Annotated in this window: 29 protein-coding genes (1 of these 29 cut by a window edge); 10 read left to right on the top strand and 19 right to left on the bottom strand. The window is 47.7% G+C overall.

The features are described 5' to 3' along the window. Positions 1–638: 638 nt before the first annotated feature. A complete protein-coding gene (gene gap, locus F8C67_RS03845) occupies positions 639–1,622 on the top strand; it encodes a type I glyceraldehyde-3-phosphate dehydrogenase (RefSeq protein WP_151666470.1) in 984 nt (327 codons plus the stop codon). A gap of 5 nt (positions 1,623–1,627) precedes the next feature. Here the strand turns inward: gap and F8C67_RS03840 are convergent, their stop codons facing one another. The 5 genes from F8C67_RS03840 to F8C67_RS03820 all read right to left on the bottom strand — a co-directional run bounded on the left by F8C67_RS03840 (position 1,628) and on the right by F8C67_RS03820 (position 8,556). After that, on the bottom strand, positions 1,628–2,839 hold the full coding sequence (locus F8C67_RS03840) for a peroxiredoxin family protein (protein WP_151666469.1): 1,212 nt from the start codon (positions 2,837–2,839) through the stop codon (positions 1,628–1,630). Beyond that, on the bottom strand, positions 2,839–4,293 hold the full coding sequence (gene gatB, locus F8C67_RS03835; protein WP_151666468.1) for an Asp-tRNA(Asn)/Glu-tRNA(Gln) amidotransferase subunit GatB: 1,455 nt from the start codon (positions 4,291–4,293) through the stop codon (positions 2,839–2,841). Before gatB ends, F8C67_RS03840 begins: the two co-directional genes overlap by 1 nt. 56 nt (positions 4,294–4,349) lie before the next feature. Continuing rightward, positions 4,350–5,384 (bottom strand): tetraacyldisaccharide 4'-kinase, encoded by a 1,035-nt coding sequence (gene lpxK / locus F8C67_RS03830; RefSeq protein WP_151666467.1) that lies wholly within the window; start codon positions 5,382–5,384, stop codon positions 4,350–4,352. Between the two features lie 9 nt (positions 5,385–5,393). Next, entirely contained in the window at positions 5,394–6,299 is a 906-nt protein-coding gene (gene miaA / locus F8C67_RS03825) for a tRNA (adenosine(37)-N6)-dimethylallyltransferase MiaA (protein ID WP_151666466.1), read from the bottom strand. Between the two features lie 85 nt (positions 6,300–6,384). Further along, entirely contained in the window at positions 6,385–8,556 is a 2,172-nt protein-coding gene (locus F8C67_RS03820) for a YfbK domain-containing protein (RefSeq protein ID WP_151666465.1), read from the bottom strand. Between the two features lie 1,164 nt (positions 8,557–9,720). Here F8C67_RS03820 and F8C67_RS03815 point away from each other — a divergent pair. Next, entirely contained in the window at positions 9,721–10,053 is a 333-nt protein-coding gene (locus tag F8C67_RS03815; protein ID WP_151666464.1) for a hypothetical protein, read from the top strand. Here the strand turns inward: F8C67_RS03815 and F8C67_RS03810 are convergent. The 6 genes from F8C67_RS03810 to ruvX form a co-directional block, all read right to left on the bottom strand. After that, positions 10,050–10,583 carry an IS1096 element passenger TnpR family protein gene (locus F8C67_RS03810; protein ID WP_151666463.1) on the bottom strand — a complete coding sequence of 178 codons (534 nt, stop codon included), beginning with the start codon at positions 10,581–10,583 and terminating at the stop codon, positions 10,050–10,052. The genes F8C67_RS03815 and F8C67_RS03810 overlap by 4 nt on opposite strands. 2 nt (positions 10,584–10,585) lie before the next feature. Continuing rightward, complete coding sequence (locus F8C67_RS03805) at positions 10,586–12,016, bottom strand: CCA tRNA nucleotidyltransferase (protein WP_151666462.1); 1,431 nt, start codon at positions 12,014–12,016, stop codon at positions 10,586–10,588. Beyond that, entirely contained in the window at positions 12,013–12,378 is a 366-nt protein-coding gene (locus F8C67_RS03800) for a hypothetical protein (protein WP_151666461.1), read from the bottom strand. Before F8C67_RS03800 ends, F8C67_RS03805 begins: the two co-directional genes overlap by 4 nt. A gap of 407 nt (positions 12,379–12,785) precedes the next feature. Then, positions 12,786–13,580: a glycosyltransferase family 2 protein gene (locus F8C67_RS03795; RefSeq protein WP_151666460.1), complete on the bottom strand. Its 795-nt coding sequence runs from the start codon at positions 13,578–13,580 to the stop codon at positions 12,786–12,788. An 18-nt stretch (positions 13,581–13,598) separates the two neighbouring features. Further along, positions 13,599–14,417 (bottom strand): 2,3,4,5-tetrahydropyridine-2,6-dicarboxylate N-succinyltransferase, encoded by an 819-nt coding sequence (locus F8C67_RS03790; protein ID WP_151666459.1) that lies wholly within the window; start codon positions 14,415–14,417, stop codon positions 13,599–13,601. A gap of 37 nt (positions 14,418–14,454) precedes the next feature. Further along, complete coding sequence (ruvX, locus tag F8C67_RS03785; RefSeq protein WP_151666458.1) at positions 14,455–14,883, bottom strand: Holliday junction resolvase RuvX; 429 nt, start codon at positions 14,881–14,883, stop codon at positions 14,455–14,457. Positions 14,884–15,462: 579 nt separating this feature from the next. Between ruvX and def the strand changes: the two genes are divergently transcribed. The 4 genes from def to mazG are packed head-to-tail and all read left to right on the top strand — an operon-like array spanning position 15,463 to position 17,815. Continuing rightward, positions 15,463–16,032, top strand: coding sequence for a peptide deformylase (def, locus tag F8C67_RS03780; RefSeq protein ID WP_151666457.1), 570 nt, complete (start codon positions 15,463–15,465; stop codon positions 16,030–16,032). Continuing rightward, entirely contained in the window at positions 16,029–16,559 is a 531-nt protein-coding gene (locus F8C67_RS03775) for a tetratricopeptide repeat protein (protein ID WP_151666456.1), read from the top strand. The genes def and F8C67_RS03775 overlap by 4 nt, the downstream gene beginning before the upstream one ends. Before the next feature lie 11 nt (positions 16,560–16,570). Continuing rightward, positions 16,571–16,993: a DUF5606 family protein gene (locus F8C67_RS03770; protein ID WP_151666455.1), complete on the top strand. Its 423-nt coding sequence runs from the start codon at positions 16,571–16,573 to the stop codon at positions 16,991–16,993. A gap of 36 nt (positions 16,994–17,029) precedes the next feature. Continuing rightward, the gene (gene mazG, locus F8C67_RS03765; protein ID WP_151666454.1) at positions 17,030–17,815 is read left to right on the top strand and encodes a nucleoside triphosphate pyrophosphohydrolase; all 786 of its coding nucleotides are present in this window, start codon (positions 17,030–17,032) and stop codon (positions 17,813–17,815) included. Between the two features lie 42 nt (positions 17,816–17,857). Here the strand turns inward: mazG and F8C67_RS03760 are convergent, their stop codons facing one another. From F8C67_RS03760 to F8C67_RS03725, 8 genes are all read right to left on the bottom strand, one after another. Beyond that, positions 17,858–19,150, bottom strand: a complete 1,293-nt coding sequence (locus F8C67_RS03760) for a T9SS type A sorting domain-containing protein (protein ID WP_151666453.1) — start codon at positions 19,148–19,150, stop codon at positions 17,858–17,860. A gap of 55 nt (positions 19,151–19,205) precedes the next feature. Then, positions 19,206–21,497: a transglycosylase domain-containing protein gene (locus F8C67_RS03755; protein WP_151666452.1), complete on the bottom strand. Its 2,292-nt coding sequence runs from the start codon at positions 21,495–21,497 to the stop codon at positions 19,206–19,208. Between the two features lie 47 nt (positions 21,498–21,544). Then, entirely contained in the window at positions 21,545–22,804 is a 1,260-nt protein-coding gene (locus tag F8C67_RS03750) for an ABC transporter permease (RefSeq protein WP_151666451.1), read from the bottom strand. A 613-nt stretch (positions 22,805–23,417) separates the two neighbouring features. Next, entirely contained in the window at positions 23,418–32,132 is an 8,715-nt protein-coding gene (locus tag F8C67_RS03745; protein ID WP_170266350.1) for an FG-GAP-like repeat-containing protein, read from the bottom strand. Positions 32,133–32,416: 284 nt separating this feature from the next. Continuing rightward, entirely contained in the window at positions 32,417–33,112 is a 696-nt protein-coding gene (locus F8C67_RS03740; protein ID WP_151666449.1) for a LytR/AlgR family response regulator transcription factor, read from the bottom strand. Then, complete coding sequence (locus F8C67_RS03735; protein ID WP_170266349.1) at positions 33,105–34,970, bottom strand: sensor histidine kinase; 1,866 nt, start codon at positions 34,968–34,970, stop codon at positions 33,105–33,107. The genes F8C67_RS03740 and F8C67_RS03735 overlap by 8 nt, the downstream gene beginning before the upstream one ends. 61 nt (positions 34,971–35,031) lie before the next feature. Beyond that, a complete protein-coding gene (locus F8C67_RS03730) occupies positions 35,032–35,559 on the bottom strand; it encodes a M23 family metallopeptidase (RefSeq protein WP_223277501.1) in 528 nt (175 codons plus the stop codon). A gap of 9 nt (positions 35,560–35,568) precedes the next feature. Beyond that, positions 35,569–35,952 carry an SRPBCC domain-containing protein gene (locus tag F8C67_RS03725; RefSeq protein ID WP_151666447.1) on the bottom strand — a complete coding sequence of 128 codons (384 nt, stop codon included), beginning with the start codon at positions 35,950–35,952 and terminating at the stop codon, positions 35,569–35,571. A gap of 163 nt (positions 35,953–36,115) precedes the next feature. On the opposite strand from F8C67_RS03725, the gene F8C67_RS14275 reads away from it, so the two are divergent. The 4 genes from F8C67_RS14275 to F8C67_RS03710 form a co-directional block, all read left to right on the top strand. After that, on the top strand, positions 36,116–36,253 hold the full coding sequence (locus F8C67_RS14275; protein WP_170266348.1) for a hypothetical protein: 138 nt from the start codon (positions 36,116–36,118) through the stop codon (positions 36,251–36,253). Further along, a complete protein-coding gene (locus F8C67_RS03720; protein WP_151666446.1) occupies positions 36,240–38,726 on the top strand; it encodes an alkaline phosphatase family protein in 2,487 nt (828 codons plus the stop codon). The genes F8C67_RS14275 and F8C67_RS03720 overlap by 14 nt, the downstream gene beginning before the upstream one ends. A 42-nt stretch (positions 38,727–38,768) precedes the next feature. Next, positions 38,769–39,605 (top strand): hypothetical protein, encoded by an 837-nt coding sequence (locus tag F8C67_RS03715; protein WP_151666445.1) that lies wholly within the window; start codon positions 38,769–38,771, stop codon positions 39,603–39,605. A 156-nt stretch (positions 39,606–39,761) separates the two neighbouring features. After that, positions 39,762–40,454 carry the 5' end (the start) of an aconitate hydratase gene (locus F8C67_RS03710; RefSeq protein ID WP_151666444.1) on the top strand. Its footprint extends 1,572 nt past the window's final position, so 693 of the gene's 2,265 nt are visible here — the first part of the coding sequence; its start codon is at positions 39,762–39,764; its stop codon lies beyond the right edge, outside the window.

Genomic DNA, 40,454 nt, shown 5'->3' with positions numbered 1-40,454 from the left:
AGCACCGGTCTGTCAGTTCATCAGTCCAAAAGTCCAGTAGTCCATCGGTCCATTAGTCCGTTTAGGGGCCCCAACCCCACCCCTCGTGGCGAAGTTCAATTTTTCTTTGCTGTTTACTCCAATTCTCAGGTGGACAATCGGTGTACAAATGATCATTTCTCGGAGACAAATGGTGGACAGATTCAACCTTTGAAAAACAATCCGTTTGTAAACGTTTGCTCTCCGACTCAATGATTCTCATTTCGTAGCTTGAGAACGGGGAGGGGCTACCAGCCCCTTTGTCAATTTGTAAAGCACCCAACCATTCGACTCATCTTTGCCTTCCCATTTCACATATGAGCCCTCAAACGTCCCTAAGTAGGCTATCACAATCCATAAAGAAGTCCAGTTGTTCCATAATCCCAGGATTCTATTGTGCCCGTCGTGATGCCATCCTTCCAGTCAGCTCATCAGTCCCCCGTCTTCACTTCGCTCATCGAGTCTCCTCACGCCAGTCGGCGCACCATCCTGTCAGTTCATTAATCCAATAGTCCATAAGTCTATTTATCTATAGGTCCATAGGTCCATATGTCCATAGGTCTACTAGTCCCAATTTCAATCCGTCTACCTACCTTTGATCCTTCGCAATTGCACACATTATGATTAGAGTAGGAATCAACGGCTTCGGACGAATCGGCAGAATGTTTACCCGCGTCGCCTTAAATCGTCCTGATATTCAAATTGTACAAGTCAATGACCTAGCCTCCCCTGAGGTTCTGGCACACCTTCTCAAGTACGATAGTGTACATGGCCATTTTCCTGCAGAGGTCCAGCATGCGGAAGGAATAGTCCACATTAATGGCAATCCTGTGAGATTCACCCAATTCACTTCTCCCGCTGAAATCGAGTGGATCGGGGTTGATGTCGTCCTAGAATCGACAGGGAAATTCAAGACTTATTCGGATTTGGAAAACCATCTCAATCAGGAGGTGAAGAGAGTCGTGCTGAGCGCACCTTCGCCCGACGATAAGATTCCTATGGTCGTGCTTGGAGTGAATGAAAGCGTACTCGATTCAAATCCATCCATAATCAGCAACGCGTCTTGCACCACAAACTGTGCTGCCCCCATGATGGATGTGATGCGCAAGTATTTTGGTGTAAAGCACGCCTATATCACCACCGTGCACAGCTTTACAAGCGATCAACGTTTGCATGATGCACCCCATACAGATTTGAGAAGAGCGAGGGCCGCAACGCTCTCAATGGTGCCTACAACTACTGGAGCTGCAAAAGCACTCAGCTCGATATTCCCAGACCTTGAGGGGAAGATGGGTGGATGCGGCATTCGTGTGCCGGTTCCAGATGGATCGCTGACTGATATCACCCTTACAGTTGAAAAAGACACTTCAATCGAAGAGGTGAACGCTGCATTTGAACGCGAAGCCAATGGTGCGCTCGCTGGTGTCTTGGGCTACACTAAAGATCCATTGGTGTCTGCGGACATCATTGGACTAAAAGAAAGCTGTTTGTTTGACGAGCAGTTGACAAGTGTACTGGGCAAGCAAGTTAAGATTGTCGGGTGGTACGACAACGAAGTGGGCTACAGTAACCGATTAGCTGATTTGATAGAGCGAATCAGCTAGCCGAATTAACTTCCCAATGCCTGCAAAGCCTCTTGTACTTTTCTCTCTAAGGCGACTCCGCGTTGGTTTAAAGCGACAATCATCCCACGGTCGTCGATGAGTACCGTAAAAGGAATTTGCTCTATGCCGTAGAATGCTGTGACTTCAGATTCGTAGCCTTTCAAATCGGATACATGGTACGGCCATACAAGTCCGTCTTGCTCAATCGCGGCTCTCCATTCCTGACGAGGTACTGACTGCTGTGAAAGTCCATCCAGACTTACACTGAAGATTTCGAACCCATTCTTGTTGTACTTCTCGTACAAACTTACTAGGTGGGGATTGTTTTGTCGACAAGGAACGCACCATGATGCCCAGAAGTCAATCAATACCACCTTTCCTCTCAAATCCTTCAAGTGAATCATTTCACCATCCGGATTCGGTAATGAAATGCTTGGGGCCAAGTTACCAACCTTCACATTCATACTAGCTTCGCGGCGTGCCTGAGCCATGCGAACCTGACTTCGAATTTCATTCACATATCCGTGGAATGTCTTTGCCAAAGTGTGTGCAGAGTCTGCAGAGGCTTGAATTCCATTATCTACCATATAGAAGTACGGCAGGTCGTACTGTGGTTGGAGAATTTGAGCTTGACCTACCACATGATAGAAAGCAAAGATATTTGCAAGGTCGGTCGAGTCTTCAGAAATAATCGCGGTGAGCTTTTCGTGGTGATCCGTCAATATTGAGTAGAAAGCTGCATCAGCCACTTTGCGGATGGCTTCCTGACTCTCAGGGAGACTGTCACGGTAAGTCGCCATCACATTGTCTAGTGAATCAACCTTCGGCAGTGTTCTGGTCATTACGCGGTGTATGCGGGATATCTTAACGGATGTTTCGTTACCTGCGACCGAGTAGGTGAGGGGACGTGTGCTCACATCAATATTTAGGTCAATTGTATCGCCAGCAAATGCGCGAAAACGCAGCACATTTTGACCGGGAAACTCGATCTGGTAGAACTCTCCTTCACCCTTGGTTTGGATGCTCTTTCCGAATGCGTTATTCTCGAAATTGAGGGTATCGATGACATTGATACTGTCGGCAGTAAAGTGCTGAACAAACGCGATATCAGAGAAAGAAGCCTCTCCCTTCAAGTAAAAGGTTCCGTTTGAACGGTTCGAATTACCACACGAAGCCGCGAGTGCAGCCACAGCGAGTATCAGAATACTATTTCTCATTATTTATCTAAGGTCTCTCTTAACATTTGGCTCGCCACTTTAGGGTCGGCCTTACCTTGTGAGCGCTTCATTACCTCGCCCATGAACAATCCCAGAACGCCTTTTTTGCCGTTTCGGTATTCCTCGACTTTACCGGGATACATGTCCAAAGCTGCCTGCACGTGCTCCTGAAGAGCATTGGTGTCGCTTTCTTGAATCCAGTCGTTTTCTTTGGCAATTGCCTCCGGGTCCGATTCTGGATTGTCAAGAAGGATTGGGAAGATCTTTTGGTTTGCTACGGTATTGCTCACCTTGCCCTCTTCAATAAGTTCAATAAGTTGGGCAACGGTTTTTGCGCCAATCGGGAAGTTCTCGATTACATCCGCGCGGTCGTTTAACCACGCTTTGATCGGACCTTGAATCCAGTTGGCGGCAGCCTTTGGTGTTGCGTTGGCCGCTAAACACTCTTCAAAGTACATGGCGATGCTCTTGTCTTCCGTGAGGACACGCGCGTCGTAGTCTGAAAGTCCAAGTTCGTTTGTGTACTTGTCAAGCAGCTCTTGTGGAAGAGGAGGAAGCGTCTCTCTTACTTTTGAAACGTATTCTTGGGTTACCACTACAGGCTGTAAGTCAGGCTCAGTGAAGTAGCGATAGTCGTGTGCATCTTCCTTTGTACGGAGCACAGACGTCGCACCAGAGCTCGCATCGAAGGTTCGAGTTTCCTGGTAAATGGTCTCTCCGGCCTCAATAGCATCAATCTGACGAGTGATTTCGAAGTCGATGGCCTTTTGTACGTTTCTGAAGGAGTTAAGGTTTTTCACTTCCACCTTAGTGCCAAATTTCTCAGCACCGCGCTTACGAACAGAAACGTTCACGTCACAACGAAGTGAGCCTTCCTCCATGTTACCATCGCTGATATCGAGGTAGCGGACGAGCTTTCGAACTTCGCTTAGGTATGCATAGGCTTCTTCGCCATTTCTAAAATCTGGTTCAGAAACAATTTCTAGAAGCGGTACACCCGCTCGGTTGAGGTCGATAAGTGTGTGGAAAGGATCCAAGTCGTGGATACTCTTTCCTGAATCTTCCTCCATGTGAATACGCGTAAGACGAATGTTCTTAACCCCTTGAGAGGTTTCAATTCGTACTTGTCCGCCTGTGCAAATAGGAGTTTTATCTTGAGTGATTTGGTATCCCTTTGGAAGGTCGGCGTAGAAATAGTTCTTACGCGCATATTCATTCCATTCGCGGATATCGCAACCACAAGCAATTCCTAGGCGGACGGCATATTCAATAACGGCGGTATTGGCTACGGGCAATGTGCCGGGATGTCCAAGTGAAATTGGACTAACCTGCGTATTTGGCATTGCACCATATTCGGTGGCGTCAGATGAATAAGCTTTGCTCTTAGAACTGAGCTGTGTATGGACTTCGAGACCAATGATGGCCTCCCAAGTATTTAATCTTGAATCACTCATTTAGCGCATGTTTTGCGGCAGTGCAAAGTAAGCAAATCCCCAGCAATTTAGCGCGCTTACGAAGCAGTATCCGAATTGAAGTCGGTCACAAAACGCTCAATGGTTCTGGCGACGATTCCCGCGTCTCCATCCAAAGCAATAGCTATATCCTGAACAAGGGTTGGAATAGCTTGTAGTTCTTCATTCTCAGGCCATCTGACGAAGTCTTTGCGTGTGGTGATGATTACGGGTTCTGTGAGCTTTTCGCATGCGCTCGTGATCCTTTGTACATCGGCAAAGGTGAATTCTCTGTGATCTTTGAACTGAATGTGTATACACTCCGTGCCCAGGTCTCTTAAGTGTTGAAGTAATGGAGCCGGTTCTGCAATACCTGTTACTACAACCGCATGAGCAGGGCGTTCTGCAGGTTTATTGTGGACATCAACGAGCTCTTCGTATTTCATTCTACTGAAGCTCAAGGTTTGAATCTCTGTAGGGTTGAGTTCGTTCCGTATACGTTCTCGTTCTTCAGGCGTCGGTTCACCTGGACATTTCGTCACGGTGATAATATCGGCACGGTCAGCCCCTCGAATATCCTCACGAAGGTTGCCTAGCGGAAGTATGAAATCGTCTGTGTACAGATCAAAGTAAGGCGTGAGGAGCCAAGTAAGGCCTGAGGCAACATACCGATGTTGATAGGCATCATCAAGGACGATAAGGCTAGGTTTTTTACCGGAACTCAAGATGGTTTCAATCCCGAAAACTCTATCCTCACAAACCACCACCTTTACTTTTGGGAATCGTTGTGCGATTTGAAGAGGTTCATCGCCCACTTCTTGAGCCTTGCTATTGGGCTTTACTTCTAAAAAACCCTTTGTCTTTCTGCCGTAGCCACGCGAGAGTACCACTATTTTAAATTTATCTTGAAACTGATTCAAGACCCATTCTGTGTGTGGCGTTTTTCCCGTTCCACCAGCACTCAAGTTCCCGATGCAAAGAATGGGAACGTCGAAAGTATGCTGCTTGAGTACGCCAATGTCGAAGAGTGAGTTCCGTATCGAAACGCCAATCCAATAGAGCGGTGCAAATGGAAGGAGCCAAGGTCTGCGCATGCGGTGAAATTAATCCAATTTCTGTTGAATTGAATCTAGCATAACGTCATATTCTTCTGGCTTATACAACAGCAATCCACTTTCTTTTCTGTTCCAAGTAAGCTGACGTTTCGCGTAGTTTCGGCTGTTTTGCTTGATTTTATCAATGGCTTCATCTCTTGAAATGGCTCCATCGAAATGATCAAACCACTCTCGATATCCTACGGTTTGAAGTGCCGTAGTTTCTCGGTATGCATAAACAGATTGGGCCTCCGCTTCAAGTCCGGCTTCCACCATGATATCTACGCGCGAGTTAATTCTCTGGTACAGCAATTCTCGCTCCCAGTCTGGCGCAACCTTGATGATTTTGAATGGGCGCTCTGCCTTCAATCCTGTGCGGAATTCTGAATAGGGCTTCCCCGTTTGAATGCAAATTTCCAGTGCTCGAATAACCCGTTGAGGGTTTTGTAAGTCTACTTTGACCGCATGAATGGGGTCAAGTTCCTGTAAGCGCTGGGCCAAAGGTTCAACACCTTCATTTGCTGCGATGGCATTGAGTTCTTCTCGAATGGCGGGATCTACTTCTGGCATGTCATCAAATCCTTCGAAGAGCGCTTTGGCAAACAGACCAGAACCTCCTACGACAATCTGTACCGGGTTATCGGCGTGAAGAGAAGCGAGCAACTCTAGCGCTTCACGCTCGTATTCGCCGGCAGACAATGGGGTTTGTATGGAGCGATCGGCTATGAAATGATGCGGTGCTCTCGACAACTCATTTGGCGTTGGTCGAGCCACCCCTATGTTCAGCTCACGGTAGAACTGGCGGGAGTCACAGCTCAAAATATGACAACCGAAATGTTCGGCTAGTCGGATTGACCATTCGGTTTTTCCGGATGCGGTTGGACCGAGAACGGCTATGACGGTGGGTGTTGACATCCGTGCAAAGGTCGGAATCAAAATAAAAACTCCCCATCCCGAGAGTAGAAGGATGGGGAGAAAACACTACACGACTCACCCTTAACTATCTATTGGCGTGCAGTTCTCTGTATAGTTGTACGAGTTGAATGAAATCGGATCGGTCGCCATTTAGGTCTTCACCGCGACCCTCGCGAGCGAGCTGGACGATGGCTTCTGGCTCCATTTCGATATTGTCGTCGCCCTGCAGGTACCCCGCGAATGCGGCAACAGCGGATGCAAACTTTTGATCGGGGCTGGTTTCAACTTCTGCGTTGGAAACTGTGAAGATGGCAAGCGAACTGGTTTCTGCTTCGGGCTCCTTGTATCGGAGAGAGATGGTTGCGATTTCATCGTGAATTTCCAACGGGATTTGCTCCTGATATTTCAGATTGTATTCACTCTCTTCGGCTTGTCCCGGTACCACTTCATAGAGCATGGTAACTTGGTGGCCCATGCCTACTTCTCCGCCATCCTTAGTGTCGTCGTGGAAATCTTCATCTGGCATGACGCGGTTTTGATAACCCAAGAGTCTGTATTCTGCTACATTGAGAGGATTGAACTCCACCTGGACTTTGGCATCCTTGGCAACGGTGAAAAGAGTGGAGGAGAATTCTTCGATGAACACTTTTTTCGCACTGTAGAGGTCGTGGAAATAGTTGAAGTTTCCGTTGCCCTTATTGGCGAGTTGCTCCATCGTTCCTTCCCGGTAGTTTCCTTGTCCAACTCCAACTACACTCAAGAAAATGTTTGACTCTCGCTTTTCAGAGATCATATCTATCAATTCATCTTGACTTGAGATTCCCACGTTGAAGTCGCCATCTGTACATAAAATCACGCGGTTGGAGCCTTCCTCGATGAATCCTTTCGATGCTTCGGCATAGGCACGTTCAATACCACCCGCACCGTTTGTGCTGCCGCCAGCTTGCAATGAGCGAATAGCAGTTTCTATGGTTTCAGTTTGATCGCCGGCGGTTGAAGTCAAAAGAGTATTAACTCCTGATGCATAGGTTACTATCGAGATTCGATCTTCGGCGCGCAGATTCTCTGTGAGCATGTAAAGTGATTCTTGGATTAGTCCAAGTCGATTACCACCTCGCATAGAGCCTGAAACATCGATGAGAAAAACTAAGTTGGAAGGAGGGAGGTCTTCTTTTTCGACCCTCTCGGTATTGAGAGTAATTCTCAGAATGCGGCGATCTGCGTTCCACGGGCAAACTGAAAGCTCAGTAGTGACATCGAAGACCTGTCCCTCTTCCGGTTCTTGATATGCGTATTTAAAACTGTTGATGAACTCTTCTGGACGAACGGCATCTACAGGCACTTGTCCAGATTGTTCAATGATGCGGCGTACGTTGAAGTACGAGGCTTTGTCAACGTCCATCCCGAACGTAGAAAGTGGTGCTTGAAGAGGCGACATGAATTCGCTGATGTGTATGGAATTGTACTCTTCTCTATCCTGCACATCGTGCGGATTTGAAGTTGGGAGGATTGTTGGTGGAGTTGGATTATCCCTCCTGACAGTCACTCTGCGGTATCTGTTGAGGTATTGATTCACTTCTTGCATACCGTTGAGGTCATCGCCATATTGAGCTGGAGTTCCAGTAGTCATGACTTCCACCGATTCTACAGCTTCACGTGGTACATTTGATCCGCCTCGAACCTTCACACCGTCGATAAACACTTGATTGGCATCGCTGCGTGTTCCGCGAGCGATTATGGCGGCGTCTTCATCAGACTGCATTACACCGGGAGATACGGTGAGAACAGCCCCCAAATCGCGAGATCTTAATGACTCATAACCTTCACTTGTGATGACCTGTGAAGATGAGGTACGACCTTCTTCAACGAGCGGTCTTTCCCACATGATTACCACCTCGCCGATAGTTGAATTATCCGCTTCTCTTTCAGCATTTAGAACAGTATGCTGGCCTCCTAGAATAACTACGGAATCATATCTCAATTCTGTATAGATGATATCTCTGCGGAAGACAACATTGTACGTTCCTGGAACAATGGGAGCCATAGAGTATTTTCCATCGAAATCAGATAGTGCAGTCTGTAAGACACTGGAGTCATTGATAGATTGAAGTTCCACTAGCGATTGGGGAATCGTTTCGCCGGTTGCTTTATCTGTAATTACACCTTTAAGTGCCCCTGGTTGGGTTTGTGCCTGAGCAAAAGGGGCATAGAATAGCAGCACCAAGATGGTGGTAGCGGTTGCTAGTTTGAGTTTCATAATACAAGGCTTTTGAAATTGATAATCGTCGTTGTTCAGTCGACGTTAATCGCAGCCTTGCTCAAAGTCCCGGGTAAGAGCGTGCTTCTGGTATAATGACGTGGGGGTGGGGGGAAAGGTTGGGGGGGATCCGCCTGTCGGCGGAAAGGTTACCTCGTGCCTCGGTAAAGGTTCGACGCCTGTGGCGGTCGAAAGGATGCCTCCCTGCGGTCGGCAAAGGAATCGCTCCGGCCTTCGGCGGAGGATAAGGCCTCGTGCCTCGGCAAGGATTGCGCTCCGCTGGCGCGGAGGCAAAAGGTTCGACGCCTGCGGCGGTCGAAAGGAGCCTCCCTTCGGTCGGCAAAAGGATCCGCTTACCGGCGGATAAGGGTCCGCTTAGCGGCGGACAAGGGTCGCTCCGGCCTTCGGCGGAGGATAAGGCGCCTGCCTTCGGCATTCGCAATGCGTCCTTCGGCCGCAAGGATTGACGCCTCTGGCGATCAATAAGGCCTCGTTCCTCGGCAAGATAGGCGTAACCATTCGAGATAAGATATAGCCTCGGGTTCAACGCGAATCCAAGTACCACAGGGCTTTAGCCCGTGGTACCAAAAAGGTTTCCTCCGAATGCCACGTGGCTTCAGCCCGTGGCCCATTAGTCTTAACTGTGCTGTCCAACTCCCGCATCGGCTTCGCCTCTCGGGATTTCTCCTTGCCGTCGGAACCTCCTGCTGTCTAACCCTCTAACCCTCTAACTCTCTAACCCTCTAACCCTCCAACTCCCGAATCGGCTTCGCCTCTCGGGATTCCTCCTTGCAGTCGGAACCTCCAACTCCCGAATCGGCTTCGCCTCTCGGGATTCCTCCTTGCAGTCGGAACCTCCAACTCCCGAATTGGCTTCGCCTCCTGGGATTTCTCCTTGCCGTCGGAACCTCCAACTCCTGCATCGGCTTCGCCTCTCGGGATTTCTCCTTGCCGTCGGAACCTCCTGCTGTCTAACCCTCTAACCCTCTAACCCTCCAGCCCTCTAAATCTCCAACTCCCGAATCGGCTTCGCCTCTCGGGATTCCTCCTTGCAGTCGGAACCTCTAACCCTCCAAGCTCCCTAAACAATTCCCCCTCCCACTTGTATTGTAATTGACCCTGGAAATTCTTATCTTTTCAAATCACCCCTAATTCCTGAGCATCATGAGTGAGATTTCCAAAGTTGTTAAGACCCAGAGTGTGCACGACAGCGTGTACGATCGTGCAGAGTTGGTGGAAAAAGAGCTAATTCCAGCAATGAAATTCCCAGTAGAAGAAGTTCTGCTGACCGAGGAGGAGCGCAAGCAAAGAGCCCGCAAAATCCATCGTGCGACGAGTCTTGGTAACTTGGAAAAGCACAAGGTGCACATCGTTTTTGAAGACAACAATGGTCTTAAGAAAACGAGCACAACAATCTGGGCACAGACCGAGAAGAAGATTGTGTTAAAAGGAGGGAACTCTATTCCGGTTCACCGAATTTGGGAAGTGGTGATTTAATCCCACATTCCCTCACCTTCGTGAAGGTCGCCATCGTACTCATCTTCCCCTTCCTCTTCGTCAAAGGCTCCGCCGAAGAGACCGCTATTTTTTGACCCGGTAGTCTCGCCAAAGTCTTTAGACGGTGCCTCTTTGGGAGCATCGCCATACGAGAGAGATACGGTTGGATACGTAGTGCCTTCTGTTGGATCGAGCGTTTGAACGAACTCGATGAAGAACGTCCACATGTTCAGGTAATCGTATACATAAAGTAGACGGTCGCCAGAACGAACGAGAAGGTCTTCTACGTGGATTTGATGCATGGCCGCAGCATCCGGATTATTGCCCATGTCAACCATTGGAATCTCCTCACCTTGAGCCCATTCCTCATCGGTATGATAGTAACTCGCCATTTCTCCATCTGCAATTCCAAAAGCACCCAAAATAGCCTCGTGGAGCTGCAAGAGGGTTTGGTCTGCTAGGATGTCGATATCTCTGAAAATGTCCTCCTCAGTATCGAGAATTACTCTGAGTTTGTGGATTGCGGTCATACTTATACTGCTTTTGGCGTCAAGCCAAGTTCTGTTCCCTTTTCTATCATGTAGCCTTTAGCGGCTTCGTATTCATTTGGAATGATTCCATCGAGAATCGCTTCGCGAATGGCTTTTTTGATCATTCCAATTTCTTTTCCTGGCGGCAGATCGAACGTCGACATAATCTCTGCTCCATCAATCGGTGGTTGCCAGTTTCGGATCCTATCTTTCTCTTCTACCTCCACCAATTTGGAGCGTACAAGCTGATAATTCTTGAGGTATCGGTTCTTTTTGCGATTGTTCTTGGTCGTAATATCTGCTTCGCACAAGATCATCAGAAGCTCGATGTCATCCCCTGCATCAAATAACAGTCTTCGAATGGCTGAATCCGTCGCATCGTCAGAGACTACAGCGGTCGGACGTGAGCTCATGCGTACCAATTTTTGAACGAGCTTCATTTTGTCGTTCATCGGCAGCTTCAATCGCTTGAAGAGTTTTGGAACCATCTTGCTTCCCAAGAATTCATGTCCGTGGAAGGTCCAACCCGTCCCTTTGATGAATTTCTTAGTGTTCGGTTTACCGATGTCGTGCAACAGTGCTGCCCACCTCGCCCACAGGTTTTCCGTATTCTTTGAGATATTATCTACAACTTCCAGTGTATGCCAAAAGTTGTCTTTGTGGGTCTGACCTTCAACCTCCTCAACACCTTTGAGCGAAATGAGTTCTGGCAAGAATTGATGGAGGAGCTTTGTGTTATGCAAAAGAGCGAGGCCAATGCTAGGCTTTGGCGCAAGCATAATCTTATTGAACTCATCCATTATGCGCTCTTGACTAATTATCTTGAGTCTTTTGGCGCTCTTCTCAATGGCTGCAAGGCTTTCAGCTTCAATTTCAAAATTGAGTTGAGTGGCGAAACGAACGGCACGCATCATGCGGAGCGGATCATCCGAATAGGTGATTTCCGGTTCAAGAGGCGTGCGAATGATACCGTTCTTTAGATCTTCAATTCCGTTGAACGGATCGAGTAGTTCACCGAATTCACCTTTGGATAGACCTATGGCCAGCGCATTAATGGTGAAATCTCTTCGGTTCTGATCATCCTCCAGTGTGCCGTCTTCTACAAGCGGCTTTCTGGAATCTGAACGATAACTCTCCTTACGTGCACCTACAAATTCGATTTCCAGGTCGCCGTGCTTGACTTGTGCCGTTCCGAAATTTTTAAAGACGCTTAGTGGATTCTTCCCAGGAAGCGCTTTTGCTACTTTCTTAGCTACTTCGATGCCGGAACCTACAACTACAATGTCGAGATCCTTACCTTTTCCTCGGTTGAGGAGTCTATCGCGCACATATCCACCGATTACATAGCACGACACACCGAGTTCGTCGGCACATTCACCTATCGTTTTAAAGATGGGTGAGCTTACGTATGTCTGAATTTTCTCCGTGTTCAAAACAATCCCTCTGGAAAGGCTTTAGCCGTGTAGGTTACCAATAAGAGCATCCCGATTAAGAGCAGGTATAGGCCGATGTTGGCGCGTTTAATCTTTCGCTTGAGCGCTAGAATTTCGGGTTTTTCATCCTCTTCAATTACGATTGGAAAGAGTAGAGGATAGCGCAATAATGCTTCCCATCTCATTTTTCTTTCGGCTTGGTTCGAGGTGTCGAAAAGGAAAAGGTCAATAATTCGACCTTCTGGCTTCTTGTTCTCCCTACGTATGAGTTGTAGTTGAATACCCACCTTCACAACGTAAATCGCAAGCAAACCGATGATGCCTAAGATGAACAGAAAAAGCACCACGAATTTCGTGAGCATAATGGCGAAAAATTTTGGATCTCTTGAGAAAGTGCAAAGGTAGTGAAAGGAATGGGATCCGCCTATCGGCGGAAAGGATTGCGCTCCGCTGGCGCGGAGGCAAAAGGGTCGACGCCTTCGGCGGTCGAAAGGAATCCGCCTACTGGCGGATAAGGATGCCTCCCTGCGGTCGGCAAAAGAATCCGCCTGGCGGCGGATAAGGATTGCGCTCCGCTGGTGCGGAGGCAAAAGGGTCGACGCCTGCGGCGGTCGAAAGGAATCCGCCTGGCGGCGGAAAGGTGCCTCCCTGCGGTCGGCAAAGGGATCGCTCCGCCCTTCGGCATGCGTATGGCGTCCTTCGGCCGCAAGGATCGATGCCTAGCCTCATGCCTATTGCCCGAAGCCTGTCGCCTCCTATTATCGACCTATCACTCCCTCCGAATGCCAAACTTCTCATCCACCTTCTCGTGCACGTTTTTCTCTTCCTGGCGCATGAGCCAAATTTTGTAGTAGCGTGCTTTTACCCCGTAGGCTTGAAGACTGGCAATGATGAATCCAGGGACGCCATCGAGGAAGCCACCCTTGGCGATGTAATGTTTCCAGAACCGGAACGCCGGTTTTACCCATAAATGCCAAGCGGTGATCTTTCCAGTGCGGTTGATGTAATCTCTCGCCTGCCAATCGGCGTAGCGGTTCAGCTTACGGACAAATGCGTCGTAGGAAACGTAGGTGTTGTGAATGATTTTATGCTCGCACCAACCAACACTACCTTCGGTAATCACCTCGGCATGAACGTGCTTTTCTTGGTACTTGCTGCGGTCGCGATGAAAGAGACGAATCACTTTGTCGCCTTTCCAACTGTGCTTTATGAGGTGCCCAAGGAAGTAGTTCTCACGGTACATCCAGTATCCGTCGTGTTTTGGACCTTCCTTGAGGATTTGCTGAACTTCTTCCGCGAGCTCTGGTGTGATTCGTTCATCGGCATCGAGAAGGAGAATCCATTCGTGCGTCGCCTGTGGTATCGCCCAGTTTTTTTGACTAGCCGAGTTGCCATACTCGCGTTGAATGACGCGCACATCGTGTTGCTTCGCTCTTTCGAGCGTGCGGTCGGTTGAGAAGCTATCTACGATGAGAATTTCATCCGCAAATTTCACGGATTCAATTGCTGCATCAATGTTCTGCTCTTCGTTTCCTGTAGGAATGATGGCTGTAAGCTTCAACATACTCGAAGTTTAGTCGATTTATACGGCAACATTGTATTCTCTCAAGGCATCATTTAGCGATGTTTTGAGATCTGTACTTGGTTTTCTCTTGCCGATAATTAACGCACAAGGTACTTGATATTCGCCGGCTGGGAACTTCTTGGTTGTTGTTCCAGGTATCACGACTGATCTCGCAGGCACTCTACCTCGAATTTCAACGGGTTCATCGCCCGTTACATCGATAATTCGGGTGGAGGCCGTGAGAACCACATTCGCCCCTAGTACAGCTTCTTTCTCTACATGAACACCTTCAACAACGATGCATCGCGACCCGATGAAGCAGTCGTCTTCTATGATGACAGGTGATGCCTGAACAGGTTCTAACACACCACCAATTCCAACTCCTCCGCTGAGGTGAACATTTTTACCAATCTGTGCACATGAACCCACTGTCGCCCAAGTGTCAACCATTGTTCCAGCGTCCACATAAGCGCCGATATTCACATAACTAGGCATCATAATCACACCTGAAGAAACGTAAGACCCATAGCGGGCTATCGCATGAGGAACAACACGTACACCTTTTGCGGCGTAATCGGATTTCAAAGCGATTTTGTCATGGAATTCAAATGGGCCAACTTCAATCGTTTCCATCTTTTGGATAGGGAAGTAGAGGATTACCGCCTTCTTCACCCACTCATTGACTGTCCAGCCATTTTCGCCAGGCTCCGCACAGCGCAATTCACCACTGTCGAGCATAGAAACTACCTCACGAATGGCCTTTTGAGTGTCTGTATTCTGAAGAAGTGAGCGATCATTCCACGCACTTTCGATAACCGATTGAAGTGTGTTACTCATAACTATTAGTTCAATTTTGCCGCAAAGATAATCAGCCTCAAAGGAACGAAGGACCTGTTTGCTTGTCCATATACGCCTGCAGGATTATCACCGCTGAAATTTGATCGACCATTCCCTTTTCTCGACGCTTCATCTTTTTCATCCCGCCATCTATCATGGCTTTTTGAGCTAGAGAGCTTGTGAAGCGTTCATCCTGACGCTCAATCTTGAGGTTTGGATGTCTCTTGAGAATTTTTTGAATCATCTCTTGAATGAAGCCTTCCACTTGGGAATGCTCGCCATGCATGCGCTTGGGTTCACCAATGACGAGAGCTTCGATGTTCTCCTTATTCAAGTATTCATCCAGCCATTTTAGGAGCATTGGCGTTTCAACGTATCCCACACCCTCCGCAATAATCTGCATGGGGTCGGTTTCAGCTATTCCGGTCCTTTTGGTGCCAATGTCAAAGGCGAGTAATTTGGGCATGGGGCGAAGATAGGGAATCCGCCTGGCGGCGGAAAGGTTGCCTCCCTGCGGTCGGCAAAGGAATCCGCCGGTGGCGGAAAGGATGCCTCCCTGCGGTCGGCAAAAGAATCCGCCTGGCGGCGGATAAGGATTGCGCTCCGCTGGTGCGGAGGCAAAAGGGTCGACGCCTGCGGCGGTCGAAAGGAATCCGCCTACCGGCGGAAAGGATGCCTCCCTGCGGTCGGCAAAGGATCGCTCCGCCCTTCGGCGGAGGATAAGGCACCTGCCTTCGGCATGCGCAATGCGTACTTTGGCCGCAAGGATCGACGCCTGCGGCGGTCGAAAGGAATCCGCCTACCGGCGGATAAGGATGCCTCCCTGCGGTCGGCAAAGGGGCGCCCCGTCCATCGACGGAGTACAAGGCCTCGTTTATCGAAAAGAAGAGCTCAACAAGCGTCCGATTTCCTGGTTTTAGCTAGTGGTTTTTAGCTCCCATTTTCATTACCACCCGTTAGAGGAATCACTTCACTCGAAGGTAGGCGGGGGTTCCTATTTTTCGAACACACAGATTCCCTACCTTTGCCCAAATTTCATCAGATTATGATTTTACCCATCGTTGCATACGGTGATCCAGTGTTGAAGAAGCGCGGGGAAAACCTTGAGAAAGGCGACCCGAATTTGCCAAAGTTAGTTGAGGACATGTTCGAAACGATGTACGCCGCACATGGCGTAGGTCTTGCCGCACCTCAAGTGGGTAAATCGCTTCGAATGTTTGTGGTAGATGCTAGTCCATTTGCCGAAGAAGGCGACGAGGATTACGAAGCATTGAAGGATTTCAAGAAAGTATTCGTAAACCCTGAAATTATAGAAGAGGACGGGGATGAATGGGCCTTTTCTGAAGGTTGCTTGAGCATTCCAGAGATTCATGAAGACGTTTATCGTCACGAGTCACTTCGCATCAAGTATTACGATGAAAATTGGGAAGAGCATGAAGAGGAACTCAACGGTTTGGCGGCGCGCGTCGTTCAACATGAGTACGACCACATTGAAGGTGTCCTTTTTGTTGAACATCTATCTCCACTTCGCAGAAGAATGTTGAAAGGGAAGTTGCAAAACATTACAAAGGGTAAAATCAAGGTGGATTACCGAATGAAATTCCCGAAGAAATGAAAATGACTTTCATAGCAATCATCGGAGCCCTTGCGCTTATCGCGTGTGACTCCGAGCCAAAGCGAGTTGACCACCACGCTGAAATGTCGGCTAGAATTGATTCGCTCGAATCAGTATTGAAGGCGGCAGACGGTGACTTGGATGAGCAATTGGCGGATCAAATGCTTCATGCCTACACCGATTTCCAAGCTGCATTTCCAGAAGATTCAATGAACGTGTTCTTCGCTTACAGGGCAGGAGAAATTTCGAGAAATATTCCAGGTAAGGAGTTGTTCGCTGTAGCGCATTACGCCGATGTGCATGAGAAGCATCCAGATCATGAATTGGCTCCTATGGCTGTATTTATGACAGGCGTGTCGTTTGACCAAATGGGAGATAAGACAAGAGCAGCCAAAAGCTTCAATCATTTCATAGAGACTTATCCAGAACACCCGTGGGTAGATCAAGCGAAAGAAATGCTTGTATTGACTTCAGATACGGTAGATTTGGAGTCTGAAGTGAGCGATTGGCTGAATAAAGCAAAATAACAGAACAGCAGATGAATTTAGAAGGCATACTAGCCATTGGAGGTAAACCAGGATTGTACAACTTGGTTGCGCAAAGCAGAGGAGGAGTGATCGTCGAGCATCTTACGACGAACAAGAGGTTGAGCATTGGAGCGCAAGCTCAAGTGAGCGCACTTCAAGACATCGCCATTTTCACTTGGGATGAAGAAAAGCCCTTGGCAGAGATTTTTCAAGCGATGATGGACAAGCACGGCGAAGAGAAATCAATTTCTCCGAAGTCTTCAAGTCGTGAATTGGAAGATTATTTCGCTGAGATTCTTCCCGACTACGACACAGACAGAGTATACCCGAGCGACATCAAGAAAGTGGTTTCTTGGTACAATATGCTCCACGAAACAGGTCACTTGACCATGGAGGCTCCTGAAGAGGAGAGCAAGGAAGAAGAGACTAAATAAAACGAAGGCGAGGTTATCCTCGCCTTTTTTGTCACTATGCATACACGAGAAGAAAAATTAGAGGCTTTCGGTCGATTGCTCACCATCATGGATGAGCTGCGCGAACAGTGCCCATGGGATCGCAAGCAGACCATGGAGAGCCTTCGCCACCTTACAATCGAAGAGACCTATGAGCTCGGTGACGCCATTCTTGACAATGATCTCGAGGAGGTCAAAAAAGAGATTGGCGACCTCATGCTACACATGGTATTCTATTCTAAAATTGGCTCGGAGAAAGGCGCCTTTGATGTAGCCGATGTTCTCCACGGCATCTGTGATAAGCTCGTACATCGCCATCCTCACATTTATGGGGATGTTGAAGTTCAAGATGAAGAGGAAGTGAAAGCCAATTGGGAAAAGATCAAACTCAAGGAAGGCGGAGGGAAGAAGAGTGTTTTAGAAGGAGTGCCACGCTCGCTTCCAGCCTTAGTGAAGGCCACGCGCATTCAAGATAAGGCCAGAGGTGTTGGTTTCGATTGGGACAATAAAGACCAAGTTTGGGATAAAGTTCACGAAGAACTCGGCGAATTTAAAGAGGCGGTGGACGCAAATGACAGGGAAGAAATGGAGGCCGAGTTTGGTGATGTGCTCTTCTCTATGATCAATTACTCTCGCTTCCTGGATTTAGATCCGGAAATGGCGCTAGAGCGAACCAATAAGAAGTTCATTTCTCGTTTTAAATTCATGGAAGCCGCCATCCGGGAAGATGGAAAGTCCATGGACGACATGGATCTTCAACAGTTGGATGTCTACTGGGACAAAGCCAAGCAGGAGACGAAGTAAAACACAACCCCGACGATTATCGCCGGGGTTTTTTGGAAACATCTATTCGATGATAAGTTTTGCTCGGGTAAATTTCCCGCCTTCAGATTCAGTGCTGATGATGTACACTCCTGATGGCAGGTCTTCAACAGAAATCCGAACTTGTTCAGTTGTGTCAAATTCATGCTGATAGACCAACTGTCCGAATTTGTTCACGATTCTTATCGTGTGTTTCTGAGAAGCATCGTCCAATGGAACAGTGACGAAATCTGATGCCGGGTTGGGCGCAATTTTTAGGTCAGCGAAAGTCTGTTCAGAAATTGACGTTGCCGAATCTGGAATATGTGCGCTTACATTAATTCTGATTTGAAAGGCGTTTACCATAGCAGTGCCAGCAAATCCAAAATACCATCTGTTTGCGCCACTGGCTGTAGAATAAAAAAGTGAGGCCATCGAGGGTTGATAGACTGTAGTGTCATTGATAAACTGGATCGGAGTGGCTCCGGAATTTGTTTCGGCCCTTACATACACGTAATAGCCACGAGATACAGACGAATCCATCACAGGAGCCGTGCCGTTTGAGAGCATGCTAAATTTGGCAAAGCCACGCTGGACGTCTGTTGGCGAGATAACATGTTGAACGGTTGTTACAGGAGGATTACTAAACCCGTTAATAAAGCTAAACCCGCCAACCGTATCGTAGATGCTCACCGCTAGCACACCACCGGAGGCGGTGTTAGGACCAAGCCCAACTTCGACACTACCAACATCTAATGAATGATCTAAATGGAAGAAGGATGCCACGCCGAAACCGTCCACCCCAATTAGGCCTGAGCCGACTTCATTATTGAATCCACCAAAATCGGTTGCGTATGTGGAGTCTGAAACAACCATGCGAATGGTATCCTTTTTTGCGGCCCATCGTCCCAGTCCTACAGAATCTGAAAGAACCGAGATTTCGAAATCATAGATACCGTTTTGGCCGAGGAAGAAGGGAGATGTAGTACCGAGATGTGCCAATCCAGGTCCGGGAGGTAGGTTACCCTGTATACTGCTGGTGGGTAGCTGATTGAGCAAATTGCCATTTACGCTATACTTCTTTACCACACCATTTACGTTGGTTTCATTCACGCTGCCATCATTGCGCGCGCTAGTGGTAAATCGAACATCCCAACTGAAAAAGCTCGGAACAAATCCATAAGCAGGGAAGTCGGTATTGATAGAAGGGTAGTGCAAGAAGCTTCCAATAAGCTTCGGTGCAACAGGGGTTAGCTCGCGCGTCTGCGATAGAGCAAGTGTCGAGCTAAACACAATGAGTAAAACCGTGCCCAGTCTTTGAACGAGAGAGGTGAACATGAGTTAGCAGTGTTAAGGTTGTAATATACACGTTATAAAGAACATGTAAGTTGGGTTACCTTCTTCCGAAGACTTTATCCCAAAAAGAGCGTTCTTCTGTTCCCGTGGTGTCTACCTCCTCTTCACCATTGTCAAACCAGTTGTCAATTCTTTCAAGCAAGTCTGGTTCACGCACCTCGGGACAATCAATCGTCAAGGTACTGTCAGATGCCAGGTTGAACGAGCCGGTATATGAATTTCTAAGGCTTGTTCTCTCTATGCTACGGAAGAATTTGGCCCAGATAGGTAAGGCCATGTGTGCGCCTGAGCCGTAAGCGCCACTCCTAAAATGCACGCTAGGATTGCTTGCTCCAACCCATGCTCCCGCTACAAGTTTTGGCGAAAATCCAATGAACCATCCATCAGAGTAGTTCTGTGCTGTTCCGGTCTTGCCTGCGTACTGCGACTGTAGTCCGTATGCAGACCGTGCCGAAGCTGCCGTTCCCGCATCTACAACCCCTTGCATCATGGCTATGAGCGTTTCTACATCAGTACGCTTCATGACTTCTTTAGAAGTCGGGGTAGGAGCCGTGTAGATTACTTCACCAAAAGCATTTTTGATGCGAGTAATGTAATGTGGGCGAATGGCCTTACCGCGATTTGCAAATGTGGAGTAAGCGGTTACCATCTCTAGTAAGGTCGCTTCATTCGTTCCCAGGGCCATGCTTGGCACTTTTCTGATTGGGCTTTGAACTCCGGCTCGTCGCGCATAATCTTGAACATTGTCCATGCCTGCCTCGAGCAAAACTTGTACGGAAACTACGTTTAATGATCGCTTTAAAGCGCCGCTCAGGTTGTAGTAGAGGGAGTCGTCTCCACCTGCATTCGTAGGCGTGTAGTTATCGTAATTGGTGTATGTTTTCGCCACGTTTCGGAAATAGTCACAATCGTCAATTCCCTGCTCCAATGCAGCGCCATACACAAATGGCTTGAAGGTAGAAGCAACTTGTCTGCGCGTGGTGACGTGATCGTATGGGAGTATCTGGAAATCGATTCCTCCCACCCAGGCTTTTACATTTCCGGTTGAGGGCTCTATGGCCACAAAACCACAATGCAGCATGGCTTGATAGTAGGCAATGCTGTCGATTGCGCTCATTTCAACCGTTTTCTTTCCACCCTCAGCATTTAGGTCTACAACCGACATGGTGTGCGGCACGGCCAGTACCTTCAGGATGGAATCGTTTGAGATACCTAGACCATTGAGTCTGCGGTAGGTGCCCGTCTTCAGAATCTCATTTTTGATGATGCTGTTGTTGTTTCCCCAAGGTGCTGAGTTACTCCAATGCGAATTGAATTCAGATTGAAGGCGTTTCATGTGTGTTTCCACAGCATCAACCGCATAGCGTTGTAGGCGGCTATCTAGGGTAGTTTCAATCACCAGACCATCCGTTCGCAAATCGTATTTCGAACCGTCTGGCTTCTCGATACCTTCCAGAATCGATGTGATTTCATCTTCAATGTGATCGATGAAATAAGGCGCAGGGTTATCGTTCTCGAGGTTGTAATAGTTTATCTCCAGTGGAATCTGGATGAGTGAATCCTTCTGCCTTTCTGTGATGTATTCATACTTGGCCATCTGAGCGAGGACAGTATTTCTGCGCTCCTCAGCAAGCTCTGGATTTCTTCTAGGGTTGTACAATGTATTCCCCTTGAGTAGGCCGACTAACACTGCGCATTCCTCAACGTTGAGGTTTTGTGGCTTTTCATTGAAGTAGCGTTGACAAGCCGTTTCGATTCCATATACCCCTTCACCAAAACTCACGGTGTTGAGATAGAGCTCTAGAATCTGCTCTTTGGAGAAAACCTCTTCGAATCTTTGGGCGAGAATCCACTCTTTCATTTTGGCAACTGGCATGGAAAGGAAACTGAAATTCTCTCTGCCATAGGTGTTCTTCACCAATTGCTGCGTAATGGTAGAACCGCCTCCGGAAGAAGCGTCTCCCATCAAAATCGTCTTGAAAACCACTCGGGCTAAAGACCTTCCATCAACTCCGTCATGCTCATAGAAACGCGCGTCTTCCGTTGCAATGAGTGCGTTGATGAGGTATTCAGGAATCTCCTCGTAATCTGCTCCTGTGCGGTTTTGCACGAAGTATTTTCCCACAAGTTGATTGTCGGAACTGTATACTTCGGATGCCAAATAATTTCTGATTGAAGCAATTTCTTCCTTGTTGGCGAGGTGTCCGAATGCACCTGCCCAAACGAGGAGAAATAGGATGATTAATGCTGAAAACCCGATACCTCCGGCCTTGAGTAGCCAGATGAATATTCGCATTTTTCTGCTTCGCTGCTTTTTCTGTTTCGCCATGAATGAGGGTTGTGCCTTTGAACGCGATAGATGTCAGAAAATTCCGCTTATTCGTAGCGCAATGCTTCGATTGGATCGAGACGCGACGCTTTAACCGCAGGGTATAGACCTGAAGCTATGCCCGTTAGGAATGTTAAGAACAAGGCAAAGATAATCCAGCCCCAGGGAATGGAGAATGGGGTACTGAGCGCAAAAGCGGCTAAGTTGCCAGCGCTAATGCCGAGGATTACGCCAAGTAGGCCACCAAGCTGACTAACAATCAGGGCCTCGGTGAGAAACTGTACTACGATGTTGAATCGTTTGGCGCCAAATGCCATGCGTGTTCCAATTTCTCGTTTGCGTTGAGTTACTGAAACAAGCATGATGTTCATCAGATTGATAGCGGCAACGAGTAGCGTGATAAGGCTGAGAACTACCGCGGCAATGTAGACTACTTCTTTGTTTTCGAGAAGAATGGTAGACAGGGCATCGCTTCTAGTTATGGCGAAGTTACTCTCTTCAACTGGCTGAAGTTTACGGATGGCTCTCATGGTGGATGTGGCCTCTCCAATTGTAGCATCGAGTAGCTCTGAAGTGGGTGCCATTACATTGATGCTGTACCCTCTCGAAGGTGAGCCAATGCTCGCTCTGGCTTTGGTGATGGGGACAAAAACTGTTCTGTCGCCTGAAAAGATGGAACTAGAGCCCTTTTCGTCCAGGACACCAATCACACGATAGCGCTCACCACTGATGGTGATAAGAGTATCTACCGCATCATCAAATCCTTCCTCGTCTGTATCGAAGAGTTTCTTGTAAACGTCTTGTCCTATTATCGCTACAGGGCGGCTATTGATAACGTCTTGTTTGTTGAAACCTCGTCCCGCCGCGATGGCATACCCACCTGTTTCTAAATAGTACTCGTCACCTGCCCAAACTTGGACGTTTGGATCTGTTTTTTTGTTTCCGAATTTAATTTCGGCGGTTCCACTTGCGATGTAAGAGAGTGAAGAAATGGCGTCTTTGTATCCGAATCGCTCCACGAAGTCGTTGGCTTGATCCCAAGTAATTGCAGGGTGTTGCTTGGGGCGGTTGCCGGACCGACCGATTTGAATACGCATACCTCGACTTTGAATCGTGAAGGTATTTGCACCGAGCTGGGTGAAGTTTCCGGCAAGCAGACTTTCAAATGAGCTGGTCACGGTAAGCAATGTTACCATGGCCATGATACCAATCCCGATGATGAGTGCCGTTAGGGCAGCTCTTGAGCGTTGGGTTTTCATTGCATCAATGGCGATGCGAAAATTGTCGATGATGGGGAGGTTGGCCATTTGAAGGTTTGTTATATCAAAGCTACGATTCTGGGGGGAAAGGTGAAAGGGGGGGATCCGCCTTGCGGCGGAAAGGAATCCGCCTGGCGGCGGATAAGGGTCGCGCTCCGCTTGTCGCGGAGGCGAAAGGGTCGACGCCTGCGGCGGTCGAAAGGAATCCGCCTGGCGGCGGATAAGGATCCGCCTACCGGCGGAAAGGTGCCTCCCTGCGGTCGGCAAGGATCGCTCCGCCCTTCGGCGGAGGATAAGGCACCTGCCTTCGGCATGCGCAAGGCGTCCTTCGGCCGCAAGGATTGTCGCCTATGGCGATCAATAAGGCCTCGTTCCTCGGCAAGGTCAGCTCTTCAATTACCGCACAGCTTTAGCCTGTGGTATCAAATAAGCTTCCTTCGAATGCCACTGGGCTTCAGCCCATGGCTCTTTAGCCTTAGCTATACTGTCCAGCCCTCCAACTCCCGAATCGGCTTCGCCTCTCGGGATTCCTCCTTTCAGTCGGAACCTCTAGCTGTCTAACGCTCTAACGGTCTAACCCTCTAACCCTCCAATTATCCAAAAAAAAGCCCCCTCACTTTCTGCGCGAAATGAGGGGGCTCGTAGTTAAAGAACTAGAAACCTATTGGACAATCACCCATCTGAGTGCTTCCATGCCGTCAGCTGTTTGAATAACTACGTTATAAACACCTGGAGCAAGTCCGCTGGAAGAAATTTCAAACTCATGCTCGTATTCACCAGTAAGTACACCTTGGTGAATGTTCTCAATCAATGCTCCTCGTGCGTCGAAGAGGTTGATAGCAACTTCTTCAGTATCCTCAATCTCTAGAGAAAGAGTTGAAGTAGCATTGGTTGGGTTCGGGAAGAGGTGGGCGTGGAGTGCATGTGCCTCATGCTCATCTTCGATTTCAATCTTAGTGCTATTGTTATCACATGGTCCGAGGTAGTCTCCATGACCTAAGTGAGCTGGTACAGCGTTAACACTTACACTGATTGTGTGCCATGTCAATCTTGTCTTCTTACGACGAAGGTGACAAAGAACCACTTTGTTCGGGTTGTTAGGATCGCGAGCGTCAATCACATTCACTGTGATGCTCTTAGAAACTGAACAACCGTTCGCATCAGTAATAACACATGTGTACGTCGTTGTCTGCATTGGTGATGCAACTACGCTTGAAGCGTTCGTGCTATTCAATCCTGTAGCAGGTGACCATGCGTAAGTGTATCCTCCTACACCGCCTCCAGCGTTCACTGAAAGGGTAGTAGACTGTGGACCATATCCTAGGAAGATGGTGCTATCAAGTTGACCACTAACCATTTGGTAAGGGAACATAGACTTAGAAGCAACTACCGGAGTTGGTTCGGTGATTGTGTAGCTGTAGCTGTACGTTTCACCGTTTCCGTCTGTAACAATAACAGTGTATGTACCTACGCTCAATCCACTAACGTCCTCTGTCGCTGAGCCATTGCTCCAGCTGAAGCTGTATGGCTGACAAGCTCCAGAAACTGTCAAGTCAATTGCACCGTCGCTTGAACCTGTGCAGCTAACACCAAATCCGTTGTAATCAGATTGAACCGCTGTAACAACGATTGGAGACTTAACTACAGTTACGGTAGAAGTGCAAGTGCTCACATTTCCGTTCACATCTGTCACGGTAAGTGTTACGGTGTTATCACCTTCAGTTGCACAGTCGAAACTCGATGGAGAAACGCTGATAGAAGCGATACCACAGTTGTCGAAGCTACCATTGTCGATCATGCTAGCCGTGATAGTTGCGTTACCAACTTCAGGAAGATCGATAACGATATCCTGACACATTGCAGTAGGCGCGATGTTGTCAACCACTTGAACTTGAGCCGTAGCCGTTGAAGTGTTTCCGTTTACATCTGTTACTGTCAACGTAACCGGCACTGTACCCACATCGGCACAAGAGAAGCTTGTAACATCGATGCTAGTAGAAGCTACCGCACAGTTGTCGAATGATCCCGCATCAACATCTCCTACTGTTAAGCTACCTGCACCATTTGCATCAAGAGATACAACGATGTTGCTTGCCAATACAGCAGTAGGGTTGATGTTGTCAACCACCTGAACTTGAGCAGTAGCGCTAGACATATTTCCATTGTTGTCAATAACGGTAAGCGTTACTGGCACTGTTCCTACATCGGCACAAGAGAAGCTTGTTACGTCGATTGACGTAGAAGCGATTCCACAGTTGTCAAATGATCCTGCATCAACATCTCCTGCAGTAAGGCTGCCTGCGCCGTTAGCGTCAAGAGCCACTACAATATTGTTCGCTAGAACTACGGTAGGAGCAGTGTTGTCGATAACCGTTACTTGAGCCGTTGCAGAAGAGCTGTTTCCGTTAACATCCACAACAGTGAGCGTTACAGCGTTAGCGCCTACGTCAGCACAAGAGAAGTTCGATACATCAATGCTCGTGCTTGCAATAGCACAGTTGTCACTTGATCCGCCGTCGACATCAGCAGCAGTAATGCTACCAGCGCCATTGGCATCAAGAACTACAGTTAGGTTGCTAGCAAGAACTACAGTTGGATTGATGTTGTCTACAACTTGAACCTGGGCAACCGCAGTTGAAGTGTTTCCACTTGGATCAACCACAGTCAATGTAACCGGTACAGTACCCACATCGGCACAAGAGAAGCTTGTTACATCGATACTGCTGGAAGCGATAGAGCAGTTGTCGTTAGAACCACCGTCTACGTCTGCTACAGTAAGATTTCCAGCTCCATTAGCGTCGAGTGCCACAACGATGTTGCTCGCTACGATTGCATTTGGTGCGCTGTTGTCAATTACGTTCACTTGAGCAGTGGCAGATGCACTGTTTCCACTTGCGTCAGTAACCGTCATGGTAACCGGAACCGAAGTTCCTGCATCTGCACATGTGAAGCTGCTTACGTCAAGGCTATAGCTTGTGATACCGCAGTTGTCAGATGATCCATTGTCGATGTCTGAAGCAGTGATGCTCGCGTTTCCGTTAGCGTCAAGTACAACGTTGATGTTGTTCACGCTCGCAGTAGGAGCCATGTTGTCTACAACATTAACCGTCACACTCTGCTGTGCTTGGTTGCCATACGCGTCTGTAGCAGTTACAGTTACGTTAGCTCCGGTAGCAGTGGGGTAGATTGGAGCAGTGAAGTACTTCGTTTCACCTCCAGCTGTTCCGTAAGACCCGTGCCAGATGAACTGAGCTGGAGACATGCTGAACAAGCCGAAGCCCCAAGGACCAAATCCGATATTACCTAGGTAAAGTGGATTTGTGTAGTTGTTCCATCCCGTTGGACTTACCTGCCAATCTGCAGCGTTGGTCACCAAGTTTTGAGTACCGTTTGCGAATTGGAATCCACCAGTGAGGTTGAAGTTGCCAAGGAACATTTCTGGTCCGCCAACGTCAGTAGCCTTCACGTGGATGTAGTAGGTCTGTCCAGCCGCCAAGTTCGTAGAGTACGTGTATGGGATAGCCCAGTTGCTACCTGATCCAATGAATGTACCCTGTACGTTGTCGTCTGTTGAGATGTAGAATTCAAAGAGGTTATCTACTGTAAGTGTACCTGTAAGTGTACCAGGACCACCTGTACCGTTCACAGCTGGAACTGAGTTACAGTCGAACTGAGTTTGGTCAAGTGACAGGGTCACTGCGCTACAGTTGTCGAAATAGCTAGTAACCACATCGCTAGGAGTGATTGAAGCTTGTCCGTTCGCGTCAAGAGCAATGGTGATGTCTTGAGTTGCAATAACTGGAGCAGATTGGTCTGTTACCGTGATAGTGGTCGTGCAAGAACTGCTTTCACCTTTGTCGTCGGTTACAGTGTACAATACAGTGTGAGTGCCTAATCCGAATGGACCCGCTGGTGTGATGGTTTGAGTAATTGGATCTCCATCTGGGTCATAAGAACCACCGTTGAAAGCTTGTGCAAATACGCCTGCTTCACAGTTCTGATCTGCAGCTACACTTTGTGCGTTGCAAATAGCCACTGGTGGTTGGTTACAAACCTTGTTGTCATCTGTAATGGTGATGGTTCCAGATGCAGTTGTCACGTTCCCCGAAGCATCAGTAGCTTCGATTGTAAGTGCAAACGTTTGTCCGAGGTCATCACAATTGTAAGAAGTACGACCGATGATGGCAACCGTAGGAGTTCCGCAGTTGTCACTCAAGCTGCCTGTCAAATCAGCTGGTGAAAGGTTCACTGCTTGATTCGCATCAAGGTTGAAGTTTCCTCCAGCGAAAGTGATGCTAGGAGAAATGGTATCCGCAATTGTAACCGTTACGCTAGCGGTAGAGGTATTAGGGTCTGACTTATCCTGTAGATACATGTAAGCCGAACCACAACATCCGAAGTTGAATGGATTGAGTGCAAGGTCGTTGAATCCGTCACCGTCAAAGTCGGCAACTGTACCTGCTTGCCATCCATAGCTAGTGTTCATTCCAGGAAGGATTTGCTCATCCACAGAGAATGTTCCGTCGCCATTGCTGTAGGCAATATTCAATTTCTCAAATCGACCGATTACGAGGTCCAAGATACCGTCACTGTTCATGTCAGCGCTGAGGTTTGTACCCATGCCGATCGATGTACCGTTGTTGTCATCAAGGTTAGTGTAAGTAGTCGTTTGAGTGAAGTTGCCATTTCCATCACCTTCCCATAGGTAGGCGTCACCACTTGTAGTGATGAAGTCAAGGTGTCCATCCTGATTGTAATCTTCAAACGCCTTAGCAATGCTGCTGCTGCCATTACCGGCAGGCATAGGGTATGAAGTAATGGTGAACTGACCTGTACCATCACCCAAGTAAAGTGTGATGTTGTAACCTGTAGTCAAGAAGTCAAGGTGGTTGTCGTTGTTTACGTCAGCCACAATAACATTCTGACTGTAGTACGCAGGGTATACGACGCGCTTAGTAGGGTCACTACCGTCAAACTTGCCAGTTCCGTCGTTGAACAACACGCGGTTACCGTTCGTGTAGTACAGTGCTTGAACGATGTCAAGATCGCCATCTTCATCGAAGTCACCCACGCCGGTTTGACCACCTTCAGGGTAAGCCGACTGAATGTCATCGTGGAAGCTGAATACTCCACTACCGTTGTTTAGGAAGATCTTGCCAAGCGTCACAACGTCAAGGTCACCGTCGCCGTCAAAGTCAGCGAAAGCACCACCTTGCTGTCCAAAGCCTCCTAGGTTTTGAGCAGTAAAGGCGAGTCCCGTTCCGTTGTTGCGAAGGATTTGCCATCCGTTGCACATGTCAATGTCACCGTCACCGTCTACGTCAGCCGAGAAGTAGCGTGTACCCTGACCAGTAGGAGCAGATGTAACGATGTTGTTTGAGAATGTTCCGGCAGGACCACCTCCATTGTCAAATGCTGTGAAAGTGATTGTGTTCGCACCAAGATCATTGCAGTCGAATGTTTCTTGACTGATTTCGATGCCATCGAGCTGGCAGTTGTCAGCCGTTCCGTTATCCACATCAGAAGCTGCGATAGTAACGGAACCGTTTGCATCAAGGTATGCAGTAATGTTCTGCGTTGCGATTACTGGAGCAAGTGTGTCAACCACATTTACAACAAGAATTCCTGTTGAGCTTCCAGCAGAAACTGTAACTGTGTTTTGGCCCACCTCGTTGCAACCGAAGGTTGACTGAGAAAGGGTAACAACGCCGTTGCCGCCGCATACAGATGTATAGCTTGCATTGATGTCTGCTGGCGTTACAGATGCAGAACCACTTCCGTCTAGATAAACCGTTGTGCTAGCATCAAACGCCAACACTGGAAGTGGAGCAGTAACTGTTACTTGAGCAGTTCCACTTGCAGAAACTCCGTTGTTATCAACTGCGGTAAGTGTTACGGTATTCGCGCCTACGTTGCTGCAGTTGAAGCTTGAGATGTCAAGTGACAAGCTTGCGATGCCGCTCGCGTCGTTTGTGCCGTTATCAACATCTGCCGGAACGATAGAAGCATTTCCATTTGCATCCAACGAGATGGTGATATTCTGAGTGAGAACCGTTGGCGGAGTGGCATCAATCACATTGATGGTGATTGCACCGTTAGATGAAGAAGCTGTGTTGCAGTCTCCAGGCATGCCTCCGTATTCTACAATGTATCCTGAGATTAGACCTCCCACACTGTTTGGATAGTCGTTCCAGAATCCATTCGTAAGGAAGTGCGCATAATCCTCACCGCCTAGGTTGTTTGGCTCTGAACCACCCCAGTTGTTATATAGTCCGTTAAGTGGAGTATAGGTGTAGAATGCACTGAAACCAGAGAACACCAATGAACGCTGGAAGAATGCAGTGCCAGCTTCTGGACCAGTTACCCATTTCCATAGGTCTTCTGTTTCAGCATCGGTTGCTCCCATCCAGCCTTGACCTTGAAGCTTCTGAGTTACGAAAGCATTTTCGTTTGCGGAGGTTACCGTTACAAGGTAGCCTTGCATGCCGTTGTAAGTGAGTTGCTCTGCTGCAATCTTCGCATTTGTCCAAGTAATTCCTGGAGCAGAAACGAACTCGTAGAAGTGGCCGTTGTCTGCGAAAACGATGGTGCCGTCATCGCGCTTTACAGTATAAGATGCAGTCACAGTTTGATTACTTGTACCATTCGGTGTGAAGGTCCAAGTTCCGTTCAAGTTATCCACGATGGTGCCTGAGCTCGGATTCGAAACGGCATCAACTTGAAGCACTTGACCGTATGGGTCTACATCATTCGCGATCAAGTCGGCTTCTGAAATAACAAGTGATTGACCTGTGTTAACATTGAATACATCGGCATTCGCAGTAACAGGTTGTACATCCTGTACGGTCACGTTGGCAATGGCTGAACCTATGTTTCCAGAAGCGTCTAGCACTGTAAGGGTTACCGGAACAACGTTACCTCCGTCATTACAATTAAATGTAGTACGGCTCAATGAGCTAGAAACAATCGCGCAGTTATCTGATGAACCAGCGTCAATGTCGCTCACGCTAATTGTAGCAGTACCCGTTACATCGAGCTGAACCGTAAAGTTGTTTACTGCTGCAGTTGGAGCAATAAGATCAGTTACTGAAACGATTGCCGTCCCTGTTGCCGATTGACCATTGTTATCAGTTACAGTAAGTGTAACTGTGTTAGTGCCAAGGTTGCTGCAATCAAAGCTAGAAACATCTAGTGAAAGACTAGCAATTCCGCTTGGATCAGAAGAACCGTTGTCTACGTCAGAAGGAAGAATAGAAACTTGTCCATTTGCATCAAGATTTACTGTGATGTTCTGCGTAACAACAGTTGGAGGAGTAGCATCAATTACATTGAATGTGATACCAGCTTGTGCGGTTGAATTTGGTGTGCAATCGCCAGGCATGCCACCGTATTCAACGATGTACCCTGCAATTGAACCTGCCGAATTCGGGAAGTCATTCCAAACTCCATTTGAGTAGTAGTGGCCCCAATCTTCACCAGGGTGGAATGGGTTTCCGTACTTAAAGTCGTTCGGCTCACCTTGTGACCAGTTCGCGTACTGACCATTAACTGGGGTTTGAGTAGCCTGATTCCAGAAAACCGTTCCAGCTTCAGGACCAGTAACCCATTTCCAGGTAAGTTCTGTTTCTTCGTCGGAAGCACCAATCCAGCCTTCGCCTTGAAGCTTTTGCTGAACGAAGGCATCCTCAGAGGCAGAGGTAACCGTTACTAGGTATCCTTGCATACCATTATAGTATCTTCCTTCAGCTTGTGATTTCGCTGAACTCCACGTGATACCAGGAGCGCTCACAAACTCATAGAAGTGTCCGTTGTCAGTGAATAGGATAGTACCGTCATCACGCTTTACAATGTAATCCGCAGTAACGGTTTGGGCACCTCCGCTTGGAGCGTTAAAGGTGTACGTTCCGTCGAAGTTATCTACGATTGTACCCGCGCTTGGATTGATGACCGCATCTACTTGAAGGTTTTGTCCAAGAGGATCAGAGTCGTTTGCCAAGAGGCTAGACGCGTTGAAAGTAAATGGCTGGCCAGAATTGACATTGTTGAAGATGTCTGGCACAGCTACAATAGTAGGGAGTGAAGAAACCGTAACTGTTGCAGATGCAGTAGACGTATTACCACTGATATCGGAAACGGTAAGCGTTACTGGGAAAGATTGACCAGCATCAGCACATGAGAACGAAGTTCTGTCGATTGACATGCTGTGAATTCCACAGTTGTCTGTGCTTCCACCATCGATGTCTGCCGCTGTGATTGTTGCGTTACCGGTGTTGTCTAGGCTAAGAGTTAGGCTGTTGGCAACGGCAATTGGGTCAATGTTGTCTTCTAGAATAACGTTTGCTGTGAATACCGTTTGGTTCCCAACATTATCTGTAGAAGTGATAGTTACGTTTGTGCCAGGAATAACTGGATAAATTGGCGCAGAGAAGTAGCGAGTTTCGCCACCTACAGTATTCCAGTTTCCTTCCCAAATGAGTTGTGCAGGCGAAAGTGAGCTGATGGTGAAGCCCCATGGTTGGAAACCAACGTTCCCCACAAAGTATGGAGTCGTGTAGTTGTTCCATCCGGTGGTACTAACTTTCCACTCGGCTGCATTGGTATTCAAAGATTGTGTGCCGTTCGCAAATACAAATCCTCCTGTAAGGTTGAATTTACCACAGAAGAACTCCGGACCACCAACGTCGGTTGCCTTTACGTGTATGTAATAGGTCTGACCAGCAGGAAGGTTTTCCATGTAGTTGTACACTACAGTCCAGTTGCTTCCAGTGCCAACCAGCGTTCCTTGAACGTTGTCATCTGTAGAGATGTACCATTCAAAGAGGTTATCTGCGGTTAGCGTACCAGAAATTGAACCTGGCTGTGCATTTCCAATGTTGTTCGCGAGATCCGTGCAATCGAAAGTCGTTTTCGAGAGGGTTGTTGTCGGATTCGGATCGCAATTGTCAATGATACTCGATGTAACATCCGAAGCTGTAATACTAGCCTGACCATTCGCATCAAGTGCAATGGTCGGATTTACAGGTGTGATAGCCGGACCCGTTTGGTCGGTCACCGTAATGGTAGTAGTACAGGATGCCGTCATGTCAGGACGATCATCACGCGCAACGGTCAATGTTACGGTGTGTGTTCCGATAGGGAACGGTCCCGAAGGCGACATGCTCAACGAAACTGTAGTGCCACTGGCATACGAATTATCATTGATGGCTTGTGGCGATACGAATGCTTGACAGTTCGCGTCCGCCGGGACGGTTACTGCAATACATTGTGCTATCGGTGCGGGTACTCCAAACGCGAAAGCCCCAGCATCTGGGGTTCCTCCCGTGCGTTGGGCGTATCCGTCGAGCGAGAAAACCGACAATAGGGTCACAGTGACCATTGTCAATATCCTCTTCAGAGAAGGATAGAAATGACACATAAACAAGAAGGTTAGGTTTCTAAAAAGAAATAAGTCTCATACCTCCAGTCAATTGTCAAAAAACCACCAGACGCAAAAGCGCCTGGCGGAATGGGATAGGTTAGGTTAGTTTGACCTCAATCCGAATTGACTCGTGACTTTTGGTATAGTAAAACTACCTTCTCGATAATGTGATTTGGAAAATGTGTTGCGAACGGTCTGAAAAATGTTGCGAACGGTAGGAATTAACTTACAACGTTAAATTCCTAACTAAACTTCGATTCCAGCGTTATTTTGATGTCGTCCCACAATCTGCGCGATACAGGAATTTCCTTTTCGTTAATATGTATAGTATGTGAGGACCAGCCCGTTACCTTCTCAATGTTCACCGCAAAGGAGCGATGGGTTTGTACGAACCTCATTTCCTCCATTTCATCAATGAGGTCTTTCAGGGAGCTACGCTTAAGCCATACTTTCTCGCGGGTATGAATCTCAGTGTAGATATTCTCTGCCTTTAAAAACTCTATGTCGTCAGTGTTAATACGGACGTGCGTGTTTCCTTTTCGAACGACAACAGAGGACTGTTCGTCATCGATATTTTCCGCGGTCATTTCGATGGCCACGTATAAGTCCTTTTCAGTGAAAGGCTTTACGACGTATGATCCGGGACGGACAGCCTTAGCCAAGCTCAGGGTTCGTTTGTCGGAATAGGAGGTCAGGAAGAAGAAGGGGATTTGTTTCTCGTAGAGAATCTTCCCCAGTTTGATTCCTTCATCCCCATGTTTGAGGTTGATATCTAGTATGGCCAAGTCGAACCCACCTCTATAGATGCATTCTTCTGCTTTCGCAATGCTACTCGCAGAGGCGACCACATGGTGACCCAGGTCTTCCACCATACCAATAATCGTTTCAGCCAAAATTCTCTCGTCTTCTACAACGAGGATGCGCAGGTTTTCAGCCATTGTTCTCAGTACTATATTTCAGAGTAAATGTGGAAAGAGATTCATTGTTATTGTATTCAAGTTGAATGCCCAGGTCTTCACTCAACACATGAATTAGTTTCATACCCAACGTGGTATTGTTCTTTAGGTCTACCTCTTCCGGCAGACCAGGGCCGTCGTCACTGACGGTTATTTCCCAAGTATTTTCATTTATCACCTTTCCTTTTACTTCAATAATACCCTCTCTATCCTCGTCGAAGGCATATTTAAGTGAATTGGTCAGCATTTCGTTTATGATCATGGCCAGCGGAACGGCCTTATCTATTTCAACAATGATTCCTTCGCACTGAATGGTCCACGTCACATTATCAGTATGTTCCGTGTACATGGTCATCAAGCTTGGGGTAAGCTCTTCTAAGTACGACTGTAAATCAATTTGAATGATGTCATCCGTTTGATAGAGGCCCTTGTGGATGGCCGACATGGCTTGAATTCGGTTGCGTGTGTCGTGCAACGCCCTTTTTGCTTCGGCAGACGATAGCGAGCGCTCCTGTAAATAGATCAGTCCGCTGAGGTTGGCCAGATTGTTCTTTACTCGGTGATGAAGCTCTCTATAGATGATGTCTTTCTGGTCAAGCGCATGTTCCAGATTTTTGTTGGCTTCTGCGGTGAGATCTTTCTGTTGGGCCAATGTTCGGTTCAGACTTTTTGTGCGCCAATAGAACCATGTGATGAAGGACAAACCAATTATACTCACAATGAAGAGCACTACATAAAGCTTGTTCTTAGACTTTTCTGCCTCGTAGTTCTTCTCAACCGCTGTTTTGGCATTGGCCGTGGCCATTAGTTCGTTCCTGGCAGATTGAGTCCCTAGTCGAGCCATGGTCTCCGCATGCTTATCGTCAAAAATCTGTCGAACGAAGGCCAAGCGATATTCGTGGTATTCTCTGTAGGCAGCATACGCCTCCTTGTATTTGCCCTGTAGCTCGTACATCTGGGCCAGACTGGAATAGGCGTCCGCAAGAATTATATTCCAACCTCGTTCCTTTGCTGTCTCAATTACATGGTTGAGTCGCTCAGAGCACGCATCAAAATCTTTCTGAATAATCAGCGCCCTGGCAATGTTAATTTCCGCGTTGATGTAATCTCTCGTATAGCCTAAAGAATCTAGCAGTGATGCAGATTGTTGGAAGTAATCCATCGACCCATCTTCGAGAGCGAGGTGTAGGATGTAGCCGTAATCTAAAAGTGCCCAAGCTTTCTGCCACGGTGTGTTCGCTCTTTCGGCGTATTCGAAGCTCTTCATCAAATCCGCCTTCACTGTTTCGGTCGAATCATCATCCCATAGTTCGGTCCAAATCGCAGCCTTTCTATGATAGAATCTTGAAACATATTCGTCTGGAACCTGATGGTTGACCTGATAAACCTGAAGCTGCTTGATGTACTCAGTAGCTTCCATCCAAGATTCATTTCCTCTATAGTGCTCGGCCAAATCAATGAGTGTCATGTATACTCCAGACTCATTCTCGATTTTGGAAAAGACACTTAAGGCGGAATCAAGAGATAGTACGGCTCTTGCATCCTCAGCTCTTGCACGAAGTACACGCGCATTCAACAAGAGTAAGTAGCCGATTTCGTCCTCCGGAGGATTCTTATCGAAAGTCAGCTTTACGTATCGGAATGACTCAGAATAGTCACCTACCAAGTAGTTCGCAAGTGCACAAGAATATAAGTCAAGCCAGGCATCACTGCTATCGCAAGAAGTAAAGTCCCGGGCATTCTTATGCACCAACAGCCTACGCTCTTCAATCTCAGGTTGACCGAAGCTAGCGAAGGATAACAATAAGGAGAGAATTGTCAGTAGGGTAGGTTTTCTCACACTAGAAAGATAACTCATGAAACCAATTCAATTCAACTTTTTTGAACGAATCGTGAAAATTTTACTCCTCAAGTTTTTTAATTGGATCGAGGTAGAACATCTTCTTCCAGCCTTGAGGGGCGGCATCGATTCTCCATGGATATGGAATAGGCGTAAAGATGGAGTAGTGCAGATGAGGTGCTTCGCCCGCAGCATTGCCCGACGTGCCTACGGTTCCTATTGGAGTTTCATCGCTTACGAGGTCAAATCGTTCGCATGTGATTTGGTCGAGGTGAGCGTAGTAATGCAATCGCCACTTTGGACCGAGAATAAGGACAGCTTTTCCGCCTCTTGACACCTCGCCTTGATACACCACAACTCCGGATGTGGAAGAGTGAATAGGTGTTCCAGTACTGGCGAATATATCTACCCCTTTATGCGTTCCGCTCCTTCCCCACGGGTAATACCAAAACGATTCCGAGTTGTAATCTGCTCTAGTGGCGCCTTGCACGGGCATCGTCACTTTTTCGGGAAGGAGATATCCCATCACTAGAACAGTGAGGATGGTCCAAAGAAGTCTTTTTCGAAATTTCTTAAAGCTGAATTTCATGAAGAAAGATTACCTGCCAAAGTACAACGCCATGGGCTCAAAGTAATTTTCTTCCCAACCTTGAATGTAACGCTCGCCTTCTTTTGAGAGATTTGAATGCTTGAGTATAAGTGTTGTTCCACCGGCTTGCTCCTCAAATTCGAGCTCCAATAATGAATCTTCGTCGCTCTGATCGAAGTCGGATGTTCTCCACGATTGAACAATCTTGTTGAAAGGCTTAAGCTCTAGATTCGTGCCCGTAATATAACCGTCCCAAGCTGTGAATTTGTCACCAACCTTCTGTCCTATAACTGCCTCTCCGCCAGTCATTTTAGTGTGTTCGGAACTCGATAACCAAGCATTGTATAAGGATGAGGGAGATGCCTGAAATTTGGCTTTCAGTGTGAAGTGCATGGAGAGGGGGTTTTTAGTTGGTATCTCAAAAGTAACAACTTCTGGATTTAACCCGATGATGTTAGTAGGATTTTAATCATTGATTTCATGAAGAATTATCATGCGCTTAACCAAATAGAAATAAAGCTGGAAGACCATGAGTCAGTGTCTATCTTTGTGTGATATGAAAGAGGAGAGTCTCCATTACGAAGTACCCGCCGAAGGTTCATTGGCCATATTAGCGCTTGGAGCTGTTGGCGTTCGAGCGTGGCGAAAGGCCAAGCAAAATCAATCTGATAATCAGAAGGATGAAAAAGCCTAAACTCCTCGTCATTGGCTGGGATGCCGCAGATTGGTCGGTTTTAAATCCACTTTTGGCAAATGGCAAAATGCCATCGACAGCCGCGTTAATTTCCCGCGGTTTTCGAGGAAAGCTTGCCTCCATTCAACCTATGCTTTCGCCTTTGCTCTGGACGTCCATAGCTACTGGATATCGTCCGCATGACCACGGAATTTTGAACTTCGTTGAACCGGATGGAGTAGGCGGTGTACGCGCAGTAAGAGGTTCTTCAAGAACGAAGTTGGCATTTTGGGAAATCTTAAAGGAGAATGACATCAAATCGAATGTGATTGGTTGGTGGCCATCGCACCCCGCAGAGGATACTGGGGCCGTGATGGTTTCAAACTTTTTCAACCATTCTCCAGATGACACCCTTTCACCTCTCGATTCAGAAGCAGTATTTCCAAAAAGCCAGACGGAAAACTACGCCGAACTTAGAGTACATGTTCAGGAAATGACAGCACGCATATTGGCGCCCTTTTTTCCTGATGCAAAGGAGATTGACGGTTCGGACCCAATCTTATCCGGAGTGGCAAAGATTGTCGCTCAAACCGCATCCACCCACGCGGCAGCCACAGAGGCCATGGAAAGGGAAGAGTGGGATGTTACTGCGGTGTATTATGATGCTATCGACCACTTCAAGCATCTGGCCATGGAATACCATCCACCGAAGGCTGATGGTGTGTCAGATGGCGATTACCAAAAGTATCATGCAATCGTCGAGGCGGGGTATAGGTTTCACGACATGATGTTAGATCGATTGCTCTCGCTGGCAGGGGATAATTGCCACGTGCTGCTCGTATCAGATCACGGCTTTGCACATGAAGAAGAACGGCAGCGAAAGATTCCAGATCTACCTGGAGGTCCAGCTCAAGAACATCACCCCTATGGTGTGCTTATTGGCGCTGGCCCGAACTGGAAATCACAAACGGTTTACGGCCATAGCCTTCTGGATATTTGTCCAGCAATTCTTCATCTTTTTGGTTTACCTGCATCGGAAGGTATGGCTGGCCGAACGCCACTTAACTGGTGGAAGGAGACCCGAATTATCGAGCGTATTTTGAGATCGAATCGAAATGCGGTTCATACAAGTGGATCAGACGATAGTCTCCTCGAGGATTTAGATCAACTTGGATATGTGAAGCTTCCAGAAGATAGAGCGGAGGCTTTGAGGATGGTGAAGGCCGACTCGCGCTATCACGAAATCACCTCGCTGTTGGATGCTGGACATATTCAAACCGCCCTGCAACGGGCAGAAACACTTTGCCATGATTTTCCCAATGACCCAAGATTTGCTTACCAACGCTTAGGTATCATTTGGATGTTACAGTCGAGCGATATCGATTCAGAATTGGCGGAGATAAAAGGAAAATTCCCTTCTCCGGCTATGGACTATTTTCAAGGTCTTCATGCCCTACAAAATGGATTTCATTCCAGCGCTTTGGAGCACTTTGAGAAATTGGTGCACAGTGTGGATTTGTCTCCAGGAGTTCTTCAATCTGTCGGCAAGGCACTTATACAAGCTGGGAGAATTGATGAAGCGGTAGAGTGGTTGTTGCCAATTCATGACACATATTCGCGTTGGCCAGAATCTTCGCTGCTTCTCGCCCAAATCGAATACGACCGAAATCAGCTAGAACGTTCACTGGACTTCGCATTAGAGGCAATTCGAAGGAGATACTTTACTCCGGAGGCGCACCTGTTGGTCGCAAGAATAGCACGTCAAATGGGAGAGCTAAAAGCCTCGGAAGCTGGATACCAAGTCTATCACCAACTTGTTCCCGACGACTTGCCTACGATTGTGGAATGGGTCAGCTTACTCAGAGCCCTAGACAAGAATAGGGAAGCGAACAACTTGGAAGCTCGATTACAGAGGGTTCCTGTCACCGTCATCGTTTCAGGAATGCCGCGATCCGGGACTAGCATGATGATGCAGATGCTAGAGGCGGGGGGATTAGAGGTTTATTCAGACGAGGCTAGGCAGCCGGACACGCATAATCCCAAAGGTTATTTGGAAGCTGAAAAGGCGGCACATCTACACATCGATAACCGTTGGCTGAGTGAAACGAACGGGAAGGCTGTCAAGGTAGTTACCCCTCAACTCGAGCAACTTCCCGGTAATCGTCAATACAGAATAATTTGGATGAAAAGGCCTACTTCAGAAGTTGTCATTTCTCAAGAGTTGATGCTGGGCAAGACTAGAAAGGATATTCAGAAGTACTTTCCCTTTGCAAAAGCGCTCGCGTTAGAGCAAACAGAGAATGAAGTATTGATGAAGATGGAGGCTCAGGGAAACATTTCCATCTGCTTGGTGGAGTACCATGACTGTCTAGAAAATCCGCAATCTGTCGCATCTCGAATAGCCAGTTTCCTTTCAGATGTCTCGAGCGAAGAATTGGACATTTCCAAAATGATTGAAAGTGTAGATCCTTCGTTATACCGTTCTCGTCTATAACTCCGTTGGAGGTACCATCAATTTGACGCATCTTTGTGCTCCATGAAAGATCAGAACAAGAAACTTCAACAATACACAGCATTGGCTACAACCGTACTAGGGGCGGGAGTTGCGAATGGCCAGATTGTGTATACCGATATTGCCGATACGACCATCGATACCCACAAGGGGTATTACGATTTGGATATGGATAATGACGGCTCTCCGGATTTCCGTATTCAACAGTACCTCGATACGGGGAGTACAGGATTGATTGACGCGATTATGGTCACTCCATTCGACAGCCTTTACGGCCGCACAATGGGAGAGTTGGAGAACGGTTTTTCCTATCCTTTCAGGTTGGTGCCTGGAGATAGCATTGGCCTGAGCAGTGAATGGCAGGGCAATACAGACGAACAGCGCGGTTACCTGGTTTTTCAATACAATGGAACACCGTATCCAAATTCGAATTGGAAGGGGCCTGTAAACAATGGCTATCTCGGTCTGAGAATCTTTAAGAACACAGGATTCCACTTTGGGTGGGTTCGTTTGGATATCGCAGCGGATAACCGAAGTTTTATTGTGAAAGACTTCGCTTACAACTCTACTGGGAACGAAGGTATGTTGGCGGCCGAGCCTACTATTTCTATTGTTGAGAGAATGCTTGAAGATCTCACCGTAGGCCAGAGTGGAACCACGCTTTACTTAGAAAAGCCTGAGTCGTACGGTGCCATCGAACTTAGAGTTCTGTCTATGGATGGAAGGGAGATGTTGACTGATACTTGGGTAGATACGTACCAAGAGCTTTCTGTGAGTGAACTTCGCAATCAGGCAATATTGGTGGAGTTCACGTACCGTGGAGTGCGTCACACCAAGAAGATTCTTCTTTTGGAGGATTAAACAAAGCCTCTCACAGACTGTTATCCCGACAAATCCAATCGCTGAGATTGTGAATCCTTGAACAGCCCTTGAAAGCAGGCCTTTACACTTGCTTAAGGCGCTTGTATTCGCTATCTTCGCGACCCTTAGAATCACGACTAACGTAAACAAAACCACATGGTATTTGATCTTGACATGATACGCGACTACTATGCTGATTTGCCAGCTAGAGTAGAAGCAGCCCGCAAGGTCTTGGGACGTCCAATGACTTTGGCTGAGAAGATTTTGTATTCCCACCTTTGGGATGGCAAGGCAACTGAAGCTTTCGAAAGAGGAAAGTCTTACGTTGAATTCGCTCCAGACCGCGTAGCAATGCAAGATGCTACAGCACAGATGGCTTTGCTCCAGTTCATGCAGGCTGGTCGTGATAAAGCAGCCGTACCATCTACTGTACACTGCGACCACTTGATTCAAGCTCGTGTAGGTGCTGATAAGGACCTTCAAGAGTCAATGAATAAGAACAACGAGGTATTCAACTTCCTTTCATCTGTTTCAAACAAGTATGGAATTGGATTTTGGAAGCCAGGAGCTGGTATCATTCACCAAGTAGTGCTAGAGAACTATGCATTCCCAGGTGGAATGATGATTGGTACCGATAGCCACACTGTAAATGCTGGTGGTTTGGGCATGGTTGCCATCGGAGTAGGTGGAGCAGATGCTGTTGATGTAATGGCTGGAATGCCATGGGAGCTTCGTCAGCCAAAGCTTATCGGTGTTAAGCTCACAGGTAAGATGAGTGGATGGACTTCCGCAAAAGACGTAATTCTTAAGGTGGCTGGTATCCTCACCGTGAAAGGTGGTACCGGAGCG

It is taken from the genome of Phaeocystidibacter luteus (assembly GCF_008933115.1).
Classification (GTDB): domain Bacteria; phylum Bacteroidota; class Bacteroidia; order Flavobacteriales; family Schleiferiaceae; genus Phaeocystidibacter; species Phaeocystidibacter luteus.
The sequence above is the reverse complement of the archived record's forward strand: the minus strand, read 5'-3'. Positions and strand labels throughout refer to the sequence as shown.

What these genes read in the sequence shown, in the direction of transcription:
- gap (WP_151666470.1), top strand. Translation starts at nt 639, where the DNA reads ATGATTAGAGTAGGAATCAACGGCTTCGGACGAATCGGCAGAATGTTT.
- F8C67_RS03840 (WP_151666469.1), bottom strand. Translation starts at nt 2,839, where the DNA reads ATGAGAAATAGTATTCTGATACTCGCTGTGGCTGCACTCGCGGCTTCG.
- gatB (WP_151666468.1), bottom strand. Translation starts at nt 4,293, where the DNA reads ATGAGTGATTCAAGATTAAATACTTGGGAGGCCATCATTGGTCTCGAA.
- lpxK (WP_151666467.1), bottom strand. Translation starts at nt 5,384, where the DNA reads ATGCGCAGACCTTGGCTCCTTCCATTTGCACCGCTCTATTGGATTGGC.
- miaA (WP_151666466.1), bottom strand. Translation starts at nt 6,299, where the DNA reads ATGTCAACACCCACCGTCATAGCCGTTCTCGGTCCAACCGCATCCGGA.
- F8C67_RS03820 (WP_151666465.1), bottom strand. Translation starts at nt 8,556, where the DNA reads ATGAAACTCAAACTAGCAACCGCTACCACCATCTTGGTGCTGCTATTC.
- F8C67_RS03815 (WP_151666464.1), top strand. Translation starts at nt 9,721, where the DNA reads ATGAGTGAGATTTCCAAAGTTGTTAAGACCCAGAGTGTGCACGACAGC.
- F8C67_RS03810 (WP_151666463.1), bottom strand. Translation starts at nt 10,583, where the DNA reads ATGACCGCAATCCACAAACTCAGAGTAATTCTCGATACTGAGGAGGAC.
- F8C67_RS03800 (WP_151666461.1), bottom strand. Translation starts at nt 12,378, where the DNA reads ATGCTCACGAAATTCGTGGTGCTTTTTCTGTTCATCTTAGGCATCATC.
- F8C67_RS03795 (WP_151666460.1), bottom strand. Translation starts at nt 13,580, where the DNA reads ATGTTGAAGCTTACAGCCATCATTCCTACAGGAAACGAAGAGCAGAAC.
- F8C67_RS03790 (WP_151666459.1), bottom strand. Translation starts at nt 14,417, where the DNA reads ATGAGTAACACACTTCAATCGGTTATCGAAAGTGCGTGGAATGATCGC.
- ruvX (WP_151666458.1), bottom strand. Translation starts at nt 14,883, where the DNA reads ATGCCCAAATTACTCGCCTTTGACATTGGCACCAAAAGGACCGGAATA.
- def (WP_151666457.1), top strand. Translation starts at nt 15,463, where the DNA reads ATGATTTTACCCATCGTTGCATACGGTGATCCAGTGTTGAAGAAGCGC.
- F8C67_RS03775 (WP_151666456.1), top strand. Translation starts at nt 16,029, where the DNA reads ATGAAAATGACTTTCATAGCAATCATCGGAGCCCTTGCGCTTATCGCG.
- F8C67_RS03770 (WP_151666455.1), top strand. Translation starts at nt 16,571, where the DNA reads ATGAATTTAGAAGGCATACTAGCCATTGGAGGTAAACCAGGATTGTAC.
- mazG (WP_151666454.1), top strand. Translation starts at nt 17,030, where the DNA reads ATGCATACACGAGAAGAAAAATTAGAGGCTTTCGGTCGATTGCTCACC.
- F8C67_RS03760 (WP_151666453.1), bottom strand. Translation starts at nt 19,150, where the DNA reads ATGTTCACCTCTCTCGTTCAAAGACTGGGCACGGTTTTACTCATTGTG.
- F8C67_RS03755 (WP_151666452.1), bottom strand. Translation starts at nt 21,497, where the DNA reads ATGGCGAAACAGAAAAAGCAGCGAAGCAGAAAAATGCGAATATTCATC.
- F8C67_RS03750 (WP_151666451.1), bottom strand. Translation starts at nt 22,804, where the DNA reads ATGGCCAACCTCCCCATCATCGACAATTTTCGCATCGCCATTGATGCA.
- F8C67_RS03745 (WP_170266350.1), bottom strand. Translation starts at nt 32,132, where the DNA reads ATGGTCACTGTGACCCTATTGTCGGTTTTCTCGCTCGACGGATACGCC.
- F8C67_RS03740 (WP_151666449.1), bottom strand. Translation starts at nt 33,112, where the DNA reads ATGGCTGAAAACCTGCGCATCCTCGTTGTAGAAGACGAGAGAATTTTG.
- F8C67_RS03730 (WP_223277501.1), bottom strand. Translation starts at nt 35,559, where the DNA reads ATGAAATTCAGCTTTAAGAAATTTCGAAAAAGACTTCTTTGGACCATC.
- F8C67_RS03725 (WP_151666447.1), bottom strand. Translation starts at nt 35,952, where the DNA reads ATGCACTTCACACTGAAAGCCAAATTTCAGGCATCTCCCTCATCCTTA.
- F8C67_RS14275 (WP_170266348.1), top strand. Translation starts at nt 36,116, where the DNA reads ATGAAAGAGGAGAGTCTCCATTACGAAGTACCCGCCGAAGGTTCATTG.
- F8C67_RS03720 (WP_151666446.1), top strand. Translation starts at nt 36,240, where the DNA reads ATGAAAAAGCCTAAACTCCTCGTCATTGGCTGGGATGCCGCAGATTGG.
- F8C67_RS03715 (WP_151666445.1), top strand. Translation starts at nt 38,769, where the DNA reads ATGAAAGATCAGAACAAGAAACTTCAACAATACACAGCATTGGCTACA.